The organism is Halomicrococcus pelagicus, assembly GCF_050954125.1.
In genome coordinates this window covers 1-54629 of sequence record NZ_JBPBWC010000008.1, presented here as the reverse complement: position 1 = coordinate 54629, position 54629 = coordinate 1, and the positions used below count along the sequence as shown (strand labels likewise).

The following is a 54629-nucleotide window of genomic DNA, read 5'->3' as shown; positions in this document are numbered from 1 at the left end:
CGTGTGACACATGACCGAAACGTGAATTAACGATTTCCGTAACAAATCTTACACGAATGGCGGCGCCCGTCGTTCGCGTCGACGAGGGGGCCGTCACTCCTCGCCGGGCGTCCACCGCAGTTCGGGGTCTTCGAACCGCTCTCGCAGCGTCTTCTTGTCGAACTTGCCCGTCGCCGTCTTCGGTACCTCGTCGACGAACGCGACGTCGTCGGGAAGCCACCAGTCGGGAAACTCCTCGGAGAGGAACCGCCGCATCTCCTCGCCGTCGACGTCCGCGCCCTCGCGGGTGACCACGCAGGCCAGCGGTCGCTCCTGCCAGCGCTCGTGTGGCACCGCGACGACCGCGGCCTCGACCACGTCCTCGTGGGCGATGAGTTCGTTCTCGAGGTCGATGCTCGATATCCACTCGCCGCCGCTCTTGATGACGTCCTTGGCGCGGTCGACCACCTCAACGTAGCCGTCCTCGTCGACGGTCACGATGTCACCCGTCTTCAGCCACCGTCCGGAAGAGCGACCCTCTTCCGACCCCCCACTCTCGTCGCTCGCGGGGACGTCCTCGAACTCCTCTTCGTTCGCTTCGGGGCGGTTGTAGTACTCCTGGGCTACCGTGGGGCCGCGGACGTACAGTTCGCCGAACGAGTCGCCGTCCCACGGAACCTCCTCACCGTCGTCGCCGACCACCTTCATCTCCAGGCCGGGCGACAGCAGGCCCTGCTTGGAGCGCTTGTCGAACTTGTCGTCGCGGTCCCAGTCGGCCATCCAGGATTTGGGACGGGAGACGCTACCGATGCTCATCGTCTCGGTCATGCCCCAGGCGTGGTCGATGGAGACGTCGTACTCCTCCTCGTACCGACGCATCACGCCCTTCGGCGCGGCGCTGCCGCCGACGACGATGCGGTCCAGGCTGGAGACGTCCGCGTCGTGGTCGTCGAGGTAGTCGAGGACGTCTATCCAGACCGTCGGCACGCCCGCGGTGAGCGTGACCCCCTCGTCCTCGACGAGCGAGACCAGCGTCTCCGCGTCCGGCGACGGGCCGGGATACACCTGCTTCGCGCCGGCCATCGTCACCGCGTAGGGGAACTCCCACGAGTTGACGTGGAACATCGGCACCACCGGCATGACCACGTCGCCCTCCTCGATGCCGATGGCGGCGGGCGTCATCACCATCAGCGCGTGGGAGTAGATCATCTTGTGCGTGTACTCCACGCCCTTCGGCGGCCCCGTCGTCCCGGAGGAGTAACACATCCCCGCCCGCTGGTCCTCGTCGACATCGGGCCACTCGTACTCGGCGTCGTGACCGGCGACGAGGTCCTCGTAGGCGCGAACGGGAACGTCGGTGTCGGGCACGTCGTCGCTCATCACCACCACCTCCCGGACGCTCTCGAACCGGTCCCAGAGGCGTTCGACCGTCTCGAAGGGGTCGCCGGGGTCGACCAGCAGCACGTCGTCGGCCGCGTCGTTCACGATGTGTTCGACGTGGTCGTCCCCGAGCAGGACGTTGACGGTGTGGAGTTGCGCCCCCATGAGGGGTGCCGCGTAGTACGCCTCCAGGTGTCGGTGGTGGTTCCAGCCGAACGTGCCGACGCGGTCGCCCTCCGTCACCCCGATGGCCTTGAGGCCGGCGGCGAGCGACCGCACCCGGTCGCCGAAGTCGGCGTACGTGTATCGGTGGCGGCCCGCCCGCGTCTCGGAGACGACCTCCTTCTCGGGGAACAGTTCCGTCGCCCGCCAGAAGAACGGACGGAGCGTGAGGTCGCCGGCGTGGGTCGTGGGTTCGTTCATGATTCACCTCGCAGTTCGCTACTCGAAACGGAGAGGTAGTCCTCCAGCAGGCGGTCTCGCGACCGAATCTCGTCGACCGACCCCTCGAACACTATCTCGCCTTTGTCGATGATGTACCCACGGTCGGCGATGTCGAACGCGAACTTCACGTTCTGCTCGGTCAGTAGTATCGTCACGTCGTCCGAGACCACGTCGCCGAACGCCTCGCGCAGGTCCTCGACGATGACGGGTGCGAGCCCCTCCGTGGGTTCGTCGAGCAACAGCACGTCGGGGTTCTGAACCAGCACCCGCGCGACGGACAGCATCTGCTGTTCCCCGCCGCTCAGGTTCCGTCCCGCGTTCGACCGTAACTCGTCGAGCGTCGGGAACAGGTCGTACATCTCCTCGACGTTCCCGGCGCGGTCGCCCGCCAGCCGTCTGGCGAGGTTCAGGTTCTCGTGAACCGTCAGCGTCGGGAACACCCGGCGGTCCTCCGGGACGAGTTTGATGCCCATCTCGGAGATGTCGTGGACCGAACGCCCGACGATGTTCGTCCCGCGGTAGACCACCGACCCGCGCTGCGGGGGGACGACGCCCACGATGCTCCGCATCGTCGTCGTCTTCCCCGCGCCGTTCCGACCGAGCAGCGTGACGACCTCGCCGCCGAAGAGATCGAGCGACACGCCGTGCAGAACGTGGCTGTGTCCGTAGTACGCGTGAACGTCGTCGAGCGAGAGCACCGGTTCGGGGTTCGCGGTCACGCTTTCTCACCCAGGTAGGCGCTGGTCACCTGCTCGTCCTCCATTATCTCCCTGGGGGTCCCGTCGGCGATGAGTTCGCCGCGATGGAGCACCAGAATCCGGTCCGAGATGGACAGCACCATCTCGATGTCGTGTTCGGTCAGCACGAACGTGGTCTCGGTCTCGGCGTTCAGTCGCTCTATCAGGTCGACCATGTGCTCGCTCTCGGAGGGGTTCATGCCGGCCGTCGGCTCGTCGAGCAGGATGACCGACGGGTCGGTCGCCAGCGCGAGCCCAATTTCGACCTTTCGTTTGTCGCCGTGCGAGAGGTTCGAACACTTCATCTCGGCTATCCCGGTCAGGTCGACCAGTTCGAGGACCTCCCGCGTTCGTTCGCGCAGCGCCTCGTCGTCGGCGACTCTGGTCCGGAAGTCCAGACTCCGCCCCTCGGCGCTGATGCGAGCGGTTCGAACGTTGTCCAGCACGGTGAGGCCCTCGAAGCTGTTGTTTATCTGGTACGCCCGCGACAGCCCCGACCGCGATATCTCGTGGGGTGGCAGCCCGGTGATTCGTTCGAGGCCCTTGCCGGCGCGCGGCCGGAGAAACACGTCGCCGTCGGTCGGCGCGAGCCGCCCCGACAGAAGGTGGTAGAAGGTGGTCTTCCCCGCGCCGTTGGGGCCGATGATGCTGGTCACGTCCTCGGAGTCGACCGCCACGCTCACGTCGTCGACCGCCCGGAGCGCTCCGAACTCCTTCGTGAGGCCGCGGGTTTCGAGCACGGTGGTCACTGCGACCCCTCCTTCGACCCGCCGCCGGTCGAACGCTGCTGTGTCCCCCCGCGAAGCGAGTCGGCAGCGTTCCCGACCGACGTCCGGACGAACGCCGCCACGCCCGACGCGCCGTCGTTCCGGTAGGACGCCGACAGGCCGGCGAGCCAGTCGCCGAGCGCCGCGACGCCGCCGTAGACGCCCTGCTTGAAGAACAGCACGACCACCAGCACCAGCGTCCCGAACACCAGTTGCCAGTGTGCCTCCAGCAGCGGCGACTGGGTGACCGCCCACCGGAGATACCGGAACGCGACCGTCCCGAGCGCCGGCCCGGCGAACGCGAACGGACCACCGAACACCGTGATGATGACCGGTTCCGCGCTCGTGGTCCAGTTGACCAGTTCGGGCGCGACGACGCTGTGCAGCGGAACGATGAGCACGCCCGCGATGGCGCTGAAGACCGCCGAGAGCACGAACGCTATCCAGCGATGCCGTTTGACGTCCACGCCGAGTGCGGCCGTCCGTTCGGGGTTCTCCCGGATGGCCTTGCACACCATCCCGAACGGCGAGTTGACGACGCGCCAGAGCGCGTACATCGAGAGCGCGAAGACGACGAGCACGAGGAAGTAGTAGGTCGTCCGGTCGTAAAGGACGAGCGGCATCCCGAACAGGCTGGCGCGGCCGAGGATGACGGTGATGCCGTCGCTGCCGTTGGTTATCTGGCCGACGTTCTTGAGCGCGAGTGTGTACAACGCCATGCTGAACGACAGGGTGATCATGGCGAAGTATATCTCCTCAAGCCGGACGCTGAGGTAGCCGACCGGAATCGCGAGGAGCACGGCGAACGCGATTCCGACGACGGCGGCGACCGCGAGACCGACGAGCGGGGCCGCGCCGCCGAAGGTCCCCGGCATCCCGAGCGCGGGACCCGTATCCCGGAGAACGATTGCCAGCCCGTACCCCGCACCGCCGAAGAACATCGCATGGCCGAACGACAGCAGGCCGGTGTAGCCGTACAGCAGGTTGAACCCCGTCGCGAACAGGGCGAGCACCAGCACCTCGGTCAGGACGTACACCTGATACTGCGGCAGGACGAACGGCGCGACCACGAGCGCGGCGCCGACGAGCGCGGTGGCGAGCGCGTGACCGGTGGTCCACTCGAAGGCGGTCTCGCGTACCGCCTCGGTGCTCATTCCACCTCACCCCCGAAGAGACCCTGCGGCTTGAATATCAGCACCAGTATCATGGCGACGAACGGCAGGAACAGTCCGGCGCCGGAGACGACCAGCACGCCCGTGCTCCGGAGCAGGCCGAGAATCATCGCGCCGACGAACGCGCCGACGAACGACCCGAGGCCGCCGATGACCACGACGACGAACGCGTCGATGATGACCTGGTCGCCCATGCCGGGCGTGACCGCCTGCAGCGGAGCCGCGAGGGCACCGCCCATCCCCGCGAGGGCGCTCCCGACGAAGAACACCGCGGTGTAGAGCCGCGGAACGTCGACGCCCAGCATCGCGGCCATGTCACGGTCGTTCGACGTCGCCCGGACCAGTTGTCCGACGTAGGTCCGCTGGAGGACGTACCAGAACGCGGCCATCGCCACGAACCCGGCGACGATGATGAACAGCCGGTAGGCCGGGTACGGACTGCCCCCGACCGAGACGTTGAACCGGAGGAGCTCCGGCTGGGCCATCGTGTACGAGCCCGCGCCCCAGATGGTCCTCGTGAGGTCGCTGATGATGAGCACCAGCGCGAACGTCAGGATGAGCTGGTCCAGCTGGCCGCGGTCGTACACCCGACGGATGATTCCCATCTCGATGACGGCTCCCAGCACGCCGACCGCGAGCGTGGCCGCGAGCACCGCGACCCAGAAGTTGTCCAGGACGCTCGTCGCGGCGCTGATGGTGACGTACGCGCCGACCATGTACAGCGCGCCGTGGGCGAAGTTGAGCACGTCGAGCACACCGAAGATGAGGCTCAGTCCGAGCGCGAGCAGGAACAGCCGACTCCCCAGACTCAGCCCCGTCAGTATCCCCCGGACGGGGAGAGCGCTCAGGACTTCCCACACGCGCTTACACCCCCGCGGGCAGGTCGCTTCCGTCGAGCAGCGACCGGAGCCTGTCGGCCGGAGCGTCGATGCGCCGGACCGGTTCGAGCAGGCTTATCCCGAGGTCCTGGGAGTACTGGGTCTTCCCCCAGACGGCCGGTAGGATGGCCTGGTGGCTCTGCTCGTCGATGGTGAACTGGCCCACCGGGCCGGTGTGCTGCATCCCCTGCCACTGGGAGACGACGGCGTCGGGTTCGGCGCTCCCCGCCTGCTCGATAGCCTTCTTGTAGAGGTACATCCCGGTGTAGGCGTTCTGGGCGTTGTATGACGGGAATTGGTCGTACCTGTTCCGGAACTTCTGGCGGAACTGGTCGTTCGCGTCCGACTGGGGCGCGCGGAACCAGTAGCGAGTCCCGGCCCAGAGACCGTCGGGCATGTCGGAACCCAGCGGCTGGAGCACGTCGGTCGCCGCCCCGACGGTCATCAGCAGGTTGTCCACGGTGTCGAAAAACGCCGTGTTCTGGGCCTGCTTGAGGAACGTGACGAGGTCGCCGCCCCAGAGGCTCGTGACGACCGCGTCGGGGTCGGCGTTGACGACCTTGTTTATCTGCGGCGTGAAGTCGCTGGCCCCGAGTTGCGGGAAGGCCGTCGCGCCGTCCATGTAGTTCAGGCCGAGGTCCATCCCCTGGGTGTACGCCTTGAAGTAGTCCCACGTCTGGTGGCCGAACGCGTAGTCCGGGCCGATGGTCGTCCACGACTGGGCGTCCAGGTCCCGGGCGACGTTGGCAGCGCCGTAGAGGTTCTGCGAGAGGTTCACGCCGTCGCGGTAGACGTACCTGTTCCCCTGGGCGTTCGGCCCGCTCTGGGTCGTGACGAACGGCGTCGCGGCGTGCGTGATCATCAGCGGCCGCCGGAGTTGCCGGACCACCGGTGCGACCTTGAGCGCGACGCCGCTGCTGTCTAGTCCGATGAGTCCGTCGACGTTGTCCTGCTGGACCAGGCTCCGGGCGTGCTGGATCGCCGTGCTCGCGGACGCCTCGCTGTCCCGGAACAGCACCTGACCGATCTCCCGACCGTCGATGCCGCCCTGGGAGTTTATCTCGTCGACGGCCATCTCGATGCCGAGTTCGGCGGACTCGCCGTACACCGACGCGAACCCGGACAGGATGTAGATCGCCCCGAACCGGAGCGGTCCCTGCTGTCCGGCGGTCGAGAGTCCGACCGCGGGGCCCGCCAGCGAGGTGGCCGCTGCCCCCGCTCCCGTGGCCTTCAGGAAGTCGCGTCGACCGACCGCAGGCGTTCGGAAGTCACCGTCGCTTTTCGGAAATCTATCCTCTTTCGAATCCCCGTCGCCGGAGAAGTCGTTTCCCATCGTTTACCCCCTCCCGCCGAACCGGTACGCTTTCGAGAGATATAAAGAGTGTTGACTGTTGTCGCGGTAACGACTAGCAAACAAACGCGGGAGCCCGAACGACCACTGCCCTATCGCGCGGTCCACCCGCCGTCGACCGTCAGGCACTCGCCGGTGACGAACGAGGCGGCGTCGCTGGCGAGGAAGACCGCGGGGCCGGCGATCTCCTCCGGGTCGGCGAACCGACGCTGCGGCGTCCGGTCGAGAACGGACCGGCGGAGGTCCTCGTCGGCTTCCAGTTCCTCGGTGAGTTCGGTGCTCACGTACCCCGGCGCGATGGCGTTGACTCGGACGTCGGGCGCCCAGTCGAGCGCCATACTCTTCGTGAGGCCGACGAGGCCGTGCTTGGAGGCGACGTAGGGATGCTGGCGGGGGAGGCCCACGATACCGCCCACGCTGGCGATATTGATGACCGTCCCGCCGTCCTCGACGAGCGTCCGGGCCGCGGTGCGGGCGCACAGGAACGCACCGCCGAGGTTCGCGTCGACCGTGGCGTCGAACGCCTCGGGGTCGACCGCTTCCGGCGGTCCGAGCGCTCCGTCGGGGTTGATGCCCGCGTTGTTCACGACGACGTCCGCGCCGCCGAGTTCGTCGTCGACGCGGTCGAACAGCGCCTCGACCGACGCTTCGTCGGTCACGTCGGTCGGGCAGGCGAGCGACGACGCGCCGCGGTCGCGGACGGCTTCGACGGCGTCGTCGACGGCCGCCTCGGTCCTGGCCGTCGGGACGACGTCCGCGCCCGCCGCCGCGAACGCCTCGGAGATGGCACGACCGATGCCACGCGTACCGCCGGTGACCACCGCGACGCTCCCCGAGAGGTCGAAGTCGTCGAGGACGGTCACGCTATCACCGCGCGACGACTGAGTTCGTCGGCGAACTTCTCGTACGTCATGCGTTACCGTTCTTGCGTGAGGGACTTAAGAACTACCGTGGAGGGGACGGACCCGCATCTTGCCCGCACCCTCGGAAGGCGGCGGAGCGCGGGCGGCCGCGATAGAGAGGGGCCGTAGCCATCAAGGTAGCCTCGAACCACGATAACGTCGAACGGCCACGATGGCGTCGAAAATCGAAGGGGTGACCGTTAGTCGGTCGTCGATCGCACGCCGACGTCGACGGTCGTCTCGGCGGAGACAGCGCCGTCGACGCTCGCGGTGACCGTTCCGTCCTCGCCGGCGGCGTACTCCGCGTCGAACGAACCGGTCCACTCGATACGGCCGCCCGCGGCGACGGAGTCCTCGACGATGGTCGACTCGTCGTCGTCGGCGATGCGGGCCGTGGGCCAGTAGACGGCGGCGAGGAACCGACCGTCGGTCTCGGAGACGTTCTCGGCGACGAGGGACAGGTCGACACCCGCGTCGTGGACCGTCGCTTCGAACGACCGGGGCTCGAAGACGGGGGCTTGCCGGCCGAGCGTCGCGGTCTGGTCGCTGGCCAGCGGCCACGTGACGGTCTCGCCGTCGTACCGACAGCGGACCGCCGCGTCGGTGGCATCGAGCGGCGACGGCGGTTCGAAGGCGACCCAGCCCGTCGTCCGCCCGTCCGCGTACGGAGCGTCGTATCGAATCGAGGCCTGTTCGGCGAGCGACGTGGTGTAGGCACCCCCCGTCCGGTCCTCTATCTCGACGGCAGGATACGTCTCGCCGTCGACGACGAGTTCGAAGGCGTCGTACGGCGGGTCACCGGTGGCGTCGACGGTCGACCCGGTCTGGCTCTGGACCGCCGCGACGACGAACTGCCGGCCGTCGCGGGCGAGCACGCCGCCCGAACCCATTATCGACTCATAGGCGACCGCCTTCCGAACGGTCGCGTCCACGACGGCGACGCGAACGTCCCCGAGAACGCGGACGGAAGCGGCAGTGGGCGAACTCGACGTGGTCGCGGTCGTCGTGTGCGCGGTCGTCGTCGACGGTTCGGTGGACGGTTCGTCGGTCGTTCCGGCCGGCGTGTCGCCGAGGCAGCCCGCGACGCCGACGAGGGCGGCGCCGGCGACACCGAAAAACGACCGTCGATTACGGGAGGGCATAGCCCGGCAGTACCGTCCACCCCGGTAAATGTCTTCTGTGGAGGACGGCGTAGTGGAGCGGACTCGACGGTCACGTCGCGTCGCGCATGCGGTCCGCGAAGTCCCAGCTGTACACCCGGTCCGGCTCGATGCGGAGCCTCACCTCCTCCCGGTCGGACGAGAGGAGTCGGCGAGCGAGGTCCGAGTCGGTCCCGCCGAGGTACCGTTCGAGGAGCGCTCGAAGCGTCTCCTCGCCGGCGTCAGGTTCGATGGTCACCGTCCCGTTCCCGCGGACGCCGCTGTACGGCGGGTCGTTCGTGGACACCTCGAACGCCACGTGGGGGTCGTCGTCGAGATACCGGACGACCTCCGCGCGCTTCGACGTCGCACAGAGCAGGTCGCCGTCGCGGTACCGGAACCAGAGCGACACCATCCAGAGCCGTCCGGACGGCGTGGTACAGGCTAGGCGAAGTGGTACGGTCGTTCGTTCGAGGAACGCCTCGACCTCCTCCGCCGACCAGACTCCCGTGAACGTGGCCATGAGTGATACCCTCTAACGTGCTACGATCCGCACTCCGATAGTCGCTTCCCCGGCCGGTCGGCATCGGGCGGACGGCCCGGAGACCCGACCCACGCCGGGAGCTAGAGGCGAAGTCGGTCACGGAGGCGGTCGACGAGTCCGCCCTGGGCCTCGAACACGCGACGCATCTCGTCGTCGTCGAGCGCGAAGTCGAAGACAGCGAGGTTCTCCCGGAGGTGGTCGCCGTCGGCGGCCTTCGGAATCGCGACGACGTTCGGCTGTTGAACCAGCCACCGCAACGCGACCTGCGCGCCGGTCTTGCCGTACCGGTCGCCGAGTTCAGCGAGGAGGTCGTCGTCCGCGACGCGGCCACGCGCCAGGGGCGAGTACGCGGTCAGAATCACGTCCTCGTCGATGCAGAACTCCAGCAGGTCGTTCTGGTGGTAGAACGGATGATACTTCACCTGATTCGTGACGACGGGCGTCTCCGAGGCCGCCATCGCCGTCCGGACCTGGTCGACCGAGAAGTTGCTGACGCCGATATGGCGCACGGCACCGCGGTCCTGGAGGTCGTTCATCGCTTCGACGGTTTCCGCGATGGGGACCCGCTCGCTCGGCGCGTGAATCAACAGGAGGTCGACGTACTCGGTGTCGAGGCGGTCGAGGCTCGCGTCGACCGACGACAGGACGTCGTCGTACGCCACGTTCCCCCGGTCTATCTTCGTGGTCACGAAGACGTCGTCCCGGTCGACGCTCGCGGCGGCGATGCCCGCCCCGACGGCGTCCTCGTTGTCGTACATCTGCGCGGTGTCGACGTGTCGGTACCCCCGTTCCAGCGCCCGCTCGACGGCGTCACGGCAGTTCGGTCCCGTCATCCTCGCGGTTCCCAGGCCGATTTTGGGAACGGTAACGTCGTGGACGGTGACTGACTCCATGCGCTAGCGGACGCCGCGCAGGCGCTTGAATCCTCGCGGAGGTGCTCGAGCGCGGGTCCGGACCGCCGGTGCCGAACTGCCCGCGAGTACCGGCCGGCGCGACGGTCTACGAGTCGAGACGAGACCTCCGGGAGACGGCGTCAGTCCTCGGACTGCCACCGGAGGGTGACCTCCCAGTTGCGGCCGTCGTCCCCGTTCTCGACTCGCTCGACGAGCTGGACCGGACCGGAAGGTCTCGCGTCGTCGGCCATTCCGTCGGTTGACGGTTCCATCCCGTCGTAGTGGCCGAACTCCTCCCGCAGTCGACCGAGGTAGTCGGCCGCCTGGTTCCGGTCCAGTCGCTCCTCGCGGTCGGGAGTGCTCGCCGGCTCGGTCTCGCTCGCGCCGTCCTCTCCCGCGTGGCCGCCCGTGACGGCGTTGATGACGGCACCGAGCAGGAGTACGACGCCGCTGAAGTACAGCCACGTGAGGAGGAGGATGATGCCAGTGACGACGCTGGTTTCGCCGCCGCCGGTCGAGACGGAGACGTAGACCTGGAAGAGTCCCTGGAGGACCGCCCAGCCGAGCGCGGCGAAGACGACGCCGGGAAGCACCTCTCGCGGCGAGACGTCGACGTCCGGGAACAGGTAGTACATCGGGAAGAACGCGGCGACGAGGCCCGCGGCGAGCACGAGCGGTAACAGCAACCCGATGAACGGAATCACGTCCTGGAGGACGCCGAACACGCTCGTCGCGACGATAGTCGCGGCGATAGCGACCACGAGCGACACCAGAACGACGAGGCCGTCTTTGATCTGGTCGACGATAGTGTTCTCCGCATTCGCCTCGTAGATCTCCGAGAAGGCGGTGTCGAGTCCCCGGAAGAGCTTCAGCGCCCCCCAGACGAGCACGACGACGCCGACGAGCGACGACCCGGCAGCGCCGCTCGCCCGACTCTGGAATATCTGTTCGAGGTAGTTCCCGACCACGGGAGAGACGTTCCGCGTTATCAGGCCGAGCACCTCGTTCTGCCAGTTTGCCCCGAAGAGCGCGAGCGCGAGAACGAGGAACAGGAGCAACGGTACCAGCGACACGAACGCGTTGTACGCGATGCTCCCGGCGAGGAAGGTCACGTTCTTCTCGCTGAACTCGGCCTTGATCGCCTTCGCTGTCGAAGCGACCCCGGAAGTACTCACCATCGTCCGTCGTTACAGGCTCGCCGTCCAAAAGCCGAGTGGCCTCTGTCACGACGCCGTCCAGTGGTTGGACCGCGAAACGGCCACCGTTCACGTCGACGTCGCGAACGCGAGCGGGAGGTCCGGACGGACGAGGAGGACCGCCAGCCCGGCCACCAGCGCCACGACGCCCGAGGCGACCGACAGCTCCCGTCCCCAGTCCGGGAGCCGTTCGACGGTGACGACGGTGGTCAGCGCGACCATCCAGAAGAGGTTCATCTCGCCGAAGAAGGGCATCAGCAGGAAGAACGGACCGAAGCAGATGGTCGCGCAACGCAGCCCGTGGACGACGCCCGCCTCGGACGCCCCGACGACGTCGTCCTCGTGTAGCGCGACCGACGCACAGCACGTTCGCAGGTGCGACTGCTTGAACGCTGACAGCTGATACAGCCCGGTGAGAACCAGCGCGCTACCGACGACGAGCGTCGCGTGGGTCCGGGTGAACCCGTAGATGCCACCGGGGAGGACGGCGTGGTACGCGAGCGGGACGACCGCTGAGGCTGCCCAGACGAGGAGGTAGCTCGCGAGGAACGCCGCCACCGCGACGGTCGCGTCGACCGCCGAACCCTCGTGGGCGGCGGCGTACTCGCGCGTGAAACGGGTCATCGCCGGGAGCATCATCGCCCACATCATCACGCCCCACATCGCCACGTAGCCCAGGACTGCGCCGAACGTGCCGACGTGGAAGACGCCGAGTTCCATCGCACCGGGAGCCGCCATCGGGACGCCCCGTTCCATCAGCCACGACGCGCCGGGCATCGGGACCGCTCCCCGGTACAGCACGGTCCAGAGGACGGCATCGAGACCGAGCATCGCAGCGACGACGACGGTCGTCCGGTCGAGGTCGACGTCGAAGAGGTCGAGTCGGGGAACCGCCCCCGAGTCCGCACTCATCGGACGCCACCCCGTCGAGTCGGCATCGCGACGAAAGCGCCGGGCCGTCCCGTTCCGGTGCGGGCGAACGCGGCGTCGCGACCGGCGCAGATTCGGTTCGAGAGGAGGAGAGCGTCGGTCGCTGACGGCGGGGAACTGTTCGACGGTTCCGTCGCACGACGGCCGCGTCGTGCGCTCGTTCCGAGCATGGTTCAATCGACGAGGTCAAAAGATTTAGGCGCCGGACACCGGCAACGAATCCGGACTGTCATCCCGGGCGGACGGTACCGGTCGTCGAACGACGGTCGCCGGCCGTCGTCGCTCGAACGACGCCGACGCTCGAATTTAAGTGGGTGGCCACGACGACTGAGAGGGATGAGCGACTACGACGCTATCGTCGTCGGCGTCGGCGGGATGGGAAGCGCGGCCGCCTACCACCTCGCACGCCGGGGACAGCAGGTGCTCGGCCTCGAACGGTACGACGTCCCCCACGGGATGGGGTCGTCGCACGGCCTGACCCGCATCATCCGGAAGGCGTACTACGAGCATCCGGACTACGTTCCGCTCCTCGAACGCGCCTACGAACTGTGGCGCGAACTGGACGAGGACCACCCGTCGAAGCTCCTGCACACGACCGGGTGCGTCGTCGCCGGTCCCCGAGGGAGCGAGAAGGTCGAGAACGCTCGCGAGTCATGCGAGAAACACGACATCGAGCACGAGACGCTGTCGGCGAGCGAACTCGGCGAGCGCTATCCGGGCTACGACCTCCCCGACGGGTTCGAGGCGGTCGTCGAACCCGCCGGCGGGTTCCTCCACGTCGAGCAGTGCGTCGTCGCCCACGTCGAGGCGGCCCACCGGCACGGCGCGACGATTCGCGCCCGCGAACGGGTGCGCGACTGGCGGCCGACGGCCGACGGCGGCGTGCGCGTCGAGACGGACCGGGGGAGCTACGGTGCCGACTCGCTGGTCGTGACGGCAGGCGCGTGGACGGGCAAGCTACTCCCGAACCTCGACGACGTGCTGACGCCCGAGCGGCAGGTGCTCGGCTGGTTCCAGCCCGAAACCCCCGACCGGTTCGCACCCGACGAGTTTCCGGTGTTCGTCCTGTCGTGCGAGGAGGGGAACTTCTACGGGTTCCCGCGGTACGCCGTCCCCGGGTTCAAGGTCGGCCGCTACAACCACTTCCACGAGACGGTCGACCCGGACGAGACGTCGCGGGAACCCACCGCGGGCGACGAACGCGTCCTCCGCGAGTTCACGGAGCGCTACTTCCCCGACGCTGCGGGGCCGACGATGCGCCTGGAAACGTGCACGTTCACGAACACGCCCGACGAGCACTTCGTCGTGGACCGCCACCCCGACCACCCGCAGGTCGTCGTCGGCGCGGGGTTCTCCGGGCACGGCTTCAAGATGTCGAGCGCAATCGGCGAGGTGCTCGCCGACCTCTCGGTCGACGGAACGAGCGAGCACGCCATCGACCTGTTCCGCGCCGACCGGTTCTGAGGCATGGATGAGGCGAAACGGAACGACGGGCGTCAGAGCAGGCCCGCGACGAGCAGGAGGCCGACCGCGACCACTCCGGCGGCGTAGAAGATGGAGGCGACGCCGGCGGCGGCGTCGCTGGCGCTCTCGCGATCGAGGGCGTCGGAGAGCCGACTCCGACCGACGTGGCTCAGCCCCGCGAGCGCGAACCACAGCGCCACCATCGCCAGCACGAGGTGACCACGGCCGGTGCCCGTCAGCGACTCGACCTCGTAGCGCGTGCCGGCGAGGTGACCCCCCGTGGCGAACAGGACGACCGCTGCGAGCGTGGAGAACTGTGCGTACCGGCCGGTGAGCCAGTCGAGCGCCTCCGCTCCGAGACGCCCATTGCGAGCCGCCGGGACGACGAGCGCCGCCACGAATAGCGTCCAACCGGCCCAGACTCCGGCGAACAGCGTGTGCAGCAGTTCCATCGTCGCGTCCAGAACTGTCATCGGCGGAGCTTTCGCCGGACGGCTCAAATAGCTTCTGAAGACGCCGTCTCCGGCGTCCTCGCCCGGGCGAACGCGCCCGTGAACTCGGTCGTAGCGGTCGAGTCCAGCGCGGAACCACCGTCGACCCGCGACCGGGAGAAGTCAGTCTGCATTTACGGGAAATCTGACGAAAGAAGGGTCGAAAAGCCCGATGCAGGACACAGACCGCTAGCTTGAAGGGACGTCGTCGCGCACGTTATCGGAGCGGAGCTACGCAACACTATGACCGCGAGCAACCGTCGCTGGGCGTGGCTGTCTATCGCTATCATCGGTCTCGGCGGGGTGGTCGCCAACCTGTTGTACTACGCGATGTACGGCGCGCTGCTGACGAACTACGGCGTCGGCGGCGTCTTCGTGTACGCCGCCCTCGGAATCGTCTCGGGATACGCGTACCGGTCGGAGCGCGTGCCCGAGTCGACCGGTCCGGACTAGCGCGGCGGGTGCGACGGCCGACCCCGCACGTCGCACCCCCAGTCGAGACGTCGACGTAGTCTCACCGACCGTCGAGCGACGAGGAGAAACACCGTCCGGACAGTTCGACACCGACTGCGGTACGACCGCGGCCGAATCAACTGACTGCCTGTTCGGCTTCGGTCTCGGCGTCGTACTTGTCCTCGAACTCCTGGATCAACTGACCCATCTTCGCGTACCACTCGTTCAGCATCCGCTGCATGTCGTCGGTGACCTGGTCGGGGTCGGTCGGCCGGTAGACGTGGTAGTAACCGCCCTGGTCGTAGTTGACCTGTTCTTTCTGGATGAATCCTGACTGGAGCAGTCGCTGAATCGCCCGGTAGGCCGTCGAGCGCTCGCGGTCGATGCGGTCGGCGATCTCGTCGATGGTGAGCGGTTCCCCGCTCTCGACGACTACCTGGTAACACGTGCGGTCCAGTTCCTTCAGTCCGTGAATACACTCCAGCAGTCCCTCACACTCCATGTCCTGCTGGAGGTACTCTGCCATCGAGCTAGCCATCTCTTGTAGGTCAGTAGGAACCAGAAGGATAAAAGGATTTTGCATGGTATCCACAAAACTACCCGCGCAGGCCGCGAGCGGCCGGATTCAGTCGGCGCTCATCGCGTTCTCCGTGCGGCCGTCGCGGATGTTCTTCACGCTGCTGTAGACCACCGCCCCGCTGACCATCAGCGCGGACCCGAGTATCAGCGCGAGGCTGACGTCGGTGAGGACCGGAATGCCGTAGGCATTTCCGATCTGGCGGAACGCCACGGCGATCGCACCGCCCAACAGCATGTATCCGAAGTACTGCTTGATCTCGTCCTCGTCGACGATGTTCGTGGCGGCCGACCCGACGCGCGCACCGAGCGCGCTCCCGGCCAGAAGCGGCGCGACGATCGAGAGTTCGACGCCGCCCGACTGGGCGTAGAGGAACGACCCGATGCCGCCCGAGAACACGATCTCGAACAGGTCGGTTCCGACCGCAATGGGAACGGGAACGCCGATGAGGTAGAACAGCGCGGGCATGCGGATGAACCCGCCGCCCACGCCGAGCAGCCCCGAGAGCAGGCCGGTGGCGAACGCCACGCCCAGTATCATCCACAGCGACACCTGAACGCCGCCGCGAAGCGACATCATCGGCGGAATCCGGTACTGCTGTATCTTCTTGGCGATGTCGGGGATGTCGTCGGCGTCGACCTCGGCGTTAGCGTCGGCGTCGTGGTCGATACCACCGCCGTCGTCGCCCTTCAGCGCCTCGTACGTGACGAACAGGCCGATGCCGCCGAGCAGGACCACGTAGGTCACGCTGATGATGCTCCCGGCGAGGCCGAGTTCTTCGAGCAGCATCACGAGCTCCTTGCCGACCTCGATGCCGGCCGTCGTCCCGGCGATCATCAGCACCCCGAGCTTGTAGTCGACCTGTCCGAGGTCGCGGTGCTTGAGCGTCGCGATGACGGACGTGCCGAACACGAACGCCAGTCCGCTCCCGACGGCGACCTTCGGCGCGTATCCCATCACGAGCAGGGCCGGCGTGACGAGGAACGACCCGCCCATCCCGAAGAATCCGAAGAGGATCCCGACGAGCAGGCCGAACCCCGCGAACAGTGCGAGCGTCGCCAGCGCGATTCCGAACAGTTCCATTGTCACTCACCACTCACCGCGTCGAGCAACTGCGGTCCGGCCACGCGCGAGAGCGCGCCGTACCCTACGTACAGTACCATCGCCTCGGCGAGGACGACGCCGACCGTCGCCACGGCCAGTGCGTTTCCGCTGAGGGATTCGATTCCGAGCATACTTACCGTCCACCGTCCGTGGTGCAGTTCGGTTGTGTGTGTATCATACTATTCTGCCTACTACCGGCTAATGGCCGGTAGGTAATAACGGTTTTGGGACTGCCGCACAATATCGATGGCGAGAGAACCGGGTCGCGAGGGAAACTCCGACCGGGAAGTGGACCGCCGGTCAGTCGACGGTCGCGGCGCCACCGTCGTTCCTCTGCAGCCGGCGAACGGGTGCGCGGTCCCGAGTGTGCGATATCGTTCGACCGGCGTCAGGGCGACGAACGGCTCCTCCAGTCGTCGACGCGGCAGTCGCTTTCCGGTGCCGCCTCGGCGGGGCGGGACGGCGGGCGATGCGTTGCCGTCACGGACGAGACGATAGGACCGGACCGCCAACAATGGTCGTGATTGTATCGTGCAATATAATCGCGAGAGCGGACCGTAAAAACGAGAGCGGTAAACGCGAGAAGAGGATCAGTCGGCGGTCGACGTCGGCGCGTTCGCTTCCGCGCGGCGTTTGCGCCAGAGCCCCTGGGCGTACGCGCCGATGAACATCCCGGCGACGCCGAGCAGCATGGGGTAGTTCCCGATGCCGACGCTGGCGTAGGCCGACCCGGGACAGATGCCCGAGACGCCCCACCCGACGCCGAAGATGGCGCCGCCCACCAGGACGTTCCTGTCGAACGACTTCAGGCGACGAGTGTACGTATCGCCGGTGAGGGGCGCGCTGTCGAGGAACCGGGTCGCCACCGCGAACGTCGTTCCGGTGACGACCGCCGCGCCGCCCATCACGAACAGGAGGCCGAGGTCCTGCAACTGCAGGAAGTTCAGCACGACCTCCGGGCGGGCCATGTGGCTGTAACCGAGACCGAACCCGAACAGCAGTCCACCAGCCACGATGAGGAGCATGAACACGAGACCGCGTCCGCTCTCCTCGTCGCTTCGCGACTCGGGGCTCACGGCGACACCCCCAGTGCCTGCACGAGGTTCGCCGTCCCGATGGCCACCGCCATGAACGTGACGACGTTGCTTATCGAGGTGAACGACGCCGACCCGACGCCACAGACGCCGTGACCGGACGTACAGCCCTTCCCGATGCGGGTGCCGACGCCGACGAGGACGCCCCCGCCGAGCAGACGCCACCACTGCACGTCGGTCACCCACGGCTCACCGTGGAAGGCGAACTGGTAGACCGCCGCGCCGGCCACGATGCTGAGCGTGAAGACGACGCGCCAGTCCCGGGAGGCGACGTACTTCGGCTTGCCGAACCGGGGAACGTCCGAGACGTACGATAACGTCGATTCGAGGAACGTACTCGCCCCGGCGATGATTCCCGACCCGAGATAGATGACTGCGACACCGAGGCCAATGAGGAGGCCACCGATGGCGTAGTGGGAAATCCCGTTCGGGAACAACTCTGCGAACGTCAGCGCTGGCAGTACACCTGTCATAGTTGGAATCCGATGCCAATCAGTCGCTCGTCATGGCGTCCTGACTGGCGGCGCAGTTGTTCGGTCCGAGTTCGAGTTCGAACGCCTCGTCGTCGCTGGCGTCCCGCTGGCCGAGGTTCGTCGCGATGATGTCCTCGTAGTTGGCGGGTCGCGGCGGCATGTCCGAGAGGATGAACTCGACGAACTCGTCGCGGTCCATCGAGAGCGCGTCCATCGACGCCTCGAGTTCGCCGACGGTGGCCGTGTAGGTGCCATCGTCGGCCTGGTCGGCGGCGTCGCTGAAGTGCGCCGGCGCGACGACGGCGTCGTCCGGCAGCGAGAGGACGCGGTCCTGGAGCGTGTCGTACAGCATCCCGGCGGCGTCGGGCGCGCCCTCGTCGCCCTCTTCGAGGTCGGGCCGAGCGACGCTCTCCGTGAACAGGCCGTCGCCCGTGAAGAGGACGTCCCCCACGCGATAGGAGGTCATACCAGTAGTGTGGCCCGGCGTGTGGATAACTTCGACGGTTGCGGCTCCGACCGCCAGTTCCTCGCCGTCCTCCACCGTGCGGTAGTCGGCGTCGTAATCGACGCCGCGACCCTCGGCGGGAGCGGGGATGACCGCCTCGGCGTCGGTCTTCCGGCCGAGTTCGCGGACGCCGCTGACGTGGTCGGCGTGGACGTGCGTGTCGATCGCGTACGTGAGGTCCGCGCCGTACTCCTCGGCGTCGGCGACGTACTCGTCTGCGAACTCTCTGAGCGGGTCGACGACCGCGGCCTCACCGTCGTCGACGACGAGGTAGCTCAGGCAACCGCTGGAGGGGCGCTGGTACTGGACGACCGTCGCGTCGGCGTCGCTCTCTATCTCCGCGCGCTCGTAGATGCGCGCCCAGCCGTTCATCCCCTCAGCGAGGTGGTTCACGTCGTAGTCGCGCTCGGCCAGGAGCCCGGCGACGTACTCGCTGGAGCCGCCCTTGGCGCAGAGGACCGTTATCTCCTCGTCCTCTGGGAGGTCCGCGAACAGTTCGTCGTCGGGGTCGTCGCCGAGCAGGTTGAAGTACGGAACGTTGACCGTCTCGACGTTCTCCCCCTCTATCTTCCACTCCTCGTGCTCGTTTTCCGCTCGAACGTCGAAGAGCGTCACGTCCTCGCCCGCGTCGATGCGGGACTTCAGCTGCTCGGGCGTGATCGACTCGACCTCGACGTCCGGGGTCGGAAACTCAGGTTCGTTCATGTGCACTTCCATCTACCGGACGGAGACACATAAGGGTTTGCATAGTATTTTGCAATACATACAATACCCTTAGCTGATATCGGCGTCCTCTTCTCCCTCGACGTCTTCTACTAGTTGAAACTCGCGCGTAGACGTGCTCTCGGTCGCTCTCGTGGCACGGCCTCTGAGAGGAGCTCCAACATCATCGGAGATGGTATTTCGCGTTCGACCCACGAACCAACACACTTTTAACCGAAGGAGCGGTATTGTTCGCTAAGCCCAATACGAACCACGGGTGATTACCAACAATGAGTACGGAATTCAACGTCACGGAGACGCTCGACGTGAAAGGACTCGGCTGCCCGATGCCCGTCGTCAAGACCAAGCAGTCCATCGACTCGCTCGACGAGGACGGAGTGCTGGAGGTCGTCGCGACGGACTCCGGCAGCATGAGCGACATCAAGGGCTGGGCGAACACGACCGACGGCGTCGAGCTCCTCGACCAGAAGGAGAACGACGAGGGCGGCGAGACCGTCTACCGCCACTACGTCCGGAAGACGGAGTGAGCCCATGAGCACGGACACGCCAGACCCGAACGAATCGACGGACGCTCCCGGTAGCGACGCCGACGCCATCGACGAGTCGGCCCTCCTGGAGCGGATAGACGAACTCGAACGAGAGCTGTCGGACCTCAGGAGCGAGGTGGGCGAGGGGCAGAAGAAGATGACCATCATCGCCACCAAGGGGACGCTCGACATGGCGTACCCGCCGCTCATCCTCGCCAGCACCGCCGCGGCCTTCGGCTGGGACGTCGTCGTCTTCCACACGTTCTGGGGACTCGACATCCTCCACGAGGAGAAGTCGAAGGAACTCAAACTCAGCGCGGTGGGCAACCCGAGCATGCCGATGCCGAACGCGGTCGCCGCGCTCCCGTTCATGGACTCCATGGCGACGAGGATGATGGAGCGCAAGATAGACGAGAACGGGACGGCGACCATCGAGGAGCTCGTCGACCTCTCGCTGGAGAGCGGCGTCGAACTCCAGGCCTGCCAGATGACGATGGACCTGATGGACTACGACGACGCCGACCTCTACGACGGCGTCGTCTCCGACGTCGGCGCGGCCACCGCGCTCGAACACATGGCCGACGCCGACATCCAGCTGCTCGTCTGACGACTCCCCTCGATTTCTCCGCGGTTATCGCCTCTTTTCGCGCCCGCACCGCCAGGGCCGCCTCCGTTTTACGGCAGCCCCGCGTAGGCGTTCGCATGTCCTCGAGAACCGGCCAGGGTATCGTCGCGCGGCGACGTAACGCGGTCGCCGCGTGGCTGCTGGTCGCCTGTCTCGCCGCCGCGACCCTGGCGAGCGCCAGCGCCGGTGACCTCCTCTGGGCCGGGTTCGGCGTCGCGGCCATCGCGGTCGTCGTCGTGCCGAGCGTCGCGTACCGGCAGTGGACCGCCGCGCTCCCATGGGAGGTCCTCGCCTTCGTTGTCCTCCCGTTCGCCGGCCAGCCGCTCGGACTCCTCCCCCGGTCGGCCGCGACGTTCCTCGTCGTCCCCGCGCTGGCGCTCGCCATCGTGGTCGAGTTCGACGCCTTCACCGCCGTCGAGATGTCGCCCGGATTCGCCGTCCTCTTCGCGGTCACGACGACGATGGCGACGGCCGGCGCGTGGGCGGTCGTCCAGTGGGTCGCGGACCTCACGCTCGGCACGCAGAACCTCACCGGACTCCGCCAGGTGATGTGGTCGCTGGTCGCAGCGACCGGAGCGGGAGTCGTCGCCGGCGCCCTCTTCACCGCCTACTTCCGACGGGTCGACGCACAGCGTCTCGGCTTCCGCACCGGCGAGTCGCGCGAGCGAGCCGCACCGCCACGGACGTCGGACCGGTCGTCCGGACGTCGCCTCCAGCTGTCGGACCGCCGCCAGCAGCAACTCGTCCGCGCGTTCCAGCTCGCGCTGGTCGCTGTCCTGTTCGTCGGCGTCGCGCGTGCGAGCGTGGGAATCGTGGTCAACGCCGGCGTCGCGCTCGTCCTGCTGGAGCTGCCGGGGGTGCTCGAACGAAACTACCGGCTCCCCATCGACACCGGACTGCTGCTGTGGATCGTCGTCCCCGTCTTCCTCCACGCCATCGGGACGGTGGGGCTGTACCAGTCCATCGGCCTGTGGGACCAGCTCACCCACGCCATGTCTGCGTCGCTGGTCGCCGCGGCGGGCTACACGACGGTTCGGGCGTTCGACGTCCACTACGAGGACGTCTACCTCCCGCAGAAGTTCGTGGCCGCGTTCATCCTCCTCTTCACGCTCGCGTTCGGCGTCCTCTGGGAGCTGCTGGAGTTCGCACTCGACGGCCTCGCGTCGTCGACTGGCACCGAGAGCGTCCTGGCGCAGTACAGCCTCGCGAACACGATGCTCGACCTCGTCTTCGACACCGTCGGCGGCGTCGTCGTCGCCCTCTGGGGTGCCGCCCACCTCTCGGACGTCTCCCAGACGCTCGCCGCGCGACTGACCGCCGAACGAGGGTCGGAGTGACCCGTAGGAGAAGCCGTCGGACAGCGGAAACGGTGGACTGCTACGCGAGCCGAGACGCCTCAGCGCACCAGCGGCGCTACCTCGTCGCCGAGGCGCTCGATGCACTCGACCATCGCGTCGGTGCCGATGCCGGGGTGGTACGTGCGGAAGACGAAGTGGACGTCGTCGCCCAGGGCCTCGCGGTACGCGTCGAGTTCGTCGGCGACCTGTTCGGGCGTCCCGAAGATAGCCTGCTCTCGTAGCTCCCGCTTGCGGTCGTCGGCGAGTTCCTCGACCGTCTCGCCGGAGAAGATTTCGGCGTAGCGGCGCTGGATGTAGAAGTAGCCGGGCTTCATCGTCTCCCACGCGTCCTTGCGGGAGTCTCCGACGAACCCGTGCTGGAGGACGTACACGTCGAAGTCGTCGTCGAGACCCTCTCGCTCGCGGACGTCGCGGATGTCCTCGACGCGCTTGCGGACGCCCTCGACGGAGAGCGCGGAGGGTGCACACCACGCGTCGGCCTCCCGCGCCGCGCGACGCACCGCCGGTTTCGCCGACCCGCCGAACAGCACCGGTACGTCCGACTCGGGCTTCGGCGTCACCGTCACGTCCGGCGACACGTCGTGGAACTCCGCGTCGTAGTCGAGCGGACCGTCGGACCACGCGGCCCGCAGGACGTTCGTCGTGTCCCGCAGGCGCTCGACGCGCTCCTCGCGCGGGACGCCGAACGCCTCGAACTCCGCGGGGTTCGAACCGATGGCCAGCCCCAGCGTGAGCCGACCGTCCGCGAGCAGGTCGACCGTCGCGGCGTCCTCCGCGAGACGCACCGGGTCGTACAGCGGCGCGAGCGCGATGCAGGTCCCGATTTCCACGTCGTCGGTACGGGCCGCCAGCGCACCCAGCGACGGCATCGTGGCGGGGAGGTAACCGTCCTCCGCGAAGTGGTGTTCGGACACCCAGGCGCTGTCGAGGCCGGCGTCGTCGATGGCCTCGCCGAGTTCCAGCATCTCGTCGTAGATGGCGCTCGTCGAACGGTCGTCGTCCGGGCGGCGCTGGCAGGTGAACAGTCCCGTGCCGAGTTGCATGCTCGAACCGTCGGAGGGCCTGACCTTAACGATTGATGAAACGAGGGGTGCGGGCGACCCGCCGTCGCGAGTACCGTCCGGGAAAACCTCTTACTCCAGCCGCGTCAACGTCCGACGACGGAACCATGTACGACGACCTCCTCGTACCGGTGGACCAGAGCGCCGGAGCGACGACCGCCCTGGAGCACGCCCAGGAGATAGCGGAACGGTTCGGGTCCACGGTCCACGTCCTGAACGTCGCGAACACCAACCGCGACAGCGTGACCGTCGTCGGGAGCGAGGTCGTGGACGCGCTGGAGCACGAGGGCGAAGACGTCGTCGAGGAGGTGGCGACCGACCTCCGCGACGCCGGCATCGACTGCCGGACCGAGGTGCTCCAGGGCGACCCCGCCGCGACCATCGCCGACTACGCCGAATCGCAGAACTTCGACCTCGTGGTGATGCCCACGCACGGCCGCAGCGGCCTGTCCCGGTACCTCCTCGGGAGCGTGACCGAGAAGGTGGTTCGGCTCTCGCCCGTTCCGGTCCTCACGGTCCGGATGGAGGAGGCCCGGACCTCGTTCCCCTACGAGAACGTCCTGCTCCCGACCGACGGGAGCGAGGCCGCGACGCAGGCGGTGGGGCAAGCGACCGACATCGCGGCCGAACTCGACGCGACCCTCCACGTCCTCTCGGTGGTCGGGGAGCCGTCGCTCGGCCTCGACGTTCGCTCGCAGGTCTCGGACGCGGACCTTCGCGAGGCGGCCGAGGAAACCGTCTCGAACGCCGCTGAGACGGCCACAGACGGCGGCGTCGAGCGCGTAGTAGAGCACGTCGAACGGGGCGACCCCGCCCGGGTCATCGACGCCTACGCCGAGGAGAACGACGTGAACCTCGTGGTGATGGGGACCACCGGACGACGCGAGATCGACCGCATCCTCCTCGGCGGCGTGACCGAGAAGGTGCTCCGGTCGTCGCCGGTCCCGGTCATGACGGTGCGGAAGTAGCCCGTCTTGTCCTCGCGGTCAGTGGTCGATTCGCGTTATCTCCTCGACGGGCCACTGGCTCAGAATCTCGACGCCGTTCTCCCGGACGACGACCATCTCCTCGACGCGAACCCCCTGGTTCTCGGCGGGTTCCATCGTCTCGACGGCCATCGTCATCCCCTCCTCTATCTCGATGGGGTGGTCGGGCGAGAGACCGCGCCATATCAGCGGCACCTCGTACAGTTGCAGGCCGAGGCCGTGCGCCCAGTGGTTGGTCGTCATCTGCCAGTGCTCGTCGGCGTCGTACCAGTCGGCGTGCTCGCCCTCCATGTCCGGGAAGCCCTCCGCTATCTCGTCCGTGGTCGCGCCGGGTTCGATGCGTTCGAGCACGTCGTAGAGGTTGTCCCGGGCCGTCTCGTAGGCGTCTCGCTGCGCCCGGGTCGGCTCGCCGACCGAGAAGGTGCGGTAGTAACAGGAGCGATAGCCCATGAAGCCGATGTTGTAGAAGTCGGCGTAGACGAGGTCGCCGGGGCGGACGATGCGGTCGGTCGTGTTGGCCTGGTGTTTCGGCCAGGTGTTCGGACCGGAGGTGAGATAGCCGCCCTGGACCATCGCGCCGAGTCGCCAGAGTTCCCTCGTCGCGTCGCCCCAGATTTCCGACTCGCGCTTGCCGGGTTTCGCGCTCTCGGTGATGGCCTGGAAGCCGGCCTCGCAGATGGCGGCGACCATCCGCAGGCACTCTATCTCGTCGCAGGTCTTGACCTTCCGGGCGTCCTCCATCGCCTGCGCGCACTCGCCCGGGCGGACGTCGACGCCCCGCTCCTCGAACTTCGAGACGAGGTGGGCGTTGCCCACGTCGATGCCCATCGGCTCCTTGTGAACGCCGTACTCCTCCATCGCCCCCACGACGAGGTCAGCCATCTTGCCCTTCAGCCAGTCCCTGGCCGAGTCGCGCCCAGACGCGCGGGGAACGTTGCCGAGGCCCGGCGCGGCGTACCGGATGTCGTCCAGCCACGGACAGTTGAAGCGCTGGTTGCTCGCGTGGTCGGCGGTGTCCCAGTGGACGACGTCGCCGTCCTCCGTGAGCAGCGTGTAGTGGTCCGCGCCGGACCCGCCGGTCATGGCCAGCCCCGTCACGTAGCGGACGTTCGGGTCGTCGATGAGGAGCATGCTTCCCAGACCCTGCTCGCGCATCTTCTCCAGGGCGCGCTCCTTGCGTCGTTCGCGCAGGCGCTGGAAGTTTATCCGCTCCTCCCAGTCGACGCCCATGGTCCCGCGCGTACCCTCCATGAAGTCACGCTGGTAGAATCCCATGTCCGGCGCTACTCCGAGGCGAGTAATGAAAGTAGGTGATACTTCTCGACGGCGGCGGTCGTCTCACCTGGCGAGCGTTCGGACGCGCCAGAACGTCGGCGACGGTCGATGCGTCGGGCGCCGGCACGACGCGAACGACGGTCGGCGCGACGGGAGGACCGTCACGGATTCGAGCGGGGTTCCGAGAACGGAGTCGAATCGCCCGCTACGTCGGCTACGGGACCCTCGGAGAGTCCCTCGAACGCCCGGCGACCGGAACCGTCGAGCGGCGGTTACTCCGTGCGTTCTCTCACCCGTTCGAGTGTTGGCTGCTCTCTCACCTGTTCGAGCTTTGACTGGGCCGTCGTTCGCGTCTCGCCGACCACGGCACCGACGAAGGCACCGATGGCACCGCCGGTGCTCGCGGCGTTTCGACTGAACAGGCCACCGACGGCGGCGCCGATTGCTCCACCGATGGCGGCGTGGCGAGCGCGGTTCACTGCGCGTTTGAAGCGGTGAAAGCGCATACGTACACCTTGGTCGTCCGTACAGATAAAGCCACTCGCGGATTTACGCGCTCGTTTCTCCCCGTATCGACCCGTTCCGGTCGCGCTCGCCCCTTCGAATCGCGACGTTCGCGTCGTCCGACCGGGGATTTCCCGGTGGCGTCCGGCGGCGGAGCCGTCTCCGTGTGGTTTTATGACCATTCCGGCTGACACTGCAACCATGTACAAGCACGTCGCCCTGCTCGTCCGGCAGGAAGGGACGAGTCACGAGGAGTTCGTCGACCACTGGCAGAACGAACACACTCCCATCGCCCGCGACATCGAGGGCGTCGTCCGGTACCAGACCGTCCTTCCCACCGACCCCGAGAACGCCGAGTTCGACGGACTGGCGGAGCTCTACTTCGAGGACCTCGCGGACCTCCACGACGCACTCGGGTCGCCCGGGTCGCGGGACTACGACCCGACGAAGGAGGTCGCGGCGAAGGCCCGCGAGGACGTGGACAACTTCCTCGACGTGGAGCGTCGCCCCCGGTTCATCGGCGAGGAGATCGTCCAGAAGGACGAGGTCGACGGCGACACCGACGGCCTCTACAAGCACTCGGCGTTCCTCGTTCGACAGGAGGACATGACCCACGAGGAGTTCGTCGACCACTGGCAGAACGAACACACTCCCATCGCCCGCGACATCGAGGGCGTCGTCCGGTACGCGACCGTCCTCCCCACCGACCCCGAGAACGCCGAGTTCGACGGCGTCGCCGAACTGTACTTCGAGGACCTCGACAAACTGTACGACGCGCTGGGTAGCGAGGGGTCGCGGGACTACGACCCCGACAAGGGGAAGGCGAAGGAGGCCCGCGAGGACGTGGACAACTTCCTCGCCGTCGACGAGCGACCGCGGTTCATCGGACGGGAGCGCCTGGTGAAAGACGAGACCGGCGAGTAGCCACCGCTCGTCGCAGGCGTCCTTGCGGCCCGGGCGACGGCGACCGTCGGTCCGGCACCACCGCCTGAAAAGGAGAGTCGGAGTCCCGTTACGGGCGGACGTAGGCGTAGCCGTCGTCCTGGAGCCGCGTCAGTTCGGCCGCGCCCGAGGAGACGGTCTCGACGCCGTCGACGAGGTCGGACTCCTCCAGGTCTTCGAGGTCGAGCGTGTTGCTACACGCCTTGAACGAGATACCCGCGTCCAGCAGCGACTCGACGACGTCGCTGTGCGTGCCGCCCTTCGTCAGCGGCTCGATACCGTTCGCCTGCGCGACGACCGCGATGTCGTTCATGTCGACCGTCTCGTCCTTCGAGAGGTTCTCCGCGATGGTCAGGCCGGTCTTCTGCTGGTCCTCGTCGCCCGCGATGAGGTGGAATACGGTTTTCATACGTGGGAAGGTGGGCCCGGTCGCGCAAGTGAGTGCTGGCCGCGACAGCGAGGGGCCGGTCGAAACCGGTCGACGTCGGCGGGGACGGCACGGGAGGCCGGGGACCGAGCGATGGAGTCGACGAATCCGCCCGTGGGAGCGTCGCGGACACCTCTTCGACGCCCTCCGGTGCCGACGCCGGGAGCGGAACCGGCCCGCGAGGGCGGTAAGTCACGAACCATTACGTACCAGCGCGCCGACCGGACGACCATGAACGACGACCCGGACTATGAGACGCAGATTCGAGAGGCGTTTCCGGAACTTGACGACATCCAGGACGACGGCCTCCGTGAGAAGGTGGTCGAGGCGTGGGTGCTCGGCCTCGAACGCGGCGGCTGGCGGGACATCCGGGACGTTCCCTACGCCTGGAACATCCACGAGGTGACGAACGTCGAGCACGTCCGCGGGGTCACCCGCATCGCCCAGCGCAGCGCCGAGGAGCAGCGCGAGTTCCACGGCGCCGACCCGGACGAGGACGTGGTCGTCGCCGCCTGCCTGCTCCACGACGTCGGGAAGTGCTACGAGTACGTCGACCACGTCGACGACGAGACGCTGCTCGACCCGGACCCGACGTACGCCACGGAGGAGGTGCCCCACTCGCTGTCGGGGTACGCGCTCGCCCACGAGGTCGGCTGTCCGCTCGCCGTCCAGCGCGCCATCCCCCACTTCCTCGGCGAGGTGCCCAAACGCACCCTGGAGGCGGAACTCGTCAAGAGCGCCAACTCCGCGAGTTCGAACGCCATCACCCAGTCCGCGATGGGCATCACGCTCCAGGAGTGGGTCGAACAGTACAGCCAGACGAGCGACTGACACGAACCCCAGAGAGGGGAGAGGCTTTTCACCGTGGCTCCCGCCGTACCAGGTATGCGACCGAGCGACCTGACGACCCTCGTCGACGGCCTACTCCACGACGAGACGCAAGTGACCGAGCGCGGTCTGGACCTCACGGTGAACGAGGTCTACGTCGTCGACGACGCCGGCCGCGTCGACTTCGGCGGCGGAGAACTCGAGGACGCGACCCTCTCGCCCCACGAGAAGCAGTGGCGAAACGAGGACGACGACTACCAGTGGTGGCGTCTCGACGGCGGTCAGTATCTCGTCGAGTACAACGAGAGCCTGCGGGTGGACCGGCCGCTGCAGGTCCAGACGCGGGACGAACTGCTCGCCCGCGGCGCGTTCCACCCCAGCCTCCGGGTGACGTCGCTGGACCGCGTCCCGCTCGCGGTCCCCCCGGGCGGCCTCCGACTGAAGGAAAACGCGCGCGTCTCCACGCTGCTGCCGCCGGAAGACGACGAGTGAGCGGAGAACGGCAGACCGACCTGTTCGACTGTCCATCTTTATCGCGGGCTGTCACGAAGAGGGGAGCGTGAGCGAAGCACTCTACGCCGACCGTCCGGACGTGTACGACGCGCTGTACGCAGACAAGGAGTACGACGCGGAGGTCGAGTTCGTCGTCGAACAGTTCGAAGCCGAGGGGAACGGCGGCGACCGCGCGCTGGTCGTCGGCTGTGGCACCGGCGAGCACGGCAAGCGACTCCGCGAACGCGGGTTCGAGGTGACGGGCGTGGACCGCTACGAGGCGATGGTCGAGCGCGCGCGAACGAAGTCCGACGCGGAGTTCCGCGTCGGTCGGCTGCCGGACCTGCCGGTCGACGACGAGTTCGACCTCGTCTTCCTCCCGTTCACCGTCGTCGACCACCTCCCGCCGGAGGCGTTCGCGCCGAGCCTGCGGTCGCTCGCCGACGCGCTGGCCGACGACGGCCTCCTGGTCTTCGACACGATGGGCGAGCGACCGCCGGAGCCGACGGCGCTGCAACTGTACACGTACGACCGGCCGGAGGGAACCTACGCCCGCCTCGTCCAGAAACGTCCGTTCGGCGACCGGCGGGTCCGCTGGGACTCGCTCGTGGTCACGCCCGACGGCGACGTCTTCGCCGACGTCCACGACCTGACGGACTACGACCGGGCGGTCGTGGTCGGCGCGCTGGAGGTGCTGGGGCTGTCGGTCGAGACGTTCGGCTGGTACGGCGATACCGAACAGGAGGGGTACGACGCGACCGTCTTCGTGGCGAGCGCGGGCTCAGGTTCCCGGTAACACGTCGCCGAGCGACGCACCGACCGCCATGACGATGGCGGTCACCGTCACTTGCCCGGCCGCTATCCAGGGCGTCGTCCACTCGACACGACCCCAGAGGGTCATCAGCCCGAGCGCCATCCCGCCGGCGACGAGCAGGATGCTGACCAGCCGAACGGGGACGACGCCGAGTATCAGGTCCTCCGGAAACCGTCGGAACTCGACGGCGTGGAGGATGCCGAGCACGAGCGTGACGCCGAACGCGACCGTCAGCGCGAGCAGCGGCGGCTGTCGGCCGATGAACCGTCCGATGGTCAGCGTCCCGTCCTCGACGACCATCGGGACGCCGAAGACGAAGCTCCCGACCATCGCCTCACCGACGTCGCGCGAGTCGAAGGTGTCCCTGAGTCGGCCGATGGTGCCCCGAGGGTGCGCCCGGCGGAGTACCCGCATCGTCTCCCGGACCTGCTGCAGTTCCTCGTCGGCGTCGACGAGTTCCTCCAGCTGTTCGAGTTCGTCGAACACGTCGTCGATGTCCGGTTCGGGGTCGGCGTCGACCGACGCCCGGTCCCGCCTGTCGTCCGCCGACGGGCCGTCTCCCGGCGCGTCGGCCGCTCGCTGGTCGCTGCTCACGGGCGACGAAAGTACCGGTCGCGATAAAGGTCTGGCGTCGTGGCGCTACCCGAGCGGTTCCAGCCCGCGTTCCTCGCGCAGGACGTCGATGTACTTCCGGAAGCCGCTCTCGAGGTCGTACTCCGGCTCGTAGCCCATGTCCTCCTGGATGGCCGTCATGTCGAGCTTCTGGGTCCACGGCAGCTCGCCCTCGTCGCTCACGTCGAGGTCGGCGTCGGGGACGATGTCGCGGACCGTCTCGACCGCCTCGCGGATGGTGGCCACGGTGCCGCGGGCGTTGTAGACGCGCCGGCTCAGGTCGTCGTCGGGCGTGAACGCCGCGAGGCGGAACGCCTGCGCGATGTCCTCGACGTGCTGCCAGTCGATGACCTGGTCGCCGTACTCGACACTGAACGACTCGCCGAGCGCGGGTTTCTCGACGATGTTTGCGAGGAACGCCGACCCGCCGGTCTCGCGGTACGGGCCGTAGGCGACGGTGGGGCGCAGGGCGACGTGGCTCACGTCGTGGTCCTCGAAGTACACCTTCGCCTGGTGTTCGTTGAACTCCTTGGTCGCGCCGTACAGCGTGTCGGGGTAGACGAGGTCGTCCTCGGTCACCCAGTCGTCGTCGTAGTTCGCCGGCGGCGCGAACGCGGCGGCCGAGGAGGCCCACGCGACGCGCTCGACCTGGTCGTCCAGGGTGCGCGCCGCCTCGAAGACGTTGTTCGTCCCCTGGACGTTCACGTCGATGGCCGACCGGGGGTTCTCACGGGCGGTGTTGGTCAACAGCGCCGCGAGGTGGACGATGCGGGTCGCGCCCGTCTCCCTGACGGCCCGGAACACGTCCGTCGGGTCGCTGATGTCGCCGCGTCGCACCTCGACGTCGTCGGCGACTCCGAGCTTTTTGAGGATTCGCGCGTCCGTCGAGAGGTCGTAGGCGACCACGTCGTGGCCCCGGTCGAGAAACTCCTCGGCCACGTACGACCCGATGAAGCCTGTCCCGCCCGTCACCAGCACCGTTTCGGTGTCGGTCATGACGGGCTGAAGTCCGTCCGGCGTGTTAAAAAATGTGTACAATACGACTCGCCGAGATAGCGCCGACGAACCGCGAGCGCGGCCATCGCCGAAGCCGCTGGTTTCTCCCCGGCGGCGTCCGTACCGTCGACGATGCCCGACCACGAGAACCGCGGCTTCCGGCGGCTGTTCGACGGCGACCTCTCTGTCGGCCTGTTCTTCCCCATCACGTCCTCGACGGAGGACGTACCGCCGATGGAGGACCAGGTCGAACTGGCGCGGTACGCCAGCGAACTGGGGTTCGACGCGCTCTGGTTCCGCGACGTCCCGACCTACTGGCCGAAGTTCGGCGACGCCGGGCAGGTGTACGACCCCTGGGTCTACCTCTCGCACGTCGCCGCCCACACCGACGACATCGCGCTCGCGACCGGCAGCGTCGTCCTCCCGCTGCGCCACCCCCTCCACGTCGCGAAGTCGGCGGCGTCGGTCGACCGGCTCTCGGACGGACGGCTGGTCCTCGGGGTGGCCAGCGGCGACCGGCCGCCCGAGTTCCCCGCGTTCGGCGTCGAGCAGGACGAGCGCGGCGAACTGTTCCGCGATAGCGTCCGCGTCCTCCGGACGGTCTGGTCCGAGGAGTTCCCCGAGGTGGACTCGTCGTTCGGGACGATGGACGGGCGACTCGACGTGGTGCCGAAACCGACGACCGAGACGCTGCCGCTGCTCGTCACCGGCAACGCCCGCCAGTCGGTCGAGTGGATCGGCGAGCACGGCGACGGCTGGCTCCACTACCAGCTACCGCTGAACACGGTCGAGAGCGTCGTCGCGGACTGGCGGGCGGCGACCAACGAAGAGAAGCCGTTCGCCCAGGCGATGCGCGTCGACCTGCGAGCCGATCCCGCCGCCGGGATGGAGCACGTCCACCAGGGGTTCGCCGCGGGGAGCGAGTGGTTCGTCGACCACCTCCGGGCGCTCTCGGAGCGCGGCGTCGACCACCTGGCCGTCACTGTCCGGGGAACCGACCGCGACGTCCGGACGGTCTTGGAGGAGTTCGCCGACGACGTGATGGCCGAGGTGTAGCGGTCGGTCGCGGCTACGCCGACTCCGCGACGAGGAGGTACGAGAGGACCACCGCGAGCGCGACCTCCGACGCGATGGCGAGGAACTCGACCGGTCCGGCGAAGAGGTGGTCCAGCAGGAAGGGGACGAGCGGGCCGCGGTGGTACGTACCGGACCCGACGGTGAGCGGTCGGTGACCACGGAGATGCCACCAGAAGTAGCCGACGACGTACCCGACCATCAGGAGGATGCCGCCGAGATACAGGGGACGGCGATGTCGGCCCTGCGCGGCGAGCAGGAGACCGGCGACCAGCGCGAGGCCGGAGACGACGAACAGCGGCCATCGGAGGTCGCGCGGAAAGAGGAAACCGGCGCTCGCCCACCGGACCCAGTTGAAGACGCCGAGCGTGAGGTGGACGACCGCGACGACGACGGCGAGGTGGGCCGCGACGAGGTGTGCGGGCGACGGTAGCTCCGAATCCATCGGTCGAACGAGGGGCGGACGTGTCAAGTAATTCGCGGTCCGCCGCGAGCGGACTGAAAAGCTTATCACCCCGACACCCCACCACGTAATATGAGCTACGATACCGTCGTCTTCGACAACGACGGTGTCCTCGTCGGTCGAACCAGCTTCGACGTCTTGCGGAAAGCCACGGAGGAGACGTTCGCGCAGTTCGGTGTGACCGACCCGGACCCCGACCACGTAGAGAACATGACCGTCGGAACGACCCCCAGACAGGTCGACGTCGTCTGCGACGAGTACGACCTCGACCGGGAGACGTTCTGGCGCACGCTCGACCGCACGTCCTCGCTGGCCCAGCAGGAGGAGGCCCGCGCGGGACGGAAGACTCCATACGGAGACATCGACACGCTGGCCGACCTCGACGCCGCGATGGGAATCGTCAGTTCGAACCAGCAGCAGACGGTCGACTTCCTCCTCGACCACTTCGACTACACGAGCATGTTCGGCACGGCCTACGGCCGCGAGGCGACCGTCAAGAGCCTCGACCGCCGAAAGCCGAACTCCTACTACATCGACTGCGCGCTGGCCGACCTCGACGCGGACTCCGCGCTGTTCGTCGGCGACAACGAGTCGGACGTCAGGGCCGCCGAGAACGCCGGCATCGACTCGGCGTTCATCCGTCGCCCCCACCGCCGCAATTGGGACCTCAACGTCTGGCCCACCTGGGAGATAGAGTCGCTGGACGACCTCCACAGCATCTGTAGCGCCTGAGACGGTCCCGAATCTCGCCCCTCACGGTTCCGCCAAGCGGCGAACCCGGTACGAGGAGCGACGCCTGTGGGGTGAGGGCGAAGCGAGCGACCTTCCCCCGCTACTCGTGTAGCCCGCCGACCGCCTCGTAGAACGACGACTGCAACTGCTCGGCCATCTCCTCCTCGCGGTCGATGCGCACGTCGACGACGAACGGCACCTCGCTCTCCCGGCCCGCCGCAAGCGCGTCGGCGAGTTCGTCGGGCGAGACGGCGCGGGTACCGTCCGCGCCGAACCCCTCCGCGACCGTCACGAAGTCGGTGTCGTGGAACTCCACGCCGGCGATGTCGTCCTGGCCCTCCTGCATCTGGCGGACCATCCCGAGACTGGTGTCGTTGAGCACGACGAACGTGGGTGCAACGCCCTGCTCGACGGCAATCTCAACGCTCGTCATCGTCATCGTGAACCCGCCGTCGCCCGCGACGCCGATGACGTCCTTGTCGGTCGAGATGGCGGCGCTGACGGCCGCCGGGGTCGCCCACCCCATCCCGCCGACGCCGCCCGAGCCGAAGTACGTGCGCGTGGCGGGGGTCTGGAGGTAGTTCAGCAGCCAGAAGCGGTTGTTGCCGGAGTCGGCCGTGACGATGGTGTCCTCGTCGACGACCGCCTCGATCTCCTTCACCGCGCGCTGGGGCTTGATGGGCGCGGCGTCGCTCTCGCAGTTCGGCGCGTGGAACGAGTCGCGGGCCGTCGCCGCCCGGTCGCGCGCCCAGTCGTTGCCGGCGTCTGCCCCGCCCGCCGCGTCGGCGAGCGCCCGCAGGCTCTCTTTCGCGTCGCCGACGAGACCCACGTCCGCGGGGTACACCCAGCCGGCGTTGCGGGTGTCGACGTCGGCGTGGACGATGGTCTGCTCGTCCGGTCGGATGAAGTCCGGGGCCTGCCAGTTGGTGTCCATCGGGTTCATACGACAGCCGACGACGAGCAGCGCGTCGGCCTCGCTGACCACCCGGTTCGCGCCCTCGTGCCCGAACGAGCCGATGACGCCCGCCGCGAGGTCGTGGGTCTCGGGGAACGTCGACTTTCCGAGATACGACGTGGCGACCGCGGCGTCGTACGTCTCCGCGACCGCTTCGAGGTCGTCGTAGGCTCCGGCGGCGTGGACGCCGTTGCCCGCGATTATCACGGGGCGGTCGGCGTCGGCGAGCGCCGCGACCGCCGCGTCGACGTCGCGGTCGGTGGGTTTCGACTCCCAGTTTCGCACCTGCTCGTCGGCGTTCCAGACCGGCGGAATCGGGTCCTCCGGAACCTCCTCGGTGATGGCGTCGCCGTCGAAGATGACCGCCGTGGGGCCGGGGCGGCCCGCCGTCGCGTGCTTGAACGCCAGCTGGACGCTCCGCAGCGTCTCGGTCGGCGACCGCGGGAACCAGTGTTCCTTCGTCACGCCGTCCAGGATCTTCGGGAGGTCGAGACCGCCGTAGTCGCCGCGCGACTGCTGGTATGGCGCGAGCGTCGAGTAGTCGCCGCGCTCGCTCGCCTCCGTCAGGACGACCATCGGCGACGACGCGAGGCGGGCCTCCATCTGACCGATGGTGCCGAGACTCCCTATCCAGGGGCCCTGACCGGCGAGTACCGCGGGCTCGCCGTGGAGGCGGCCGTACATCTCGGCCATGACGCTGCCCTCCCGCTCGTCGCGGGGTCGGACGACCGACACGTCCGACTCGGGCAGTTCGTCCAGCAGTTCGATGACGCGACCGCCGGGGTAGCCGAAGACGTACTCGACGCCCAGCGTCTCGAGGATGTCGACGACCCGTTCGGCGGTGCTCGTCACGCTCTGCCCCCCGTTTTCGTCCGAACCGCGGTGGCTTCTCTCACACCCGGCCCCACGCCCGGTCGGTTCGTTAGTGTTTCCCTCCCGTCTCGCCGTCGACATCTCCGGCGGCGAACTTCTTTGGTGTCGGCGGCCGAAGCGACGGACATGGTCGCAAAAGAGTCCGAAGAGACCCTCGAACGCGGAGAGCCGGTACCGAACGTCGAGCTTCCGGGCACCGACGGGGAGACGTACACCCTCAGGGACTTCGCGGACCACGACGCGGTCCTGCTCGTGTTCACCTGCAACCACTGCCCGTACGCCCAGGCGAAGATGGACCTCCTGAACGACGTCGCCGACGAGTACGACGACGTCGCGGTCGTCGGCGTCAACCCCAACGACGCCGAGGAGTACCCCGAGGACTCCTTCGAGACGATGGTCGAGTGGGTCGAGGAGGGTCGCATACGGTACGACGCCTACCTGCGGGACGAGAGCCAGACTGCCGCGGAGGCGTACGGCGCGGTCTGTACCCCCGACCCGTTCCTGCTCCGGAACGAGGGCGACACGTTCACGCTGGCGTACCACGGTCGGCTGGATGACGCGCTCAACCCCGACGACGAACCCACCGAGTTCTACGTCCGCGACGCCATCGACGCCGTGCTCGCCGGCGAGGAGGTCGACCTCGAGTTCCTGCCGTCGCGGGGCTGTTCCATCAAGTGGAAGTGACCGTCTCGTCCGGCCCCGGTTTTATTGTTCCGTGCCTGTTCCTCACTGGCATGGCCACCCCGGACGACGCCCCCGACTTCGAACAGTACCGCGACTCGCTGGGCCACGACCGGCCGGACGAGTCGCCCGAACTCGCGGCCGACCTGCGCGACGCCGTCGACGGCGAGGTACGGTTCGACGAGTACACCCAGGTGCTGTACGCGACCGACGGAAGCGTCTACCAGGCGCGACCGGCGGGCGTCGTCTTCCCCCGGAACGCCGCGGACGTGCAGGCCGCCGTGCGCGTCGCGACCGACCACGACGCCCCGGTGCTGCCCCGCGGCGCGGGGTCGTCGCTCGCGGGACAGGCGGTCGGCCCGGGCTGTGTCGTCCTCGACTGCTCGCGCCACATGGACGCCATCCGCGACGTCGACCCCAACGCCCGCCGCGCGGTGGTCGAACCGGGCGTCGTCCAGGACGACTTGGACGACCACCTCGCACAGTGGGGGCTGAAGTTCGCGCCCGACCCCGCCTCCTCGAACCGCGCGACCGTCGGCGGCGGTATCGGCAACAACTCGACGGGCGCACACTCGGTCCGGTACGGCATCACCGACGCCTACGTCGCCGGCCTCGACGTAGTGCTCGCCGACGGGTCGCTGATCTCCACCCGCGAGGTCGTCCTCGACTCGGCGGAGTGGGACGACATCGTCGGGAGGGACGACCGCGAGGCCGAACTCTACCGGACGGTCCGGGCGCTCGTCGAGGACAACCACGAGGAGATAGACCGCCGGTATCCCGAACTCAAACGCAGCGTCTCCGGCTACAACCTCCAGAAGGTCGTCTACGAACGCGAGGACGGCGAGCGCTGCATCGACCTCTCGAAGCTGTTCGTCGGCGCGGAGGGGACGCTGGGCGTCGTCGTCGCGGCGACGCTCGACCTCGTCACGCGCCCGGAGGAGACGGCGCTCGCGGTGTACTGCTACGACGACCTGCTCGACGCGCTCGAAGCCGTTCCCGAGGCGCTCGAACTGGCCCCCAGCGCCGTCGAACTGATGGACGACGAGGTGGTCCGTCTGGCCAGTGAGTCGACGGAGTACGCCGCCTACGCCGAGCCGATTCCCGCGGACGCCGCGGCGGTCCTGATGGTGGAGTTCGACTCCGAACTGCACGACGACTTCGCCGACGCCGTCTCGGGGGCGAACGCGCAACTGCTCGACGACGGACCGGCGTTCGACGCCCTGACCGCGTACGACCCCGACGAGCAGGCGAAGCTCTGGAAGCTCCGGAAGGCCGCCATCCCGCTGCTGATGAGCATGGAGGGCGACCCGAAGCCGTACCCCTTCATCGAGGACGCCTCCGTCCCGCCCGACGAGCTCGCCGACTACGCCCGCGAGTTCCGGGCGATACTGGACGACCACGGCACCTCGGCCGCCTTCTTCGCCCACGCCGGCAGCGGAACCCTGCACATCCGGCCCGTGCTGAACCTCAAGGAGGAGGCGGGCGTGGAGACGATGCACGCCATCGCGGAGGACGTCACCTCGCTGGTGCTGGAGCACCGCGGCGCGTTCTCCGGCGAGCACGGCGACGGCCTCGCCCGCACCGAGTTCAACCCGAAGCTGTACGGCCCGGAGCTGTGGTCGGCGTTCAAGGAGCTGAAGTCGGCGTTCGACCCGGACTGGCGGCTGAACCCCGGGAAGGTGGTCTTCCGCGACGACGCGGATGGGCCGACCGACATGCGCGAGCACCTGCGGTACGGTCCCGAGTACTCGTCGCTCGAACCCGGGACGGTCCAGGACTTCTCCGACGAGGGCGGCTTCTCGCACCTCGTCGAACTCTGCAACGGCTGTGGCACCTGCCGACAGACCGACAGCGAGACGATGTGTCCCTCCTACCGTGGCATGCAGGACGAGATGACGACCACGCGCGGCCGGGCGAACCTGCTCAGGGCGGCCATCGGCGGCGACCTCCCCGCCGACGAACTGTTCACGGAGCGCTTCCAGCGCGAGGTGCTCGACCTCTGTCTCGGCTGCAAGGGATGCGCGAGCGACTGTCCGACCGGCGTCGACCTCGCGAAGCTGAAGGCCGAGGTCAAACACGAACACCACCGCCGCAACGGGGCCGGCCTCCGCGAGCGCGCGTTCGCGAACGCGGACCGCCTCGCCGCCCTCGGGAGCGCGCTCGCCCCCGTCTCGAACTGGCTCGCCACCCTGCCCGGGTCCGACCGCCTCGGGGAGCGGTTCGGCGTCGCGTCGAGCCGCGACCTCCCTCCCTTCCGGCGGGAGACGCTGACCGACTGGTTCGACGCCCGCGGCCCCCGCGTCCCCGCGAGCGAGGCCGACGAGCGCGTCCTGCTGTTCCCCGACACCTACACGAACTACAGCTATCCCGGCCCCGGCAAGGCGGCCGTCCGCGTGCTGGAGGCCGCGGGCGTCCACGTGCGGGTGCCCGACGACCTCGCGCCGAGCGGTCGGGCGGCCTACTCGGAGGGCTTCCTCGACCTGGCCCGCGAGCGCGCCGAGGCGAACGTCGCGGCGCTCGCCCCCCGCGTCGCCGACGGCTGGTCGGTCGTCTTCGTCGAACCCTCCGACGCCGCCGTCTTCCAGGACGAGTACCGCGACCTGCTCTCCGGCGCGGCGGTCGAGCGCGTCGCCGACGCCGCGTTCGGCGTCTGCGAGTTCCTCGACCGCAAGCGACTGGACGACGGCCTCGCGTTCGGCAACACCGACGAGTCGCTCGCCTACCACGGCCACTGCAATCAGAAGGCGCTGGGCCGGGACCACCACGCGGTCGGCGTCCTCCGTTGTGCGGGCTACGCGGTCGACCCCCTCGACTCGGGCTGTTGCGGCATGGCCGGTAGCTTCGGTTACCGCGTCGAGAACGACGACCTCTCGCGGGCCATCGGGCGCATCCTCTTCGAGAAGGTCGGGGAGAGCGACGCCGCGACGGTGGTCGCGCCCGGCGCGTCCTGCCGGACGCAACTCGCCGAACGCGACGGAGGGGGCCGGCCCCCGACGCCCATCGAGAAGGTCGCGACGGCGCTGGAGGAACCGGCGGAGACCGACGGCGACTGACTCCCGGGCGAGCGCGTCGACGTTATCGCTGGAGCGCCTCGGGCGGTCCGCCGGGAAGTCGGTCGCGGTCGTGGGGAGCCTCGAAGTCGAGGTCGGGGCCCACGGCCACGATATGCTTCGGATTGAGGTCGGCGTGGCTCCGGTAGTAGTGCTCTTTGATGTGGTCGAGGTTCACCGTCTCGGCGACGCCCGGCAGCTGGTACAGCTCCTTCAGGAAGTTCCAGAGGTTCGGGTAGTCGACGACGCGTCGCCGGTTGCATTTGAAGTGGGTGTGGTACACCGCGTCGAAGCGGACGAGCGTGACGAACATGGCGAAGTCCGCCTCGGTCAACACCGGTCCGCAGAGGTAGCGCTGGTCGTCGAGGACCGCCTCCCAGTGGTCGAGCGCGTCGAAGAGGTCGGCCACCGCCGCCTCGTAGGCCGACTGGGTTCCGGCGAATCCGGCGCGGTAGACGCCGTTGTTGATGGGGCCGTAGACCGCGTCGATGGTCTCGTCGACCGCCTCGCGGTACCCCTCCGGGTAGAAGCTTACGTTGCGGGCGGCGACGTCGTCGAACGCGGTGTCGAACATCCGCATTATCTCCTCGGACTCGTTGTTGACGATGGTCTCGCGCTCGGTGTCCCAGAGTACGGGCACCGTCACCCGGCCCGTGAACTCGGGGGCGGCGGCGGTGTACACCTCGCGGAGGTACTCCGCGCCGTTGATTCGGTCGGCGGTACAGCCGAGTCGCTCGGGCGAGAACTCCCAGCCGTCGTTCTCGCGATAGGGGTCGACGACGGACACGGAGATGGCGTCCTCCAGCCCCTTCAGCGCCCGGGTGAGCAGCGTCCGGTGCGCCCACGGACAGGCGTGGGAGACGTAGAGGTGGTACCGGCCGGCCTCCGCGGGGAACTCGGCGTCCGGGTCGTCCTCGACCCAGTCCCGGAACGAGGTCTCCTGACGGTCGAACTCCCCCTCCTCGTCGGTCGTCTCGTACGCGTCGGTCCGCCACTCCCCCTCGACGAGCATGTTCATCGTGTCCGTCGATTGGTAGTACGCACCTAAAGCGGCTACGCTCCCCTACGTTCTTTCCGATAGCGTCGCGGCCGCGACCGCCGTCCGTCCACCCCCGGCGCGGAGGACGCGGCCACATATTCAGGTATCTTTCCAGGGATCTATCTAGATATCCCCGGGAGGGCTGGAGGTCGTCGGCCAGCACTCCACACCGAAGCGGTCGTCGCGGGGCGCCCCGGGAGCGCGAGCGACCGCGGACGACCGCCTTCGCACGTCGAGCGCCCGGCCGATGGGCGTGAGTGTGTCAAACAGTATATCTTTGCCCAGTAAACATATACCCACCCTCGAACCATTTTCGGGCAAGCGATGACGGACGCTCCCTCGACGCGAATCGCTACAGGCGTCGCCGGTCTCGACGAAGTTCTCGACGGTGGACTGATACCCGGTCGCAGCTATCTCGTCAAGGGCGACCCGGGAACGGGCAAGACCATCCTCGGTATGAACTATCTCACCGCCGGGGTCGACGCCGACGAGACGGTGCTCTTCGTCAACCTGGAGGAGGCAGAGTGGGATATCCGACAGAACGCCGCGACGCTCGACATCGACCTCTCGGACGTTCATTTCCTCGACCTGAGTCCGGACTCCGACGTGTTCGTCGACGGACAGTCCTACGACATCTTCACGCCGAGCGAGGTCGAACAGGAGCCGCTCACCCGCCGGATAACGGAACGCATCGAGGAGACGGAACCCGACCGCGTCTTCATCGACCCGCTGACGAAGCTCCGGTATCTCACCTCGGACGACTACCAGTTCCGCAAGCAGGTCATCTCGTTCATGCGCTACCTGAAAGAACAGGGAGCGACGATACTGCTCACCTCCGAGAACACGTCGCGGTCGCCCGACGACGACCTGGAGTACATGACCGACGGCACCATCGAACTGCGACGCTCGACGAGGGGGCGCACGGTCCAGGTGCCGAAGTTCCGCGGGTCGGCCATCCACGAGGGCGAACATTCGCTGCGCATCGAGTCCGGCGGCATCTCGGTCTACCCCGAACTCACGCCCGCCGGGCCCGGCCGCGAACTCGTCGACGACCCCCTCCCGTCCGGCGTCGACGGGCTCGACGAACTGCTCAACGGGGGTATCGAACGCGGCACCGTGACGATGCTGAGCGGGCCGACGGGTGTCGGCAAGACGACCGCCGGCACGCAGTTCCTGAAGGAGGCGGCCAGTCGCGGCGAGCGCTCGGTCGTCTACATGTTCGAGGAAACGCAGAAGACGTACGTGCAGCGGAACGAGGCCATCGGCGTCCCCATCGAGGAGATGGAGCGACGGGGCAACCTGAGCATCGAGGCGGTCGAACCGCTGGAGCACTCGGCGATGGAGTTCGCCCACCTGGTTCGCGAGGAGGTCGAGGAGAACGACACCGGCGTCGTGATGATCGACGGCATCCAGGGGTACAAGCTGTCGTTGCACGGCGACGAGACGACGATGGTCCGGAAACTCCACACGCTCGCCCGGCACCTGAAAGACATGGGCGTGAGCATCATCCTCGTCAACGAGGTAGAGACGGTCGCCGGCGATTTTCGGGCGACCGACGCCGGAATCAGCTACCTCGCCGACAACATCGTCTTCTTGCGTCACCTCGAACTGGCCGGCGAGCTGCGCAAGGCCGTCGGCGTGCTCAAGAAGCGAACCGGCGACTTCGAGCGGACGCTGCGGGAGTTCCGCATCACGACGGACGGCGTCACGGTCGGCGACCCGCTCGACGGCCTCCAGGGCGTGCTGAGCGGAACGCCGGAGACGATCGAGGAACGCTGAGGCCATGAGCGCGCCCGCGGCCGCCACGGGGACCGTCCGTTCGCCACGACGCGCCCTCGTCACCGTCATCGCCGTCGTCTTCGTCGACCTGCTCGGGTTCGGCATCATCATCCCCATCCTGCCGTTCTACGTCCGCAGCTTCGGCGTCAGCGACGTGTACATCGGGCTGTTGGCGGCCTCCTACTCGCTGATGCAGTTCGGGTTCGCCCCCCTGCTCGGTCGGCTCTCGGACGCCCGGGGTCGGCGACCGGTCCTGCTCCTGTCCATCGCCGGCAGCGCGGTCGCGTGGACGCTGTTCGGACTGGCCGGGAGCGTCCTCGTCCTCTTCGTCTCGCGGATGCTGGCGGGCGCGATGGGCGGTAACATCGCGGCGGCCCAGGCGTACGTCGCGGACGTGACGCCGCCCGAGGAGCGCGCGAAGGGACTGGGGCTGGTCGGCGCGGCGTTCGGCCTCGGCTTCGTCTTCGGCCCGGCCATCGGCGGCTTCTTCGCCAGCGACCCCGTCGTCGCCGCCGCCCGCGTCGTCCTCCCCGCGGCGGTCCCGGCCACGCGGTTCTCGCTGCCGAGTTTCGCCGCGGCGGGGTTCTCGGTGGTCAACTTCGGGTTCGCCGCAGCGTTCCTCGAAGAGACCGGCGCGCCCGGCGACGCGCCGGACCCGACGTCGCTCCTCGCCGACTTCGCGATGGTGCTCCGGGACGCCGCTCTCCGGGGGCTGGTCGTCTCGTTTTTCCTCATGTCGGTGGCGTTCTCGGGCGTCCAGGTGATGTTCATCCCCTTCGCGGCCGACGCCTACGGCTACGGCGCGAGCGAGACGGCACTGCTTTTGACCTACGTTGGCGTGCTCGGCGTCGTCGTCCAGGGCGTGCTCGTCGGTCGGCTCTCGCGGCGGTACGGCGACGCCCGGGTCGCGCTGGCCGGTGCGGGGCTGCTCTCGGTGGCGCTCGCAGCCATCCCGCTCGCGCCCGACCTCGGGCGGGCGCTCGTCCCGCCACTCGCCGGTCCGCCGTTCCTCACGCCCGAACTGGTCGCGCTGCTGGCGGTGCTCCCGGTGCTCTCGGTCGGCAACGGTCTGCTGACGGTGTCGATGACGACCCTCGTCTCGACCAGCGCGGGGCGGGCGACCCAGGGTCGTGCGTTCGGCGTCACGCAGGGGGCGGGTAGCCTCGGTCGCACCGTCGGACCGCCCGTCATGGCCGCGCTGTACGCGGTCGTCGGGCGCTGGTCGCCGTTCGCCGTCGGCGCGGTCCTGCTCGTGCCGGTGGTCGCACTCGCGCTCTCCCGGGTGACCGGCGAGCGCCGCACCGTGCCATCCTGACGCCGGCGGCGAGTCCGCGACGGTCGCCGTGTTCTTGCACAGTTTAAATATTATGCCGGAAGAACTGAAGGTGACCGATGGCTCTCGAAGTCGACACGCAGGACTGGTCGCTGAGAACCGCCCGCAACGAGGAGGAGATGTGGGCGCTCGCCGACGAGCAGGGCGTCCACGACGCGCGGCTGTCGTACCCCTCCGGCTGGCTCTTTCTCACCCGGGACGCCGCGACGCGGGACCTCGTCGCCGTCGCCACCGAGGCGACCGACGAGCGCGCGGCCGCGGCGTACGCCGACGACCTCGATCACGACGCCGACCGCGTCGAGCGCGCGCTCGACGACCTCGTCGCGCTGGGGGCGTTCCACGCCGACGAGGACGGTTACCGACCGAATCCCGACAGCGTCGTCGTCCGGAGCGTCGACCGGTTGGACGCGGCGGTCAGGGACGCGACGGAGAGCGCCGACGCCGCCGGGGCCGGCGCGGGTTCCGCGACCTCGCGCGCTCGGAAGCCGTGCGGTTGATGCTCGACGCGCTGCTGTACGCCGACGACGAACGGGTGAGCCAGGCCGACCTCCACGAGTGGTGCGGTCTCGCTCGCAAACAGGTCTGGATGCACGTCGACCGCCTGGAGGAGTACGACGTGCTGGTGGCGGCCGGGGACGACTACGCGATCGGCGAGGAGAGTTCCGTGTTCGGCAGCGTCAGGGCGCTCGATGCGGCCGTCGTCGGTGCGGCGTTGTCGCCGTGACGAGTCCGTCGGCGGCCCGGCGGGTAGCCGCGACGCCGAGTGCTCGAAATCGTGGGGTCCGAGTCAGGCGGTCTGGGTTTCCGTGAGGTCTTCGCTCACGTACTGCTGTTCCCACTCGCGGCGCGCTTCTATCTCGCGTGCTCCCCGGCGCGTCAGCGTGTAGAAGTTGGTCCGACGGTCCCGCTGCCCCTTCTCCACGAGTCCCTTGTCGACCAGCGAGTCGAGATTCGGGTAGAGACGGCCGTGATGAATCTCCTTCTCGTAGTACGTTTCGAGTTCCTCTTTGATAGCGAGACCGTGCGGCTCGTCCAGTCCGGCGATGACGTACAGCAAGTCCCGCTGGAAACCAGTCAGGTCGTGCATGGTTCTCCCTCGCGCTACATAACCTGCCGATAGACAAAAGCATAGTGGCCACAGAGGTTCACCCCGTTTCTTTCCCTCGATTATCCAGACGCGGGGGATTCTGTCAATCGCTAGCCCTGTCGTCGGCGAGACAGGCTACCGTTTCCGCCAGACGGTGAAGATATTCCCTGGGGTCGTCAGGTTCCCAGCGGCGTGGCCCGCGGTGTGCGCTCGAGGGACGACGGCGACCTGGAAACGGGGGCGGAGTCAGCGCGGCAAACCTTTACGCCGGGACGCACCGAACGACGGCCACCGTGGCAGAACTCGAAGACTCCCTCGACGTCGGGGGCGTCGAACTGCCGAACCGGCTCTACCGCGCACCGCTGCTGGAGTGCGCCGGCAACGGCCCTGACGCCGTGGAGACGCTGATAGCGGACCTCGAACCCGCCGCCGCGGCCGGCGCGGGGCTGATATGCCAGGGCGCCACCGTGGTCCGCGAGCGGGGTGGCTGTGCCGCGCCGGGGATGACCCGCGTCCACGACCCCTCGTTCGTCGCCGACCTCGAACGCCTCACGGAGGCCGTCCACGCCCACGGAAGTCGCATCTTCGTCCAGCTCGAACACGGCGGCCTCCGGAGCATGGAGACGTGGCACGCCGGTTACCGGGCGGCCAATCCGGACCTCCGGCAACTCGCCGTCTCGCGGCCGCCCGCGGTCCTCCGGGCGCTCGACCGCGCGGGGTTCCTCGAGTACGACCCGCACGTCCTCACCACGGCCGGGGTGCACGACCTCGCGGCGGACTTCGGGCGCTGTGCCGCGTACGCGGTCGACGCCGGCTACGACGGCGTCCACGTCGCCGGGGCGAACATGGGCATCGTCCAGCAGTTCCTCTCGCCGTTCTACAACCGCCGCGACGACGAGTTCGGCGGGTCGCGGGCCGCCCGCGCTCGCTTCCTCGAACTGGTCCACGACGAGATCCGCGAGCGCGTCGGCCCCGACGTGCCGGTGATGACGAAGGTGCCCGCCGAGACGGCCGCCCCCGCGTTCGTGCGCCGCCACCTCACGCTCGACGACGGCGTGGCGCTCTGCGAACGCCTCGCCGACGCCGGCTTCGACGCGGTCGTCCCGGTCCAGTGTTCGGTGTTCTGGGACGCCAGCATTGTCCGCGGCGAGTTTCCGGGGCGCGCGTGGCGCGACGACCGCTTCCGCGAGGGGTACGAGACGGCCTTCGGAAGCCGACTCCGCGCGCTCGGCGTGGCCGCGCTGAACTGGCTCCAGTCCCTGCAGTACGACTTCGAACCGGCGTGGAACCGCCGGTTCGCCCGGCGCGTCAGCGAGCGCGTCGCCGTCCCGGTGCTCGCGGAGGGCGGCATCCGCGAGCGACCGCAGATAGACCGGTTGCTCGCCACGGGCGACTGCGACGCGGTGGGGATGGGTCGACCGTTCTACGCCGAACCGCGCCTGCCCGCCCGCATCCTCGACGCGGAGGAGGCCGCCGTCGCCTGCGAGAACTGCAACAACTGCACCGTCCCGCAGGCGACCGGCGCGGCGGGTGTCTGTCGGACTCCCTCGGTGCTGGCGAAACGTGGCGAACTCCGGCGCGAGGGAGCCTACGAGCGCGAGGAGTGACGCCGCGTTCCGGCCGTCGCTCCTCCCGACGGACGACACGGCCGCGTGGCGACGACCCGTCGCCGCGTCGCCCGAACGCCCGTAACGCACGTACCGGGAGGAGGCGTACGGCCCTCGATGCCAGCCCACCTCGAAACGCCGCGCGTCCACCGTGCCATCGAATCGCCAGCGGGCGCACTGCTCACCACGCGACCCTACGAGTGGCTGAAGCGCCGGAGCCTCCCGCGAGAGTTCCGGACGGCGCGACTCCGCGCGGTCGCCGACCGGACCGCGTCGGCGGGCGTCGACGCCTACCTCGACGAACTGGGAATCGACCGCGCCGCGGGTCGCAAACGCGTCCGCGACGCGCTCGAACGCCACCGCGGTCGCAAGCGCGCCCGGGACGCGCTCGAAGTCCGCTGGGAGACCGTCTTCTGGGACGGCGGCGACGCGACGCTCGACGGGCGTGTCGCGCTCGAAACCGACCGCCGCACCGTCAGCGGACGCTGGGCGCGAGCGGGCGACCTGCTGGAGGCGACGCCGGACGCCGAACGGGTCGCGGCCGTGGACTTCGACGTTCCCGACCCCGACGACGCGCTCGCGGCGTGGGAGTCGCGGCTCGACGACCCCGCGAGCGCGTACGCGGCGCCCGACCGAGTTCCTGCGGTCGAGACGTCTGCGACGGTTCCCGGTCCCGACACGTCCGAGTACTGGGTCCGATTCCCGTCGGTGTCCGAACACGTCGCGGAACCGGCGTCGGCGAAAGTGTTCGAGCCGCGGCAGGAGCACGGCCTGCCGACGCTCGTCTTCGGGAGCGGTCTCGGGATGATGTACGACCTGCTGTCGTACTGGCCCGAGGAGGAGTACGTCGGCCGCGAACTCGCCGCCCGAGGATACCGCGTCGTTCTCCCTGAGTCGCCGTGGCACGGCCGCCGCGAGCGCCCCGGACGGTACAGCGGCGAACCGTATCTCGCGGAGCCGCCGGTCTCGCTCGTCCGGCTCTACGCCGCCCAGCTCCGGGAGTGGGCCGTGCTAACGGCCTGGGCGCGCGAGGAGGGTGCGCCAGTCGTCGGCGTCGGCGGTATCAGCCTCGGCGGCATCGCCACCCTCCTGCTCGCCGGCTTCTGTGGCCCCTGGCCCGACGAGATGACGCCGGACCTCGCGTTCCCGGCGGCGCCGTCGGCCCGCCTCGACCGCGTGCTGGCCGGGAGCGAACTGACGGGACTGCTCGGCGTCCGCGAGGCGCTCCGCGACGCCGGCTGGACCGACGACCGCCTCGCCGAGTTCGCCCCGCTGCTGACGCCGCCGGACGACGCCGGCGTCCCGCCGGAGCGAGTGTTCCCGTTCGCCGGTCGCCGGGACCGCATGGCGCCGTACGGCGACGCCCGCGACGTGCTGTCGAGGTGGGGCGTGCCGCCGCAGAACCGCACCGAGTGGGACGTCGGCCACTTCGGCGTGCTCGTCACGCTGCTCCGCCAGTCGACGTACCAGGACGCCGTCGCCGCGCAACTGGACTGGCACGCCCGCTGACCCCACAGCGGCGGCGTTCGGGGGAAACGTTTTGTCGCGGCGGCGACCAGTTGTGACGATGTCGTCGGCACTCGTCTCGCGCTGGGCGCGCCGGACCGTCGCCGTGGGTGCGTTCTTTCTCGTCGCGTGGCAACTCGTCGTCCTCGCGGCGACCGCCGGCGCGCCGGGCGTCGGCCGGTCGGTCGGAGCGCACGGCTTCGCTCCGGCGGTCGTCCTCGGCCTCTACGGGTTCGTGCTCCACGTCGTCTTCGGGAAGGCGTACTCGCTCGTCCCCGCGTACTTCGACCACGAACTGGCGTTCGCTCGCGCGCCGGCGGTGCAGTTGCCGCTGACGGCCGGCGGCGCGGCGCTGCTCGCACTGTCCGCCGCCGGCGTCCGACCGTCGGGGGTCGACCGGTTCGGCGGCCTCGACGGCGTCGGTGCGGTGCTGTGGGCCGCCGGCGTCGCCGTCTTCCTCGGGACGCTCGCGTGGACGGTCCGGACGAACCCGACCGGCGGCGAGACGGGAACGGGGGAGGCGAACGCCCACCGGCGCGGCGTCGACCGCGCCGCGAACGCCGTCGTTCCCGCGGCGTTCGCCTACCTCGCGGTCGGCACCTACGAGACGCTGGCGCTTGCAACCGGTATGCCGACGCTGTTCGTCGCCTACGCGCCGCAGGCCACCCACCTCCTCGGTGCGGGCTTCGCCGCCCTCGTCCTCTTCGCCGTCGGATTCCGACTGCTACCGCGGTTCCTCGTCGCCTCGCCGCCGCGGGCGCTCGTCGCGGTCGTCCTGCCGGCCGGCGCGCTCGGGCCGCTCTTGCTCGCCGTCGGGGTCCTGCGGCGCGGCCCCTGGTTCCGCACCGGCGCGGTCCTCGAAGCGACCGCCGTCGGCGGATTTGCGCTCGCGTACGCCGTCCTCTTCGTCCGCACGGACCGCGACCGCGTCGGCTTCTACGGTGTCCTCGCCGGGGCCGCCTTCGGCGTCGTCGGCGTCGCGGTCGGTCTCTGGTTCGCGTTCCGCGGCGTCGACGCGTCGCTGACGCTGGCCCACCGCCGCTCGAACCTGCTCGGCTTCCTCGGACTCACCATCGTGGGCGTCGCGTACCAGTTCTATCCGCCGGCAGTCGGGCGGTTTCCGGTGGCCGGCGACCGGACCGCGCTCGCGTCGATGGCCGTGCTCGCTGGCGGACTCGGTCTCGAAGTCCTCGGCCTCGCGGCCGGAGCGGCCGGCGTCGTCCTGGCCGGCGCGGGCGCGACGGTGACGGGAGCCGCCGCGTTCGCCTACCTCGTCCTGGGACTGTTCGTCCAGCGCACCGGGTCCTGAGAGGAGCGACGGAGTCAGCGGTCGGCCGACCGCGTCGCCCGGATGCGCTCGCCCGCGTCGAGGCCGCTCCGGAGCGCGCTGTGGACGCGGCCCTCGCCCGCCACCCAGTCGCCGGCGAACCAGAGGTCGTCGCCCTCGGCGCGGCGGAGCGTCTCGGGGTCCGCGCCGTCGTTGGGGAGGGCGTCGCGCCAGCGCACCACGTCGAACCAGTCCGGGGCCGCGAGCGCGTCGTCGGAGAGCAGGTCAGCCGCCCGGTCGGCGACGGCGGCGGCGACGTCGTCGTCCGCGCGGTCGTAGTGCTCGGCCGACCAGTCGGGGGCCATCTGGACGACCAGCAAGCTCTCGTCGTCGGGGACGTGTCCGGGCTTGCAGTCCTCGCGCCCCAGCCACCCCACGTCGTGGTCCTTGTCGTCGTTCACCAGGGCGTAGTAGGGCCGCTCGGCCTCGAAGGGGTAGTGGAGCGCGACCGAGAGCAGTGGGCGATAGGGGACGTGGCCGACGTGCTCGCGGAGGTCCCGGCGCACGGCCGACTGCCAGTCCGCCCCGTCGAGCAGCGACGCGGTCGTGGGTGCGGGTGGCGTGAGGACGAGGGCGTTCCACGGCCCCCACCGGCGGCCAGCTGGGTCCTCGACGTGCCACGCGCCGTCCCCCCGGCGGAGCGTCTCGGCCGGAACGTCGGCTTCGAGCGTCGCCCCGCTCTCGTCGAGCAGGCGGTCGCCCAGCGTCGCCAGCCCCTCGCGGTAGGTCCACTTCGGCGCGTCGTCGCCCCGTCCCTCCGAGATTTCGCCGTCGGCGTCGAACGTCCAGACGTCGCCCTCGACCGCGGCGAGGCCCTCGCCGAGTTCGTCGCGCAGGAGCCGCGAGACGCGGTCGTCGTCGCTCTTGACGTAGTTCGCGCCGGTGTCGTAGACACAGCCGTCCGCGGTACGGCTCGCCGCGCGACCGCCCGGACGGTCGGTACGCTCGAACAGCGTCACGTCGGCGGCGTCGCCCAGCGCGCACGCGACGCCGAGTCCGGCCACGCCCGCGCCGACGACCGCGACGCGCATCTCAGGCCTCCCCGTTCTCGTCCGACCGGTCCTCGTCCGCCTCGGCTCCGGACGCCTCGCCGCCGACGTCCGGGGCGGTCCCGGCGCTCTCTTTTTCCTCCTGTTCGTCCTCGTTCTCCTCCCCCGCTGCCTCCTCCATCTCGTCCTCGATGAACGAGTCGTCACCGGGTATTGGCATTGTTACACCTTCGCAAAGTTTCGTCGGCGTGGCAAAAGTAATTGTGGCGGGCGAGCGGGAGAACGACGGCGAGTGACGTCCGACCACCCGTCCTCGCCCGCTTCGGAGCGTGACAGCCGAAACGAATTTCCGTGTCACCGTCGCCTAGCGGCTGTGACGGCCGTCAGAGCACTCCAGTTCACCGGCCCCCGAGAAGTGACGGTGTGCGAGCGGGAGATTCCGGAACCGAGACCGGACGAGGTGCGCGTCAGCACGGAGGTGTCGGCCGTGAGCCCCGGCACCGAGCTGCTGGTCTACAGGGGCGACGCGCCGGAGGAGATGACGTCCGACGAGGCCATCGACGCGCTCGCCGGCGACTTCCAGTTCCCGCTCCAGTACGGCTACGCCGCCGTCGGCCGCGTGACCGCGACCGGGGCGAACGTCGCGGACGACTGGACGGACGAGCGCGCGTTCGCGTTCCACCCCCACCAGAGCCACTTCCTCGCGTCGCCCGACGACCTCCACCGGGTGCCGAAGGGACTGTCCGCGGCCGAGGCCGCCTTCCTGCCGAACGTCGAGACGGCGGTGAACTTCCTGCTCGACGGCGACCCGCGCGTGGGCGAGCAGGCCGTCGTCTTCGGCCAAGGCCTCGTCGGCCTGCTGACAACCGCCCTGCTCGCGGACTGCCCACTTGCGGACCTCCTCACCCTCGACCGCTACCCCGAACGTCGCGAACTGGCGCGCGAGATGGGGGCGGACCGCGCTCTCGCCCCCGAGGACGCACCAGACGAAGTTCGGGACGCGCTCGACTCCGACGCGACGCCCGACGGCGCCGACCTGACGTTCGAACTCTCGGGCAACCCGGCGGCGCTCGACGACGCGGTGGCCGTGACGGGCTACGGCGGTCGCGTATTCGTCGGCTCGTGGTATGGCGAGAAGCGCGCCGACCTCGACCTCGGCGGTCGGTTCCACCGGAGCCGCATCGCCATCGAGAGCACGCAGGTCAGCACCGTCGCGCCCGAACTCCGGGGGCGCTGGGACAAGGCCCGGCGGCTGTCGGTGGCGTGGCGACGCCTCGCCGACCTCGACGTCGAGCGCCTCGTCACCCACCGGATTTCGGTCACGGAGGCCGACCGCGCGTATCGACTGCTCGACGACCACCCCGAAGACGCCCTCGGCGTCCTCTTCACCTACGATTGACCATCCCGACCATGTACGAGCTGAGCGTCTCACGGACCTTCGTCGCACAGCACTACCTCACCGTGCCGGACCCCGGCCCGGAGGGCGAACTGCACTCGCACCGCTACGAGGCCGACCTCCGCCTGCGGGGCGAGTCGCTGAACGAGTTCGGCTACCTCGTCGACATCGACGACGTGCGGGCCGCGCTCGACGACGTCGTTGAGCGCTATCGCAACGCGACGCTGAACGACCTGCCGGAGTTTGAGGGCGAGAACCCGAGCGCCGAGCACCTCGCCCGCGAGTTCTGCGACCGCGCGCTCGCCCCCCTCGACGCCGACGCGGTGAGCGAGGCCACCCTCCGGCTGTGGGAGGACGAGGAGGCCTGGGTCGCCTTCGAGCGGCCGGTGTGATGGACCTCACGCTCGTCGTCTACGGCTCGCTGGACGAGCAGTCCGGCGGGTTCCGCTACGACCGCCGACTGGTGGACAGTCTGCGGGACCGCGGCCACGCCGTCGACGTCGTCTCGCTGCCCTGGACATCGTACGCCCGGGCGCTCACCCACAACTACGGGTCCGGCCTGCCCTCGCGGCTCGCCGACGCCGACGTCGTCGTCGAAGACGAGCTCTGTCACCCCTCGCTCGTCGCCGCGAACCGCCGCGTCGACGCTCCCGTCGTCACCGTCGTCCACCACCTCCGATCGAGCGAGCCGCGCGGTCGCTGGCGCAACGCCGCCTACCGCGCCGTCGAGCGTCGCTACCTCCGTGGCGTCGACGCCGCCGTCTGCAACGGCGAGACGACGCGGGCCACCGTCGCCGCGCTGGCCGACCTGCCGACCGCGGTCGCCCCGCCGGCCGGCGACCGGTTCGCGCCCGTCGACGCCACCGCGACGAGCGCGCCCGGGGACGGCCCGCTCGAACTCTGCTTCCTCGGCAACCTCGAACCGCGAAAGGGCATCCACGTCCTGCTCGACGGTCTCGCGCAGGTCGACGGCGACTGGCATCTCACCGTCGTCGGCGGGACCGCCGACCCGGGGTACGGCAGGCGAGTCCGCCGCCGCGTCCGGGCGCTCGACCTCCGCGACCGGGTGACGTTCGTCGGGCGACTCCCGGACGACGCGGTCGCCGACCGCCTCGCGGAGAGTCACCTGCTGACCGTCCCGTCGCTGTACGAGGGCGTCGGCCTCGTCTACCTCGAAGCGATGGCGTTCGGCGTCCCCGCGCTCGCGACGACCGCCGGGGGCGCGAGCGAGGTCGTCACGGACGGCGAGAACGGCCTGCTCGTCCCGCCCGGCGACGCCACCGCCGTCGCTGACGCCGTTCGCCGTGTCCGGAACGACCGCGACCTGCTCCGGGCGTTGAGCGAGGGCGCACGCCGTCGGTTCGAGCGACAGCCTGACTGGGACGACGCCGCGGACGCGGTCGAGGCACTGCTCCGCGAGGTGGGGCCGGCGTGACCGAACCGGACGACGCGTTCCGGCGCTACCTCGCCGCCAAGCGCACCGTCGACGACCGGGCGCTCGACCGCCGCGTCCTCGACCGCTTCGTCGCCGAACTCCCCGACGACCCCGCGGTTCTGGAGGTCGGTGCCGGCATCGGGACGATGGTCGAGCGCCTCGACGACTGGGGCCTCCTTCCCGGGGGCCTCCGGTACACCGCCGTCGACCTCAACGAGCGGAACGTCGACGCGGCGCGCGACCGCCTGCGCCAGCGGGGGTTCCGCGAGGACGAGGAGGGTGACGCGCTCGCGCGCGAGGATATCGTCGTCGAGTTCGTCGCGGACGACGCCGTCGCGTTCGCCCACGACGCGGACCGGCGCTGGGACGCGGTCGTCGGCCACGCGGTCCTCGACCTGTTCGATCTCGACGACGCGCTGCCCGCGCTGCGTTCGGCGGTCCCCGGCGGTCTCTGTTACTTCTCCGTCGTCTTCGACGGCGAGACGGGGTTCGAACCGCCGCTGGCGCTCGACGACGACGTCCTCGCCCGCTATCACGAACACCTCGACGACGGCCAGGGGTCCAGCCGCGCCGGCCGCCGACTGCTCGCACGCCTGCCCGACCACGGCGTACGCGTGCTCGTCGCCGGCGGGTCGGACTGGGTCGTCCACCCCCGTGACGGGGGGTATCCGGCCGACGAGGCGTACTTCCTCCGGTACCTCCTCCGAACGATCGGCGGGGCGCTGGCCGACGAACCGACGCTCGACGACGCGGCGCTCGAGGACTGGGTCGAGACGCGCAACCGCCAGGTCGCGGCCGGCGAACTGGTCGCCGTCGTGCACAACCTCGACGTGCTCGGCCGCGTCGAGAACTAGTCGCTGGCTTCGCTGGCCTCCGCGAGTCGCCGGCCGACCTCGCTCTCGACGGCGTCCAGTTTCCCCTCGTCGATGTTCGGGTTGTTCCGGTACCGCACCGCGTCGTCGCGGATGGACTCGAGACGCGTCCGGCGTTTCGCACCCGCCAGTTCCGTCGTCCGCTCCAGTCGCTTCCACAGACTCGCTATCGCCGGACTCCGTATTCCGTCGTCCCCCACAGTCATGGTACGGCGTTCGGGTGCCACCCACTTGAGGGCGGTGCCCGTCCGGACGGCCGGAACGTCCTCCGGTCCGCGAGCGATTTCGCCCCGACGAACGACTCCCCCGGCGGGTTTGATAAGCCGTCGTCGCCCAGATGGAAGTATGCTGATGACACCCGGCCCGACCGAGGTTCCGGCCTCGGTCCGGGAACGCATGAGCGAGCCGATGCCGAATCCGGACGTCGAGTCGTCGTTCCGCGACCTGTACCGGAACGTGACCGAGAAGCTCGCGACGGTCTACGACACCGACGACGACGTGGTCGTCATGGGCGGGGAGGGAATCCTCGGGCTGGAGGCGGCGGTCGCGTCGCTCGTGAGCGAGGGCGACGACGTGCTCTGTCTCTCGAACGGGCTGTACGGCGACGGGTTCGCCGACTTCGTCGAACAGTACGGCGGTCGGGTCACGACCTGCGACGCGCCGCCGACCGAACTGCTCGACGTCGAGGACGTGAAAGACGCGCTCGACGGCCGGTCGTTCGACGTGGCGACGATGGTCCACTGCGAGACGCCGACGGGGACGCTGAACGACCTGGACGAGATACTGGGCGTGCTGGACGACGCCGGCGTGCTGACGATAGTCGACGCCGTCTCCTCGCTCGGCGGCGTCGCGGTCCCGACCGAACGCATCGATGTCTGCCTGGGCGCGTCCCAGAAGTGTTTCAGCGCACCCCCCGGACTGACGACGCTCTCGGTCAGCGACGACGCCTGGGAAGCGACGCGGGAGGGAGAGCCGCGGACGTTCTACGCCAACCTCGCCCCCTGGGACGACGTGGTCCACGACGACGCACAGTTCCCATACACGCAACTCGGCGCGAACGTCGCCGCACTGGACGAGGCGCTCGACCGCCTGCTCGACGAGGGGCCGGCGACCGTCCGCGAGCGCCACGCCGAGGTGGCCGCCTACTGTCGCGAGCGGGCGGCCGAACTCGGCCTGTCCCTGTTTCCCGACGCCGAGGCGTACTGCTCGCCGACCGTGACGGCGCTCGACGTGGACGGCCGCGCTCCTGACCTCCGGAGACGACTCGACGAGGACCACGACGTCGTGCTGGCGACCGGTCTGGGACCCTACGAGGACGACGTCCTGCGCGTCGGTCACATGGGGTACAACGCCGACCGCGAGAAGGTGCGACGGACGATGGACGCGCTCGAATCGGTGCTCGACGAGTAGCGGGCCCGAGGCCTGCCGGGGCATCTACTTGCATTTAATCTTTTCGATTGCCTGAATTAGAGTACTCTACCGTAATAACCCGCCAAAGCTACCCTCAGCCCGTTTAACGCCGTCGTCTCGAAACCAAATCATCCGAAACATTTAAGTACTTTTCGGCCTTACCTATAGTTAGCGAACGAGAGGAGTCGGTCTCTCGCCCGGACCGGCAAGACCCTCCGCAAGTGATACACATGAGTAAGGTAATCAGGAGCTACGACGAACGGGAGCGAGAATCGAACCAGGAAGAGCGAGTGGACGAGCTCGAGGACGAGACGGTCTGTCCCGAGTGCGGCGGCAACCTCGTCAACGACGAGGAGCACGGCGAGACCGTCTGTGAAG

58 protein-coding genes are annotated in these 54629 nt (G+C 68.8%); 26 read left to right on the top strand and 32 right to left on the bottom strand.

Annotation, left to right across the window (positions count from 1 at the left end):
• Positions 1–93 precede the first annotated feature (93 nt).
• The 12 genes from ACRYA2_RS15315 to ACRYA2_RS15260 all read right to left on the bottom strand — a co-directional run bounded on the left by ACRYA2_RS15315 (position 94) and on the right by ACRYA2_RS15260 (position 12294).
• Positions 94–1782 carry a long-chain fatty acid--CoA ligase gene (locus ACRYA2_RS15315; protein WP_433629865.1) on the bottom strand — a complete coding sequence of 563 codons (1689 nt, stop codon included), beginning with the start codon at positions 1780–1782 and terminating at the stop codon, positions 94–96.
• On the bottom strand, positions 1779–2522 hold the full coding sequence (locus tag ACRYA2_RS15310; RefSeq protein WP_433629862.1) for an ABC transporter ATP-binding protein: 744 nt from the start codon (positions 2520–2522) through the stop codon (positions 1779–1781). The genes ACRYA2_RS15315 and ACRYA2_RS15310 overlap by 4 nt, the downstream gene beginning before the upstream one ends.
• Positions 2519–3289 carry an ABC transporter ATP-binding protein gene (locus tag ACRYA2_RS15305; RefSeq protein ID WP_433629859.1) on the bottom strand — a complete coding sequence of 257 codons (771 nt, stop codon included), beginning with the start codon at positions 3287–3289 and terminating at the stop codon, positions 2519–2521. The genes ACRYA2_RS15310 and ACRYA2_RS15305 overlap by 4 nt, the downstream gene beginning before the upstream one ends.
• Positions 3286–4461, bottom strand: coding sequence for a branched-chain amino acid ABC transporter permease (locus tag ACRYA2_RS15300; protein ID WP_433629857.1), 1176 nt, complete (start codon positions 4459–4461; stop codon positions 3286–3288). The genes ACRYA2_RS15305 and ACRYA2_RS15300 overlap by 4 nt, the downstream gene beginning before the upstream one ends.
• A complete protein-coding gene (locus tag ACRYA2_RS15295) occupies positions 4458–5339 on the bottom strand; it encodes a branched-chain amino acid ABC transporter permease (protein ID WP_433629855.1) in 882 nt (293 codons plus the stop codon). Before ACRYA2_RS15295 ends, ACRYA2_RS15300 begins: the two co-directional genes overlap by 4 nt.
• 4 nt (positions 5340–5343) lie before the next feature.
• Positions 5344–6690 (bottom strand): ABC transporter substrate-binding protein, encoded by a 1347-nt coding sequence (locus ACRYA2_RS15290; RefSeq protein WP_433629852.1) that lies wholly within the window; start codon positions 6688–6690, stop codon positions 5344–5346.
• Positions 6691–6800: 110 nt separating this feature from the next.
• Complete coding sequence (locus ACRYA2_RS15285; RefSeq protein WP_433629850.1) at positions 6801–7571, bottom strand: SDR family NAD(P)-dependent oxidoreductase; 771 nt, start codon at positions 7569–7571, stop codon at positions 6801–6803.
• A gap of 239 nt (positions 7572–7810) precedes the next feature.
• Entirely contained in the window at positions 7811–8752 is a 942-nt protein-coding gene (locus ACRYA2_RS15280) for a hypothetical protein (RefSeq protein ID WP_433629847.1), read from the bottom strand.
• Between the two features lie 70 nt (positions 8753–8822).
• Complete coding sequence (locus ACRYA2_RS15275) at positions 8823–9272, bottom strand: pyridoxamine 5'-phosphate oxidase family protein (protein ID WP_433629844.1); 450 nt, start codon at positions 9270–9272, stop codon at positions 8823–8825.
• Positions 9273–9373: 101 nt separating this feature from the next.
• A complete protein-coding gene (locus ACRYA2_RS15270; RefSeq protein ID WP_433629842.1) occupies positions 9374–10186 on the bottom strand; it encodes an aldo/keto reductase in 813 nt (270 codons plus the stop codon).
• 140 nt (positions 10187–10326) lie between these two features.
• Positions 10327–11364: a YihY/virulence factor BrkB family protein gene (locus ACRYA2_RS15265; protein WP_433629840.1), complete on the bottom strand. Its 1038-nt coding sequence runs from the start codon at positions 11362–11364 to the stop codon at positions 10327–10329.
• Positions 11365–11451: 87 nt separating this feature from the next.
• The gene (locus tag ACRYA2_RS15260; protein ID WP_433629837.1) at positions 11452–12294 is read right to left on the bottom strand and encodes a DUF2182 domain-containing protein; all 843 of its coding nucleotides are present in this window, start codon (positions 12292–12294) and stop codon (positions 11452–11454) included.
• Between the two features lie 354 nt (positions 12295–12648).
• On the opposite strand from ACRYA2_RS15260, the gene solA reads away from it, so the two are divergent.
• The gene (gene solA, locus ACRYA2_RS15255) at positions 12649–13776 is read left to right on the top strand and encodes an N-methyl-L-tryptophan oxidase (RefSeq protein WP_433629835.1); all 1128 of its coding nucleotides are present in this window, start codon (positions 12649–12651) and stop codon (positions 13774–13776) included.
• Between the two features lie 32 nt (positions 13777–13808).
• Here solA and ACRYA2_RS15250 read toward each other — a convergent pair whose 3' ends face one another.
• Positions 13809–14249, bottom strand: coding sequence for a CopD family protein (locus ACRYA2_RS15250; protein WP_433629832.1), 441 nt, complete (start codon positions 14247–14249; stop codon positions 13809–13811).
• A gap of 261 nt (positions 14250–14510) precedes the next feature.
• On the opposite strand from ACRYA2_RS15250, the gene ACRYA2_RS15245 reads away from it, so the two are divergent.
• The gene (locus ACRYA2_RS15245; protein WP_113276224.1) at positions 14511–14720 is read left to right on the top strand and encodes a hypothetical protein; all 210 of its coding nucleotides are present in this window, start codon (positions 14511–14513) and stop codon (positions 14718–14720) included.
• 136 nt (positions 14721–14856) lie between these two features.
• On the opposite strand, the gene ACRYA2_RS15240 is transcribed toward ACRYA2_RS15245, so the two are convergent.
• The 6 genes from ACRYA2_RS15240 to ACRYA2_RS15215 form a co-directional block, all read right to left on the bottom strand.
• Positions 14857–15258 carry a helix-turn-helix domain-containing protein gene (locus ACRYA2_RS15240; RefSeq protein ID WP_433629828.1) on the bottom strand — a complete coding sequence of 134 codons (402 nt, stop codon included), beginning with the start codon at positions 15256–15258 and terminating at the stop codon, positions 14857–14859.
• Between the two features lie 87 nt (positions 15259–15345).
• Entirely contained in the window at positions 15346–16380 is a 1035-nt protein-coding gene (locus ACRYA2_RS15235; RefSeq protein WP_433629825.1) for a sulfite exporter TauE/SafE family protein, read from the bottom strand.
• Between the two features lie 2 nt (positions 16381–16382).
• The gene (locus tag ACRYA2_RS15230) at positions 16383–16532 is read right to left on the bottom strand and encodes a DUF7512 family protein (protein WP_433629822.1); all 150 of its coding nucleotides are present in this window, start codon (positions 16530–16532) and stop codon (positions 16383–16385) included.
• Positions 16533–16991: 459 nt separating this feature from the next.
• On the bottom strand, positions 16992–17426 hold the full coding sequence (locus ACRYA2_RS15225; protein ID WP_433630253.1) for a DUF6691 family protein: 435 nt from the start codon (positions 17424–17426) through the stop codon (positions 16992–16994).
• A gap of 47 nt (positions 17427–17473) precedes the next feature.
• The gene (locus ACRYA2_RS15220; RefSeq protein WP_433629820.1) at positions 17474–17968 is read right to left on the bottom strand and encodes a YeeE/YedE family protein; all 495 of its coding nucleotides are present in this window, start codon (positions 17966–17968) and stop codon (positions 17474–17476) included.
• A gap of 19 nt (positions 17969–17987) precedes the next feature.
• Positions 17988–19178 (bottom strand): MBL fold metallo-hydrolase, encoded by a 1191-nt coding sequence (locus tag ACRYA2_RS15215; protein ID WP_433629817.1) that lies wholly within the window; start codon positions 19176–19178, stop codon positions 17988–17990.
• 287 nt (positions 19179–19465) lie between these two features.
• Here ACRYA2_RS15215 and ACRYA2_RS15210 point away from each other — a divergent pair, with 287 nt between their 5' ends.
• The 3 genes from ACRYA2_RS15210 to ACRYA2_RS15200 all read left to right on the top strand — a co-directional run bounded on the left by ACRYA2_RS15210 (position 19466) and on the right by ACRYA2_RS15200 (position 21685).
• Positions 19466–19723, top strand: coding sequence for a sulfurtransferase TusA family protein (locus ACRYA2_RS15210; RefSeq protein ID WP_433629814.1), 258 nt, complete (start codon positions 19466–19468; stop codon positions 19721–19723).
• A 4-nt stretch (positions 19724–19727) separates the two neighbouring features.
• Complete coding sequence (locus ACRYA2_RS15205; protein WP_433629811.1) at positions 19728–20330, top strand: DsrE/DsrF/DrsH-like family protein; 603 nt, start codon at positions 19728–19730, stop codon at positions 20328–20330.
• Positions 20331–20425: 95 nt separating this feature from the next.
• Complete coding sequence (locus tag ACRYA2_RS15200; RefSeq protein ID WP_433629808.1) at positions 20426–21685, top strand: DUF2238 domain-containing protein; 1260 nt, start codon at positions 20426–20428, stop codon at positions 21683–21685.
• Between the two features lie 59 nt (positions 21686–21744).
• Here ACRYA2_RS15200 and ACRYA2_RS15195 read toward each other — a convergent pair whose 3' ends face one another.
• Positions 21745–22749 carry an LLM class flavin-dependent oxidoreductase gene (locus ACRYA2_RS15195; protein ID WP_433629805.1) on the bottom strand — a complete coding sequence of 335 codons (1005 nt, stop codon included), beginning with the start codon at positions 22747–22749 and terminating at the stop codon, positions 21745–21747.
• Between the two features lie 125 nt (positions 22750–22874).
• Between ACRYA2_RS15195 and ACRYA2_RS15190 the strand changes: the two genes are divergently transcribed.
• A complete protein-coding gene (locus tag ACRYA2_RS15190; protein ID WP_433629803.1) occupies positions 22875–23735 on the top strand; it encodes a universal stress protein in 861 nt (286 codons plus the stop codon).
• Positions 23736–23753: 18 nt separating this feature from the next.
• On the opposite strand, the gene ACRYA2_RS15185 is transcribed toward ACRYA2_RS15190, so the two are convergent.
• On the bottom strand, positions 23754–25028 hold the full coding sequence (locus ACRYA2_RS15185; protein WP_433629800.1) for a M24 family metallopeptidase: 1275 nt from the start codon (positions 25026–25028) through the stop codon (positions 23754–23756).
• 272 nt (positions 25029–25300) lie between these two features.
• Positions 25301–25534 carry a YMGG-like glycine zipper-containing protein gene (locus ACRYA2_RS15180; protein WP_433629797.1) on the bottom strand — a complete coding sequence of 78 codons (234 nt, stop codon included), beginning with the start codon at positions 25532–25534 and terminating at the stop codon, positions 25301–25303.
• Between the two features lie 199 nt (positions 25535–25733).
• On the opposite strand from ACRYA2_RS15180, the gene ACRYA2_RS15175 reads away from it, so the two are divergent.
• Positions 25734–26456 (top strand): EthD domain-containing protein, encoded by a 723-nt coding sequence (locus ACRYA2_RS15175; protein WP_433629794.1) that lies wholly within the window; start codon positions 25734–25736, stop codon positions 26454–26456.
• A gap of 88 nt (positions 26457–26544) precedes the next feature.
• On the opposite strand, the gene ACRYA2_RS15170 is transcribed toward ACRYA2_RS15175, so the two are convergent.
• A complete protein-coding gene (locus tag ACRYA2_RS15170; protein ID WP_433629791.1) occupies positions 26545–26883 on the bottom strand; it encodes a DsrE family protein in 339 nt (112 codons plus the stop codon).
• Positions 26884–27132: 249 nt separating this feature from the next.
• Here ACRYA2_RS15170 and ACRYA2_RS15165 point away from each other — a divergent pair, with 249 nt between their 5' ends.
• The 3 genes from ACRYA2_RS15165 to ACRYA2_RS15155 all read left to right on the top strand — a co-directional run bounded on the left by ACRYA2_RS15165 (position 27133) and on the right by ACRYA2_RS15155 (position 29017).
• Positions 27133–27732: an HD domain-containing protein gene (locus ACRYA2_RS15165; RefSeq protein ID WP_433629788.1), complete on the top strand. Its 600-nt coding sequence runs from the start codon at positions 27133–27135 to the stop codon at positions 27730–27732.
• 54 nt (positions 27733–27786) lie between these two features.
• Positions 27787–28221, top strand: coding sequence for a dCTP deaminase/dUTPase family protein (locus ACRYA2_RS15160; RefSeq protein ID WP_433629785.1), 435 nt, complete (start codon positions 27787–27789; stop codon positions 28219–28221).
• 67 nt (positions 28222–28288) lie between these two features.
• Entirely contained in the window at positions 28289–29017 is a 729-nt protein-coding gene (locus tag ACRYA2_RS15155) for a class I SAM-dependent DNA methyltransferase (RefSeq protein ID WP_433629783.1), read from the top strand.
• Here the strand turns inward: ACRYA2_RS15155 and ACRYA2_RS15150 are convergent.
• Together ACRYA2_RS15150 and ACRYA2_RS15145 are read right to left on the bottom strand one after the other, a co-directional pair.
• Positions 29003–29629: a hypothetical protein gene (locus tag ACRYA2_RS15150; protein WP_433629780.1), complete on the bottom strand. Its 627-nt coding sequence runs from the start codon at positions 29627–29629 to the stop codon at positions 29003–29005. The two genes, ACRYA2_RS15155 and ACRYA2_RS15150, sit on opposite strands and share 15 nt — an antisense overlap.
• 45 nt (positions 29630–29674) lie before the next feature.
• Positions 29675–30643, bottom strand: coding sequence for an NAD-dependent epimerase/dehydratase family protein (locus ACRYA2_RS15145; protein WP_433629777.1), 969 nt, complete (start codon positions 30641–30643; stop codon positions 29675–29677).
• Between the two features lie 132 nt (positions 30644–30775).
• On the opposite strand from ACRYA2_RS15145, the gene ACRYA2_RS15140 reads away from it, so the two are divergent.
• Positions 30776–31699, top strand: coding sequence for an LLM class oxidoreductase (locus tag ACRYA2_RS15140; RefSeq protein ID WP_433629774.1), 924 nt, complete (start codon positions 30776–30778; stop codon positions 31697–31699).
• A 13-nt stretch (positions 31700–31712) separates the two neighbouring features.
• Here ACRYA2_RS15140 and ACRYA2_RS15135 read toward each other — a convergent pair whose 3' ends face one another.
• Positions 31713–32162 carry a hypothetical protein gene (locus ACRYA2_RS15135; RefSeq protein WP_433629771.1) on the bottom strand — a complete coding sequence of 150 codons (450 nt, stop codon included), beginning with the start codon at positions 32160–32162 and terminating at the stop codon, positions 31713–31715.
• Between the two features lie 90 nt (positions 32163–32252).
• Here ACRYA2_RS15135 and ACRYA2_RS15130 point away from each other — a divergent pair, with 90 nt between their 5' ends.
• Positions 32253–32912 carry an HAD family hydrolase gene (locus ACRYA2_RS15130; protein ID WP_433629768.1) on the top strand — a complete coding sequence of 220 codons (660 nt, stop codon included), beginning with the start codon at positions 32253–32255 and terminating at the stop codon, positions 32910–32912.
• A 100-nt stretch (positions 32913–33012) separates the two neighbouring features.
• On the opposite strand, the gene ACRYA2_RS15125 is transcribed toward ACRYA2_RS15130, so the two are convergent.
• On the bottom strand, positions 33013–34719 hold the full coding sequence (locus tag ACRYA2_RS15125; RefSeq protein ID WP_433629765.1) for a thiamine pyrophosphate-binding protein: 1707 nt from the start codon (positions 34717–34719) through the stop codon (positions 33013–33015).
• A gap of 147 nt (positions 34720–34866) precedes the next feature.
• Here ACRYA2_RS15125 and ACRYA2_RS15120 point away from each other — a divergent pair, with 147 nt between their 5' ends.
• Positions 34867–35424 carry a thioredoxin family protein gene (locus tag ACRYA2_RS15120; RefSeq protein WP_433629762.1) on the top strand — a complete coding sequence of 186 codons (558 nt, stop codon included), beginning with the start codon at positions 34867–34869 and terminating at the stop codon, positions 35422–35424.
• Between the two features lie 50 nt (positions 35425–35474).
• Positions 35475–38474, top strand: a complete 3000-nt coding sequence (locus ACRYA2_RS15115) for an FAD-binding and (Fe-S)-binding domain-containing protein (protein ID WP_433629759.1) — start codon at positions 35475–35477, stop codon at positions 38472–38474.
• A 22-nt stretch (positions 38475–38496) separates the two neighbouring features.
• Here the strand turns inward: ACRYA2_RS15115 and ACRYA2_RS15110 are convergent, their stop codons facing one another.
• Entirely contained in the window at positions 38497–39489 is a 993-nt protein-coding gene (locus ACRYA2_RS15110) for a glutathione S-transferase family protein (protein WP_433629756.1), read from the bottom strand.
• Between the two features lie 345 nt (positions 39490–39834).
• Between ACRYA2_RS15110 and ACRYA2_RS15105 the strand changes: the two genes are divergently transcribed.
• The 4 genes from ACRYA2_RS15105 (at position 39835) to ACRYA2_RS15090 (ending at position 43346) form a co-directional block, all read left to right on the top strand.
• Positions 39835–41289, top strand: coding sequence for an ATPase domain-containing protein (locus ACRYA2_RS15105; RefSeq protein WP_433629753.1), 1455 nt, complete (start codon positions 39835–39837; stop codon positions 41287–41289).
• A 4-nt stretch (positions 41290–41293) separates the two neighbouring features.
• A complete protein-coding gene (locus tag ACRYA2_RS15100; RefSeq protein ID WP_433629751.1) occupies positions 41294–42604 on the top strand; it encodes an MFS transporter in 1311 nt (436 codons plus the stop codon).
• Positions 42605–42681: 77 nt separating this feature from the next.
• Positions 42682–43119, top strand: a complete 438-nt coding sequence (locus ACRYA2_RS15095) for a hypothetical protein (RefSeq protein WP_433629748.1) — start codon at positions 42682–42684, stop codon at positions 43117–43119.
• The gene (locus tag ACRYA2_RS15090; RefSeq protein ID WP_433629746.1) at positions 43119–43346 is read left to right on the top strand and encodes a hypothetical protein; all 228 of its coding nucleotides are present in this window, start codon (positions 43119–43121) and stop codon (positions 43344–43346) included. Before ACRYA2_RS15095 ends, ACRYA2_RS15090 begins: the two co-directional genes overlap by 1 nt.
• A 63-nt stretch (positions 43347–43409) precedes the next feature.
• Here the strand turns inward: ACRYA2_RS15090 and ACRYA2_RS15085 are convergent, their stop codons facing one another.
• Positions 43410–43709, bottom strand: a complete 300-nt coding sequence (locus ACRYA2_RS15085) for a helix-turn-helix transcriptional regulator (RefSeq protein ID WP_113276200.1) — start codon at positions 43707–43709, stop codon at positions 43410–43412.
• A gap of 293 nt (positions 43710–44002) precedes the next feature.
• Here ACRYA2_RS15085 and ACRYA2_RS15080 point away from each other — a divergent pair, with 293 nt between their 5' ends.
• The 3 genes from ACRYA2_RS15080 to ACRYA2_RS15070 all read left to right on the top strand — a co-directional run bounded on the left by ACRYA2_RS15080 (position 44003) and on the right by ACRYA2_RS15070 (position 48131).
• Entirely contained in the window at positions 44003–45316 is a 1314-nt protein-coding gene (locus tag ACRYA2_RS15080; RefSeq protein ID WP_433629742.1) for an oxidoreductase, read from the top strand.
• Between the two features lie 117 nt (positions 45317–45433).
• Entirely contained in the window at positions 45434–46825 is a 1392-nt protein-coding gene (locus tag ACRYA2_RS15075) for an alpha/beta fold hydrolase (RefSeq protein WP_433629740.1), read from the top strand.
• A gap of 58 nt (positions 46826–46883) precedes the next feature.
• On the top strand, positions 46884–48131 hold the full coding sequence (locus ACRYA2_RS15070) for a hypothetical protein (RefSeq protein WP_433629737.1): 1248 nt from the start codon (positions 46884–46886) through the stop codon (positions 48129–48131).
• A gap of 14 nt (positions 48132–48145) precedes the next feature.
• Here the strand turns inward: ACRYA2_RS15070 and ACRYA2_RS15065 are convergent, their stop codons facing one another.
• Positions 48146–49180 carry an NAD(P)/FAD-dependent oxidoreductase gene (locus ACRYA2_RS15065; RefSeq protein WP_433629734.1) on the bottom strand — a complete coding sequence of 345 codons (1035 nt, stop codon included), beginning with the start codon at positions 49178–49180 and terminating at the stop codon, positions 48146–48148.
• A 1-nt stretch (position 49181) separates the two neighbouring features.
• On the bottom strand, positions 49182–49358 hold the full coding sequence (locus tag ACRYA2_RS15060; protein ID WP_433629731.1) for a hypothetical protein: 177 nt from the start codon (positions 49356–49358) through the stop codon (positions 49182–49184).
• Positions 49359–49511: 153 nt separating this feature from the next.
• On the opposite strand from ACRYA2_RS15060, the gene ACRYA2_RS15055 reads away from it, so the two are divergent.
• The 4 genes from ACRYA2_RS15055 to ACRYA2_RS15040 are packed head-to-tail and all read left to right on the top strand — an operon-like array spanning position 49512 to position 52823.
• The gene (locus ACRYA2_RS15055; protein ID WP_433629728.1) at positions 49512–50537 is read left to right on the top strand and encodes a zinc-dependent alcohol dehydrogenase; all 1026 of its coding nucleotides are present in this window, start codon (positions 49512–49514) and stop codon (positions 50535–50537) included.
• An 11-nt stretch (positions 50538–50548) separates the two neighbouring features.
• Entirely contained in the window at positions 50549–50926 is a 378-nt protein-coding gene (locus ACRYA2_RS15050) for a 6-pyruvoyl trahydropterin synthase family protein (RefSeq protein ID WP_433629726.1), read from the top strand.
• Complete coding sequence (locus ACRYA2_RS15045; RefSeq protein ID WP_433629723.1) at positions 50926–51969, top strand: glycosyltransferase family 4 protein; 1044 nt, start codon at positions 50926–50928, stop codon at positions 51967–51969. Before ACRYA2_RS15050 ends, ACRYA2_RS15045 begins: the two co-directional genes overlap by 1 nt.
• Complete coding sequence (locus ACRYA2_RS15040) at positions 51966–52823, top strand: methyltransferase domain-containing protein (protein ID WP_433629720.1); 858 nt, start codon at positions 51966–51968, stop codon at positions 52821–52823. The genes ACRYA2_RS15045 and ACRYA2_RS15040 overlap by 4 nt, the downstream gene beginning before the upstream one ends.
• On the opposite strand, the gene ACRYA2_RS15035 is transcribed toward ACRYA2_RS15040, so the two are convergent.
• Positions 52820–53047, bottom strand: a complete 228-nt coding sequence (locus tag ACRYA2_RS15035) for a hypothetical protein (RefSeq protein WP_433629718.1) — start codon at positions 53045–53047, stop codon at positions 52820–52822. The two genes, ACRYA2_RS15040 and ACRYA2_RS15035, sit on opposite strands and share 4 nt — an antisense overlap.
• A gap of 139 nt (positions 53048–53186) precedes the next feature.
• Between ACRYA2_RS15035 and ACRYA2_RS15030 the strand changes: the two genes are divergently transcribed.
• Positions 53187–54251 carry a pyridoxal-phosphate-dependent aminotransferase family protein gene (locus ACRYA2_RS15030; protein ID WP_433629715.1) on the top strand — a complete coding sequence of 355 codons (1065 nt, stop codon included), beginning with the start codon at positions 53187–53189 and terminating at the stop codon, positions 54249–54251.
• Positions 54252–54629 lie beyond the last annotated feature (378 nt).

Excerpts from the sequence above, each read along its gene's own strand:
- ACRYA2_RS15315 (WP_433629865.1), bottom strand. The coding sequence starts at position 1,782 with ATGAACGAACCCACGACCCACGCCGGCGACCTCACGCTCCGTCCGTTC.
- ACRYA2_RS15300 (WP_433629857.1), bottom strand. The coding sequence starts at position 4,461 with ATGAGCACCGAGGCGGTACGCGAGACCGCCTTCGAGTGGACCACCGGT.
- ACRYA2_RS15290 (WP_433629852.1), bottom strand. The coding sequence starts at position 6,690 with ATGGGAAACGACTTCTCCGGCGACGGGGATTCGAAAGAGGATAGATTT.
- ACRYA2_RS15280 (WP_433629847.1), bottom strand. The coding sequence starts at position 8,752 with ATGCCCTCCCGTAATCGACGGTCGTTTTTCGGTGTCGCCGGCGCCGCC.
- ACRYA2_RS15275 (WP_433629844.1), bottom strand. The coding sequence starts at position 9,272 with ATGGCCACGTTCACGGGAGTCTGGTCGGCGGAGGAGGTCGAGGCGTTC.
- ACRYA2_RS15270 (WP_433629842.1), bottom strand. The coding sequence starts at position 10,186 with ATGGAGTCAGTCACCGTCCACGACGTTACCGTTCCCAAAATCGGCCTG.
- ACRYA2_RS15265 (WP_433629840.1), bottom strand. The coding sequence starts at position 11,364 with ATGGTGAGTACTTCCGGGGTCGCTTCGACAGCGAAGGCGATCAAGGCC.
- ACRYA2_RS15260 (WP_433629837.1), bottom strand. The coding sequence starts at position 12,294 with ATGAGTGCGGACTCGGGGGCGGTTCCCCGACTCGACCTCTTCGACGTC.
- solA (WP_433629835.1), top strand. The coding sequence starts at position 12,649 with ATGAGCGACTACGACGCTATCGTCGTCGGCGTCGGCGGGATGGGAAGC.
- ACRYA2_RS15250 (WP_433629832.1), bottom strand. The coding sequence starts at position 14,249 with ATGACAGTTCTGGACGCGACGATGGAACTGCTGCACACGCTGTTCGCC.
- ACRYA2_RS15245 (WP_113276224.1), top strand. The coding sequence starts at position 14,511 with ATGACCGCGAGCAACCGTCGCTGGGCGTGGCTGTCTATCGCTATCATC.
- ACRYA2_RS15240 (WP_433629828.1), bottom strand. The coding sequence starts at position 15,258 with ATGGCTAGCTCGATGGCAGAGTACCTCCAGCAGGACATGGAGTGTGAG.
- ACRYA2_RS15235 (WP_433629825.1), bottom strand. The coding sequence starts at position 16,380 with ATGGAACTGTTCGGAATCGCGCTGGCGACGCTCGCACTGTTCGCGGGG.
- ACRYA2_RS15230 (WP_433629822.1), bottom strand. The coding sequence starts at position 16,532 with ATGCTCGGAATCGAATCCCTCAGCGGAAACGCACTGGCCGTGGCGACG.
- ACRYA2_RS15225 (WP_433630253.1), bottom strand. The coding sequence starts at position 17,426 with ATGCTCCTCATCGTGGCTGGTGGACTGCTGTTCGGGTTCGGTCTCGGT.
- ACRYA2_RS15220 (WP_433629820.1), bottom strand. The coding sequence starts at position 17,968 with ATGACAGGTGTACTGCCAGCGCTGACGTTCGCAGAGTTGTTCCCGAAC.
- ACRYA2_RS15215 (WP_433629817.1), bottom strand. The coding sequence starts at position 19,178 with ATGAACGAACCTGAGTTTCCGACCCCGGACGTCGAGGTCGAGTCGATC.
- ACRYA2_RS15210 (WP_433629814.1), top strand. The coding sequence starts at position 19,466 with ATGAGTACGGAATTCAACGTCACGGAGACGCTCGACGTGAAAGGACTC.
- ACRYA2_RS15205 (WP_433629811.1), top strand. The coding sequence starts at position 19,728 with ATGAGCACGGACACGCCAGACCCGAACGAATCGACGGACGCTCCCGGT.
- ACRYA2_RS15200 (WP_433629808.1), top strand. The coding sequence starts at position 20,426 with ATGTCCTCGAGAACCGGCCAGGGTATCGTCGCGCGGCGACGTAACGCG.
- ACRYA2_RS15195 (WP_433629805.1), bottom strand. The coding sequence starts at position 22,749 with ATGCAACTCGGCACGGGACTGTTCACCTGCCAGCGCCGCCCGGACGAC.
- ACRYA2_RS15190 (WP_433629803.1), top strand. The coding sequence starts at position 22,875 with ATGTACGACGACCTCCTCGTACCGGTGGACCAGAGCGCCGGAGCGACG.
- ACRYA2_RS15185 (WP_433629800.1), bottom strand. The coding sequence starts at position 25,028 with ATGGGATTCTACCAGCGTGACTTCATGGAGGGTACGCGCGGGACCATG.
- ACRYA2_RS15180 (WP_433629797.1), bottom strand. The coding sequence starts at position 25,534 with ATGCGCTTTCACCGCTTCAAACGCGCAGTGAACCGCGCTCGCCACGCC.
- ACRYA2_RS15175 (WP_433629794.1), top strand. The coding sequence starts at position 25,734 with ATGTACAAGCACGTCGCCCTGCTCGTCCGGCAGGAAGGGACGAGTCAC.
- ACRYA2_RS15170 (WP_433629791.1), bottom strand. The coding sequence starts at position 26,883 with ATGAAAACCGTATTCCACCTCATCGCGGGCGACGAGGACCAGCAGAAG.
- ACRYA2_RS15165 (WP_433629788.1), top strand. The coding sequence starts at position 27,133 with ATGAACGACGACCCGGACTATGAGACGCAGATTCGAGAGGCGTTTCCG.
- ACRYA2_RS15160 (WP_433629785.1), top strand. The coding sequence starts at position 27,787 with ATGCGACCGAGCGACCTGACGACCCTCGTCGACGGCCTACTCCACGAC.
- ACRYA2_RS15145 (WP_433629777.1), bottom strand. The coding sequence starts at position 30,643 with ATGACCGACACCGAAACGGTGCTGGTGACGGGCGGGACAGGCTTCATC.
- ACRYA2_RS15140 (WP_433629774.1), top strand. The coding sequence starts at position 30,776 with ATGCCCGACCACGAGAACCGCGGCTTCCGGCGGCTGTTCGACGGCGAC.
- ACRYA2_RS15135 (WP_433629771.1), bottom strand. The coding sequence starts at position 32,162 with ATGGATTCGGAGCTACCGTCGCCCGCACACCTCGTCGCGGCCCACCTC.
- ACRYA2_RS15130 (WP_433629768.1), top strand. The coding sequence starts at position 32,253 with ATGAGCTACGATACCGTCGTCTTCGACAACGACGGTGTCCTCGTCGGT.
- ACRYA2_RS15120 (WP_433629762.1), top strand. The coding sequence starts at position 34,867 with ATGGTCGCAAAAGAGTCCGAAGAGACCCTCGAACGCGGAGAGCCGGTA.
- ACRYA2_RS15115 (WP_433629759.1), top strand. The coding sequence starts at position 35,475 with ATGGCCACCCCGGACGACGCCCCCGACTTCGAACAGTACCGCGACTCG.
- ACRYA2_RS15110 (WP_433629756.1), bottom strand. The coding sequence starts at position 39,489 with ATGAACATGCTCGTCGAGGGGGAGTGGCGGACCGACGCGTACGAGACG.
- ACRYA2_RS15105 (WP_433629753.1), top strand. The coding sequence starts at position 39,835 with ATGACGGACGCTCCCTCGACGCGAATCGCTACAGGCGTCGCCGGTCTC.
- ACRYA2_RS15100 (WP_433629751.1), top strand. The coding sequence starts at position 41,294 with ATGAGCGCGCCCGCGGCCGCCACGGGGACCGTCCGTTCGCCACGACGC.
- ACRYA2_RS15095 (WP_433629748.1), top strand. The coding sequence starts at position 42,682 with ATGGCTCTCGAAGTCGACACGCAGGACTGGTCGCTGAGAACCGCCCGC.
- ACRYA2_RS15090 (WP_433629746.1), top strand. The coding sequence starts at position 43,119 with ATGCTCGACGCGCTGCTGTACGCCGACGACGAACGGGTGAGCCAGGCC.
- ACRYA2_RS15085 (WP_113276200.1), bottom strand. The coding sequence starts at position 43,709 with ATGCACGACCTGACTGGTTTCCAGCGGGACTTGCTGTACGTCATCGCC.
- ACRYA2_RS15075 (WP_433629740.1), top strand. The coding sequence starts at position 45,434 with ATGCCAGCCCACCTCGAAACGCCGCGCGTCCACCGTGCCATCGAATCG.
- ACRYA2_RS15070 (WP_433629737.1), top strand. The coding sequence starts at position 46,884 with ATGTCGTCGGCACTCGTCTCGCGCTGGGCGCGCCGGACCGTCGCCGTG.
- ACRYA2_RS15065 (WP_433629734.1), bottom strand. The coding sequence starts at position 49,180 with ATGCGCGTCGCGGTCGTCGGCGCGGGCGTGGCCGGACTCGGCGTCGCG.
- ACRYA2_RS15060 (WP_433629731.1), bottom strand. The coding sequence starts at position 49,358 with ATGCCAATACCCGGTGACGACTCGTTCATCGAGGACGAGATGGAGGAG.
- ACRYA2_RS15050 (WP_433629726.1), top strand. The coding sequence starts at position 50,549 with ATGTACGAGCTGAGCGTCTCACGGACCTTCGTCGCACAGCACTACCTC.
- ACRYA2_RS15045 (WP_433629723.1), top strand. The coding sequence starts at position 50,926 with ATGGACCTCACGCTCGTCGTCTACGGCTCGCTGGACGAGCAGTCCGGC.
- ACRYA2_RS15035 (WP_433629718.1), bottom strand. The coding sequence starts at position 53,047 with ATGACTGTGGGGGACGACGGAATACGGAGTCCGGCGATAGCGAGTCTG.
- ACRYA2_RS15030 (WP_433629715.1), top strand. The coding sequence starts at position 53,187 with ATGCTGATGACACCCGGCCCGACCGAGGTTCCGGCCTCGGTCCGGGAA.